Origin of the sequence: Anaerotalea alkaliphila (genome assembly GCF_010179735.1) — a bacterium.
Classification (GTDB): Bacteria; Bacillota; Clostridia; order Lachnospirales; family Vallitaleaceae; genus Anaerotalea; species Anaerotalea alkaliphila.
The window spans coordinates 1-50,809 of sequence record NZ_JAAEEH010000022.1 but is presented as its reverse complement, the minus strand read 5'-3'; the positions used below and the strand labels follow the sequence as shown (position 1 = coordinate 50,809).

Genomic DNA, 50,809 nt, shown 5'->3' with positions numbered 1-50,809 from the left:
GCTGCACGGCGCCTCCGCCGGTGTCCGTCCCTCCCGTGTCCTTGGAGCCGCAGCCTGCGAACAGGCTTGCCGCCAGGATGAGTGCCATGAGCATTGCAAGTTTTGCCTTCATAATGTATCCCCTTTCCTATGTCTGTGTGTTTCCTTCCAACCGGCCCTGGCCATTTCAGCACATTGCCTTTTGAAAAGCTTTTCATAAACATCATATTGCTTTATGCTCCAAATGTCAAGGGATATTTCCGGTAATTCCACTAAATATTTTCGGATTTCTCCAGCAAAACGGGCATATCGCTGGTAAAGTAGGGTAAAGTCCGGAAAAGGGCAAAAAAAGGGATGCTCCCCGCTTTTCACGGAGGCATCCCTCACTCTTTCGTCGCCCCTTTCCCCAGCCCCTGCAGCCCGAAATGCAGCCAGACCGCCGTCAGGGCGAAGGAGAAGAAGTCTGCGAAGGGGGCCGCGTGCAGCAGCCCCTCCAGCCCCCACAGCCGGGGGAACACCAGCAGGGCGGGTACCAGCAGGAGCAGCTGCCGGGTCAGGGTCAGGAACAGGGCGGACCGGTACCTGCCGGTGGCCTGGAAGAAGCTGGCCCCCACGATCTGGACCCCCACCACAGGCATCAGCAGCAGCCAGGCACGGATGGCCCTGGCCCCGAAATGGAGCAGCTCCGGCTCCCGGTTGAAGAGCCCCACCAGCTGCTCCGGGAAGATCCTGGTGACGATGTAGCCCGCCGCCACCATCCCCGTGGCGGCCGCCAGCCCCAGCCTTACGGCCTGCTTCACCCTAAGGTGCTTCCCTGCGCCGAAGTTGAAGCTCACGATGGGCTGCAGCCCCTGCCGCAGGCCGATCACGGGAAGCAACAGGAGCATCTGCAGGCTGTTCACGATCCCCATGGCCGACACGGCGACGGCCCCGCCGTAGACGAAGAGGCTCTTGTTCAGGATGGCGTTGAGCAGGCTGTTCGCCACCTGAAGGGAGGATTCCGGAAGCCCCAGGACGGCGATCCTGCCCACAAGCCCCGGTTCGGGCCGCAGGTGCCGGAGCCGCAGCTTGCTCCGGCTCCTTTTCCCCAGGAAGTAGGACACCACCCAGGCATAGGAGAGCCCCTGGGCCAGGACCGTGGCCAGGGCCGCCCCCGCCATGCCCATCCGGAGTCCGAAGATGAAAACCGGATCCAGGAGGATGTTGGTCCCCGCCCCCAGGAACATGGTCTGCATGGCGATCTTGGGGTTGCCGTCGGCCCGGATGAAGTTGTTCAGGCCGATGCTGCCCATCTGGAAGACGGCCCCGAAGAGGACGACCCGCATGTAGGCCACCGCATGGGGCAGGACCGTCCCCCCGGCGCCGAAGGCCGCAAGCAACGGGCGGACGAACGCCTGCCCCAGGAGCAGGAACAGGACTCCGGATGCCGCCAGCAGGGTGAAGGCGTTCCCCAGGGCGTGCTCCGCCGCCTCCTGCCTCCCCTCCCCCAGCCGGATGGAGAAGATGGTGGCGCCCCCCAGTCCGAAAAGGATGCCCACGGAGAGCAGCAGGATCATCAGGGGGAAGGCCACGGTGATCCCCGCCAGGCCGTCAGCCCCCAGGTCGGGGCTGTTCCCGATGAAAATCCTGTCCACCACGTTGTAGAGGGAGTTCACTGTCATCCCCACGATGGCAGGCAGGGAGAACCGGACCAGCAGCTTGTGGATCTTTTCCACCCCCAAAGGGTTCACATAATCCAAGGGAAGCCCTCCCTCCTATTTCCGGTTCATCAGGGTCAGCCCCTTCAGGAAGCTCCTGGCGTACTTGTCCAGGCAGACCCGGTAGTTCTTGTGCCCCTCGTTCCGCAGGAGGGCGCCCAGTTCCCCTTTCGTAACCTTCACCCCCGCCTTGGCGTAGACGGCCAGCATCTCCTCGCTGGTGAGGGCGAGGGCGATCTTCAGCTTCTTCAGCATCAGGTTGTTGGGGTTCTTCCCCTCCTTCAGGCTGAGGGGGGGCGTTTCCGGCTCCCCTTCCCGCCGCTCCTGGGGTCCCCGCCTGAAGACGATCAGGCCGTTCAGGAAGGACTCCAGCATGGGGTTGGTGCACTTCAGGTAGTCCTTGGACTCCTGGGAGCCGTCGTCCACGAAGTCGTAGCTCTCCTCCGTCCTTGTGAGCAGCTTCTTCAGCTCCTCCGGGGTGGTCTCCACGCCTCCCAGCTTGAAGATCTTCAGCATGTCGCTGTTCTTGATGTCCAGCGCGTAGCGCAGCCGGATCAGGATGTCGTTGTTGTCCATAGGTCACCTTTCCTTTTTCGTTTTTTTGTCTTTTTTGTCTTTGGAAGTCCCCTGCGCGTTTACGCCTCAGGGGGCGGTATGGTAGAATAAGGGTGTCGGAAGCATCATCACGGAGCATGAATGGAGGTATCTTATGGCTAAGATCATCATGGGAATCAAGGTCGACCACCGGCAGGTGGAGGCCGCCAAACTCCAGCAATTGTTGACGGAATACGGCTGCATCATCAAGACCCGCCTGGGCCTGCACAACGCTTCGGAAAAAGGGACCGAGTGCAGCGAGGACGGTCTGATCCTCCTGGAGTTCATCGCGGATGCGGATGCGGACGTGGGGGAACTGGAAGGCAAGCTGGGAGGACACGCCGGCGTGCATGTGGAGAAAATGGTGTTCTGACCTGGTAAGGAAAGGGGGCGCTCCCGGGGGACCGGAGGCGTCCCTTTTCCATCCACTCGGCCTTTCCTACAGTCCCAGGGCCCTCCCATAGATCCTCCGGACGATGTCCGGCTCCTTCCCGGCGGGGTCCTGGGCAATGTTCCCGGTGACGCCGGCGCACAAGGTCTCCAGCTGCCCCTCCCGGATCCCCAGCGCCTCCAGGGTCGTGGCCATGCCGACGGCCTCCAGGAAGTTGCATACGCTCCCCTCCACCTCCTCCCGGCCGGCACGGGGCCTGCGGTCGAGCAGGGACGCCAGGGTGTCCCAGGCCTCGGGAGAGGAGGCGTAGCCGTGGTGGACCCAGGCCGGGTAGAGGGCCGCCAGCCCCCGGGGATGGCTCGTGTCCGTCAGTGCCCCCACGGGATACTGGAGCCGGTGGGGCAGGCAGGTGCCGGCGCCGGCCAGGTTCACCCCCATGAGCATGCTGGCGTAGCTCATCCGGTCCCGGGCCTGGCTGTCCCGGGGTTTTCGGACAAGGGCAGGCAGGTGGAGGGAGACAATGCCCAGGGCCTCCCGGGAGAGCATCCGGGTGAAGGCGTTGGCCCGGGTGGAGAGATAGGTCTCCACCCCATGGGTGAAGATGTCGAAGCCCGTCTCCCGGGTGGTCCCCACCGGCAGGTCGTCCGTGAAGGCGGGGTCCACGATGGCCGCCACCGGCAGCAGCTGGGGCCCCCGGATGCCCCCCTTGAACCCCTGGGACGGGGCGCTCAGGATGGCCCCCATGCTCAGTTCGCTCCCGGTCCCGGCGGTGGTGGGGATGGCCACCAGGGGCAGGACGGCTTCCGGCAGGGGCTTCCCCTCCAACAGGTAGGGGCCGATCCCCTCCCCGGCCCGGATGCCCGCGGCAACCGCCTTGGCGGCGTCCAGGGCGCTGCCGCCCCCCAGTCCGATGACGGCGTCGGCGCCCGTCTCCAGCCCCAGCCGGATGGCTTCGTCCACCTCCTCCACCTTGGGGTTGGGGCTGACCCCCTGGAAGAACCGGACGCTTTGGACGCCCCCGTTTTTCCTAAGGAGGCCCTCCAGCCTGTCCAGATGCCCCCCCTCCCGCATGGCCCTCCTGCCGGTCACCACCAGCAGGTTCCCCCGGAGGATGGCTGCTTCCGCCTGGAGGGCCTCCTCCAGGATTCCCCGCCCGAAATGGATGCGGGTGGGGATGGATAGGTTGAATTTTTCCATGGATTCCTCCTCTAGTTGTAGATGACGGCGCTGCTTTCCTCGAAGGCCTCCAGGATCTCCTGGGTCTTCAGGCCGTAGGCGCCGCTGGTGTCGTAGTCGTCCAACCCCCGGAGGGTGTCCACCACCCGCTTGATGTAGGGCATCTGGACATGCTCCAGGGGGTCGAAGGCAAACTCCCGGACCCCCTCCTCCCCCTCCAGCCGCACCGGATCGTTGGACAGGATGGACAGGGAGAGGGACCCCGTGCTGCCGACGATCCTCAGCTCGTCTTGGTGGCCGCCGCCGTTGAAGGACAGCTGGAGGGTCCCCTGGACCCCGTTCCTGAACCGGATCATCCCCGAGGTCACGTCGTTGACCTCGAAGACCTGCCCCTGGTTGGTGGAGAGGCCGTGGGCGCGGTCCACCTCTCCGAACAGGAACAGGAGGATGTCGATCATATGGGACCCGACGTCGAAGAGCAGCCCCCCTCCGGCGACCTCCTTGTCCAGGAGCCACGCCCGGTTCGGGTCCAGTTTGGGTTCCGGGGACACGTAGAGATGGCTGAAGGAGCGGACCTTCCCGATGGCCCCGGATTCCAGCAGCTCCTTCACCTTCCGGAACTTCTCCTGCCCCCGCCGATAGTAGGCCACGAAGAGGGGGACCTGGCGCTTTCGGCAGGCCTCGACCATTTCCTTGCACTGCTCCACGGTGGTGGCCATGGGCTTCTCCACATAGACGGCCTTCCCGTACTTGGCGGCCTCCAGGGTGTAGAAATGGTGGCACTGGGGCGGGGTGGCGATGTAGACCGCGTCGATGGAGGGGTCCCGCAGGATCTCCAGGTAGTCCGTGGTGTATTTGGGGACCTGGTGCCTCCGGGCGTAGTCCTTCAGCTTCTCCTCGTCCCGCCGCATCACCGCCGCCAGATGGGAGCCCTCCAGCTTCTGGAAAGCGGGTCCGCTCTTCTTCTCCGTCACATCACCGCAGCCGATGATGGCAAAATTGATTGTTTTCATGGTTGCCTCCTTTCCCGCAGGATTTCCGGCCGGAAGTTCCGGACCGGACCGGCGTAAGGCTTTCCTCTTTCCATATTGTGGCGCCGCCCCCTGTAGGTGACGGCCGATACCGGGCAGAAGTTGTAGCACCGCAGGCAGAGGATGCATTCCCCCCGGGCCCGTACGGCCCCATCTTCCCAACGGAGGTTCCCCACGGGACAAAGGCGGATGCAGCGCCCGCAGCGGATGCAACGGTCCATGTCCACGCCCACGTCGTCTTGCCAACTTTCGAAGCTCCACCGGAAGGGCACCCGCTGGATTCCTCCCGACAGCCGGGAGAGGGGGTTGCAACCCTTCCGCCGGGGACGGTCCTTTTGGATCCGGTCCGAAAGCCGCAGCACCCGCCGGCGGGCCCTGGCCAGGACCGGATTGATCCGCCCCTTCTCGTTGGTGTAGGGCAGGAACCAGGTCGGGGTCGTGCTGATGTTGTTGGGCATGAGGAATTGCTCCGTCCACCGGATGTCGAACCCCTTATTCCGCAGCATGGCCGCCCCCACCCGGGCCCCGTCCCCGCTCCACATCCACTGGGTGCAGAAGACGAAGACCCTCTTGCCGGGGATTTGGGGAAGCCCTTCCAGGAACGCCTCCATGGGCCGGGGCAGGTCGGAGCCGTAGACCGGATAGCCCGCCCCCACCAGGTCGGCCCCCGCCAGCAGCCTTTCCGTCTCCCCGGCCTCCAGCCCCTCGATGGAGCGAAGCTCCGTTGGAATCCCCCGGACCTCCAGGGCCCGGGCCAGTTCCCGGGCCACCCACCAGGTGTTCCCGGTTCCGGAAAAAAAGAACAGCACCGCTTTTTTCACCCTGGCATCCTCCCTTCCCTACAGGCCCGCGATTTCCTTGCCGTAGGCCAACGCCGCCTGCTGCCGGTCCCCGTCCGGGTTCCACAGGCACTTGAACCCTTCCCCGTGGACCTGGAAGCCCCCGTGGGCCAACATCTCGTTCAGGAGCTTGGTGGACTCCCCGCTCCAGCCGTAACAGCCGAAGGTGGCCGCCTTCTTGTTCTTCAGCTTGAGCTCCTGGAGCATGTGCAGGAAGCCCGCCACCGAGTGCAGCACCCCCCCGTTGCAGGTGGGGGAACCCACCACCACCGTCTTCGACCGGAACACCTCCGCAATCAGGTCGTTCTTGTCGCTTTTCGCCAGGTTGAACACCATGACCTCGCATTCCGGGTCGGCCAGCCCGATCCCCTCGGCGATCCCCTCGGCGAGGGTCCGGGTGCCGTTCCACATGGTGTCGTAGAGGATGGTGATCTTGTTCTCCTGGTAGTCCGCCGCCCATTCCCCGTACTTCTCCACGATCTGCAGGGGGTTCTCCCGCCAGAGGATGCCGTGGCTGGTGGCGATGATGTCGATGTCCAGGTTCATGGACTTGATCTCCCCCAGCTTCCGCTGGAGCATCTTGCTGAAGGGGGCCAGGATGTTTGCGTAGTATTTCAGCGCCTCCTTGTGGAGGTCGCACTGGTCCACCAGGTCGTTGTAGAGCCTGTCGGAGGCGTAGTGCTGTCCGAAGGCGTCGTTGCTGAAGAGGATGTTGTCTCCCGTCAGGTAGGTGGCCATGCTGTCCGGCCAGTGGAGCATGGGCATCTCCACGAAAACCAGCTCCTTCCCGTTCCCCACGTCCAGCCTGTCCCCCGTCTTCACCACCTGGAAGTTCCAGTCCTGGTGGTACTGCCCCTTCAGGGACTTCACCCCATTGGCCGTGCAGTAGACGGGGGTGCCGGGGATCCGCTTCAGCAGCTCCGGCAGGGCCCCGCTGTGGTCCACCTCCCCGTGGTTGGCGATGATGCAGTCGATCTGGTCCAGGTCGATCTCCCTTGCCAGGTTCTCCACGAACTCCCCGGCGTAGGGAAGCCAGACCGTGTCCACCAGCACGTTCTTCTCCTCCTGGATCAGATAGGAGTTGTAGGTGGAGCCGTGGTTGGTGGTGTACTCGTCCCCATGGAACCTCCGAAGCTCCCAGTCGACCTTCCCCACCCAGCTGACGTTGTTCTTGATCGTCTTCTTCATCCTTCCGTTCTCCTTTCGGGTCCTTCCATGTGTCCGGCCCCATCGGCCGGTCCCTGCTTCCATTGTATCACAAACGGAAGGAAGGGGCATTCCCCAAGCATGGAAAAAACCGCCCCGGGGGATTCTAGTCCCGGGGCGGTTCCTGTTTCCTTTTTCCGTTTTGCCTACTGCACTTCCATGCTGCCGGTCACGCTGCCGGTCTCATGCACGCTTGCGGAGTCCATGTATTCCTGTGTGGCGAAGTACACGTTCCCGTCCACGGTGGCGCTGGGGCCCACTTCGAAGCCGTTGGCTTCCACATGGACGTCCCCGACGAAGGTTCCTCCCTGGATCCGGAAGTTCTCGCTCCTAACGGTCATCTTGGGCGCCGTCAGGCTGAAGGAAGCGGTGATGTTCCTGTCCTCGTCCTGGGTGTAGAGTCCAAGCTTCCGGTAGATGTCGCCTGTGGTGTCGTCGTTGTTGTAGAAGAGGCCTTCCACGACGATCTCCTCGTCCACGGTGATGTCGTTCAGGGTGGCCACGATCCAGCTGCCTTCCGCGCCCAGCCCGTCCACGACCGCCTGGGCACTGTCCACGATGGAGGCGGTGGTCACCGCGTCCGGGGTTTCCCCCCCATTGGTTTCCGCAGGGGTCTCCTCTTTCTTGCCGCATCCTGCAAAGATCGCCAGGACCAGCAGGGAAGCCGCTATGATTGTCAAGCTCTTTCTCATTCTGTCTACCTCACTTCTTGATTATGTTCATTGGTTTGGGACAGGTCATATTATAGCATGCTTCTATGTTTATTACAAATCATTTGACAAAATTTCCACAAAGGCCTGCAGCAGGATTTCCTGGAGCTTTTGGATCCGCAGGGCCGCCTCCCGGTCGGGTTCCGCCGTCCGGGGATCGCCGGCCAGGTACAGGGCCCGGTTGACCTCCAGTTGGATCCACGGCAGGCGGCCGGTGCCGTGCTCCCGGATGGTCCAGCCTCCCCGGAAGGGCTGGTTGATGGCGACCAGGGGCACCGAAGGGTCCAGGGACAGGCCGGGGGTGTTCCTCAGGACGGCTTCCAGGGTCCTTGCCAACACCCGGACCAGGACCGGGGGGGCCGTCACCGGTCCGTCCAGCACCTCCCCCCTGGCGTCCCCCCGGTTCCCCAGGCAGATGTACGGCCTCTGCTCTCCGGGATGGGAGGCGGCGGCGGGGGCCTTGTCCAGCATGGTGTGGCAGTCCAGCGCCAGGCGGACCCCTTTTTTCAGGGACGCCCCCTCCAGGAGCCGATGGTAGGGCCGGTAATGGGCCTCCAGCAAGGATTCGACCTGGACCTTGGTGAGGCCCCTTGGATTCAGCCAGACGGGCCGGCCTTCCACGGTGACGGTCTTCACCACCCCGTCGGGGTTGGCGGGAGGCCGGTCGTCCTCGGCCCTGTTCACGTCCAGCACCGCCCGTGCCACCGGAAAACGGTGGTGGGCCAGGACCCGTTCCGGGAAGCCGTAGAGTCTGTCCGACCAGGTGTCCCCGTCCCGCAGGATCTCCGGCAGGTCCAGGCGGCAAAAGGGTTTCAGTTCAGGCGGGACCTCCAGCCCCCCGTGGGGGACGGAGACCAGCAGGGGCAATCGTTCTTTCACATCTCATTCCTCCTCCAGCAGGAAAAGCGCCAGCAGCAGGGCACGCTGCAGCAGTTCCCCGCGATGGATGCATTCGTTGGGGGTGAACATGTCCTTGCTTGCGGGGGAGACCCCGCAGACCACAGGGATGCCCGGGGGGACTTCCCCCGCCGCCGTGGGCAGGAGGCCGGAATCCACGCCGAAGGGCAGGCCCCATTCCTCGCTGATCTTCTGGAGCCGCCGGGTCATGGCTTCCGTGGAGGCGGAGCGGTTCAGGGGGGGCCTCTCTTCCAGCTTCTGTATGAAGACCTTCACCTCCTCCGGCCCTTCCGCGGTGAACAGGGCCTGCAGCCGCGCCTCCGCCTGGTCGGCCAGCTCACCGTCCAGGAAGGCGATGTGGACCGTGGCCCGCACCCTGTGGGGAAGCAGCATGCTGTAGCGCTCCGACTGCACCTCCTGGACGGCGATGGTGAGCCTTTCCTCCTCGCGGCTCAGGGCGCTGACCTTCTCGGCCCGGCCCAGGAACCAGCGCATCACGTCGGGGGTGGAGGTGTGGGCCCCCGTGCGCTGGAAGCTTCCCTCCACCACGATGCTGAGCTTCCTGGAGCCCCGGTGCTGGTCTACCACCCTTCCCCCCAGGAAGCCCGGCTGGAGGACCACCACCCGGCTCGCCTTGGAGGCCGCCTGATGGAACAGGCCGCTGCTGTAGCGCATGCCCCTGCCCTAGTCCGTATAGAGGAAGACCCCCAGCTTCTTCTCCTGCAGGCAACCCGTCTGGTCCAGGGCGCCCAGGGCCTGGAGGACGCAGGTGATCCCCGCCCGGCTGGAGGCGATCCCTTCCCCGTAGAGCCATTCGGGGTCCCGCCGGTAGGGGATGGGATAGCCTCCCTTTCCGTCGTGGGGGACGTCCACGGGAGCCACCAGCAGGGTCCCCCCTTCCAGCCCCGCCTCCGTCTCCCAGGTCCATGCCGAGCGCTTGTTGGTGAATTCCCCGGAGAGCCTGAGTCCCAGCCCTTCCAAGCGTTGCTCCAGCATCTTCATCATGGTGCCCAGCCCCACCGGGTCTCCGGTCCAGCTGGCGATGTTGGTCCAGTCCTTCAGCTCCTCCTCGATGCCGTCCCGGTGCTGGGTGAGATGGGTGAAGGCGGCGGTCTTGGCGTCCCCGAGGAGCGGGGTGGTGTCGTCCCCGGTGGCGATGGGGCCGAAATACCGGAGGCTGGCGACCTCGATCAGCTTGTTGACCAGTTTGGGATAGTCCAGGCCCACCTGCTGGGCGGCGAAGACGTAGGAACCGTCGGGTCCCAGGCTGGCCATGGAATTCACCTCCAGGATGTAGGGGTTGTTTTGGGCGTCCAGCCTGAAATCCACCCGGGCGCTGTCGAAGCAGCCCAGGGCCCGGAAGGTCTCGATGGCCAGGGACTGGACCTTGGCGGCCGTTTTCCCGTCCAGGGGGGCGGGGCAGATTTTCTCCAGGGTCCTGCCGCTGATGCCCTTCTTGTCCTCGTAGGTGTAGATGCGCTCCCCTTCCTTGAAGACGATCTCCACCGGCGGCAACGGCTCCACCGGGCTGTTCCCCAGCAGGCCCACGTTGATCTCCCTTCCTTCGATGTACTCCTCCACCAGGGTGGGGGACCTGTACATGTCGTAGATCGTCCGAACCCCCTCCCGCAGCTCCCGGTCGTCGTTCACGATCTTGAGGCCGAAGGAGACCGCCTCGTCCTTGGGCTTGACGATCAGCGGATAGTGGAGGCCCTCCTGGAGGGGCAGGGGGAAGTCCGGGTTCTCCAGGACCGCGAACTTCGGGGTGGGCAGCCCCTTCTGGAGAAGCACCATTTTCGTGAGCACCTTGTCCAGGGCCACGGCGTGGGTCTCCGGCCCGGAGCCCACATAGGGGATGCCCAGCATTTCCAGGATTCCGGGGATGTGGGTGTAGCGGGCCCTCCCCTGGATTCCGTAGCTCAGGTTGAAGACCAGTCCCGGCCGCTCCCCGGAAATCACCGTGGGCATGAACTCCTCCAGGGCGAAGATGATGTTCTTGTCCCCCTCGAAGGTCTCCACCTGGTGCCCCCCCTCCTCCAGGGCCTTCTTGATCCTGTCGATGGTCCCCATTCCGTACTTCTCCCTGTTGGGCTTTCCGAAGAGGTTGATGACCGCCTTGCTGTCCCGGTTGTAGATGATCGCTATCTTCATTTCTTTCCCCTTTCCTGGACCGCTCCTGTTTTCATTCCGCTTTCCCGTTTGCCGGCCCCAGAGTCCGTTTCCCCGCCGCCGGCCCCCGGGCCGTGCCGTCCCTCCGGGGGTCGGAAACCCCGGCGAAGGACCCTCCCCCGGCCTCGGGCAGCTCCACCGCCTGGACGCACCCCATGTAGAAGCTGGAGGGGCCCCGGTCGCTGACCTGGAAACCCGCATCTTCCAGGGCTTCCACCACTTCCGGCCGGTGGATCCCCCTCTCCACCATGACTTTTCGGACGCTCCCCGCATGCAACCGGGGGGCCCTGATGGCGCCCTCCAGGTCCTGGCCTGCGTCCAGGACCCGGGTGAGCACCTGGCTGAGGGCCGTGGAGATCCGCTCGCTTCCCGGGCTGCCCAGCAGCAGATGCGGACGGCCGTCTCCCCGACGGACCAGGGTGGGGGCCACGCTGCTGTAGGGACGGCCTCCCGGCACCAGATAGTAGGGATGCATCATGTCCTTGTAGTTGAAGGCGCTCATGTAGTTGTTGTAGAAGAAGCCCAATCCCGACGCCATGGTTTTGGAGCCGAAAACCAGCTCGATGGACTGGGTGATCCCCACCATGTTCCCGGCGGCGTCCGCGACGGACAAGTGGGTGGTCTCTCCGGCGGTGGGGGGCGGGCTGAAGCCTTCCCCTTCCGGGAGCTGCAGGACCTTCCGGATCCGGCGGACGATGGGCGCCGCGTTGTCCTTGCCCGTCATCCGCCTGTCCGGCATCTGGGGGTAGAGCACCGGATCCACCGGGAAGCGCTCCCGGTTCATCAGCGCGGCGTGGAAGGCCAGGGCCAGGATGAGGTAGAACCGGGGGGTGTCGGGAGCCAGCTCCCGGGGGGTGAAGCCTTCCAGGATGTTGAGGATTTGGAAGAGGGCCCGGCCTGCCCCCGGGGGTGGGAAGGTCTCCAGCCCGTATCCCCGGTAGCTTCCCTTCAGGGGTTCCCGCTGGACGGGCAAGGGGACCTTGCTGAGGTCCACCTGGGAGATCCAGCCCCCCCGGTCCTCCATGTCCTGCAGGATCCGTTCCCCGATCCCTCCCAGGTAGAAGTCCCTCCATCCCTTTCCGGCCATTTGCCCCAGGCAGGCTGCCAGCTGGGGCTGGCGGACCGTCTCCCCGGCCTTGCGGGGGGCGCCCTCCCGGAAGAACACGGAAAGGACACCCTCGTCCTGGCGCAGATGCTGGCTCTCCCGACAGAGCAGGGTGTGCTGCAGGGCGGAGAGCCTAAACCCCTCCTCCGCCGCCCGGATGGAGGGCCTCAAGACCTCCTCCAGGGGAAGGGTCCCGTAGGTTTCCAGCAGGTAGCCCAGGGCCGCCGGAGTGGAGGGCACCGTCGCGGACCTGAGCCCCTGCTTCAGTGGCTGCCCCGGAAGGCGGGTGGGGTCCACGCCGAAGGGGGCCCGGGAGGACCCGTCCAGGGCGATGGTCAGGGGGTCCCCCCCGGCGGCCCTATGCAGGAGGATCATGCTCTGCCCCCCCAGCCCGGAGGCCTGGGGCTCCGTAACCCCCAGGCAGAAGGCCGCAGCCACCGCGGCGTCCACCGCGTTCCCCCCCTTCTCCAGCATCTCCACCCCCGCTTCCGTTGCCCAGGGGGATGCGGTGGACACCATCCCATGGGGGCTTGTGGCCGCTTTTCCCTTTGATTTGCTCATCGCTTGCACCCGCTTTCCACAGGGAGGGGACCTCCCCTTTTCTTCAAGTATAGCATGCCCCGAAACAAATTAATATCTTTCTCCTGCGGTATTTACTTGCGCCCCCATCCGGAATATAATGGAAGAATCTTAAGGAAATCCCACGGATTGGAGGTGTTGTCATGGAGAACGGACCCCTTTCCAGAAACCGTTCAAAGCTTGGGTGGCCCGCCATCCGGAACTACCTTTGCACCTACGCTCCGGACCGGTCCCTGGACCTCTCCTGGATGTCCGCCTACGACGCCATGATCCTCGAACCCGAAGCCGTTTCCCTGGAGACGCTGGAGGCCATCCGGAAGCGGAATCCGGACGCCTTCCTGATCGGATACCTCTCCGTCGGGGAGACCCACACCCTCCGCAGGGATCCCGGTGGACATCCCCTGGACATCTACTTCACCGGGGAGGACGGGAAGCCGGTCCAAAATCCCAGCTGGGGGTCCTGCTACGTGGATGCGGGCAAGCCCCTCTGGCACCAGCTTGTCCTGGAGATCGACGCCGTGTTCCCGGACAAGCTCCTCCTGATGAACCGGGGCTTCCATCTGCTCCAGGGGGGCCAAAGCGACGTCTCCGCCTCCATCGACGGCATCCTGTTCGAGAGCTACACCGCCACCTGGTATCCGGACTACCACCTCTATCCCCCCGGGGAGAACGACTACAACTGGACCGAGGCGGTTTCCGACCGGCTGAACGCGATCCGCTGGCGGCACAACCCGGACGGGACCGTGATGACCGGGGACGACGGCCAGCCCCTCCCCAGCAGCACCCCTTTCAACGTCCTGGCCCATGACTACGCCGCCCCCAGCCAACTGGAGACCATGCAGCAGTGCGTGGACCGGGCGTACGCCAGGGCTTTCGTGCCCTCCCTGGGGACCAAGGACCTGACCGAGGCGCCCTACGACTGGAGGTCCCTGGTTGCCCCCAAGGTTGCCTGGGGCAGCGCGTTGGATTTGAAGAACGTCTACTGGTAGGCAAAGGAAGAGCCGCAACCCATACCGACCGGGTTGCGGCTCTTCGCTTTTGTTCTACACCAGGAAAGTTCGTCCAAGCTTGTTTGGGACAAACTTTCCTGGTGTGGTCTGAATGCATACGAAGTATGCTTTCTTACGGGACCGGCCCGGCCTTCCTCATACCATCCGCCGTTCCTGCAACCTCCGGAGCTCCCTGGGGGTAAGCCCGTTATTTTCCCCCAGCCGGGTGTTGTCGGCCAGTTTCCCCACCAGCCCCACCGCCTCCTCCAGCTGCGCCTGGTCCTTGAAGCGGACCTTCTCCTGGTTGAACAGCTCCAGCACGTCCAGGACCTGGAAGTCGAACTGGCAGACTGTCTGGATTTCCTCGCAGAGCAGCTCCGCCGGTTGCATGTCCCCGCCGAAAAGGTTCTCCCCCAGCCAACCCGCCAGGGCCTCGTATTCCGGGGTCTCCTCGAAGTAGAAGTCGTCCCGGTAGCGGAGCAGCTCCTCCCGGGGGGGCACATGGAAGGGCTTCCCCTTCCGCTTCCGCAGCTCCTCCCCGAAGGCCCCCTCCTCCAGGATGGGCTGGCTGACGAAATGCTCCCCGAAGACCCCCACGAACTCCTCCTCCAATTCCTGGGTCGGGTCTTGCAGGAGGGCGTCCACGGCCGCCGGGTCCACCTTTTTCCCGTGCTGCCGGTTGTAGATTTCCACGACCTTGTCCTTGTGCACCAGCCCGTAGAGGTTGGTGAGGGCGATGATGTAGTCCAACAGTTCTTCCATGGTTTGCCTCCTGTTTTGCCTGTCTACAGGTTCTTCATGACGATCCGCTCCACAGTGTTCGTCACGTTCTTGCACTTGATGCAGCACCGCTCCAGCTTCTTGAAGATTTCGGTGTAGACCAGCATCCGCACCGGGTCCTCCGACATCTGGTACAGGTTCCGCAGGTGGTTCACATACAGGGCCTTCCCCTTGGACTTCAGCCGGTTCACCTCCCCGAGCCGGGCATGCAGCTCCTTCGATTTCCGGTACTCCTTGAACTCCACCAGGGCCAGGCGCATCTGCATGCAGCACTCCAGGATCAGCTCCGTGAATTCCGTGACCTCCCGGGGGATCGTCGGCACGTTCAGGACGTCGGTGAAGATCAGGACGTCCTCCACCGCATCCGTCACCGAATCGATCTTGTGGGACAGGAGGATGATGTCGTCCTTGTCGATGGGGGGAAGGAATTCCTTGAGCAGCTTCTTCAGCATGTCGTGCTTCGCCACGTCCGCCCCGTGCTCGATCTCGTGCATCCGGGCCAACTTCTCCGGCATGTCCTCCCGCCGGTAGCCCTTCAGGGTCGTGTCCAGGAATTCCGCCGCCTGGATGGAAAATCCGGACAGCTCCGCGAACATGCCGATGTAGTCGTATCCCTTCCCTTTCTTCTTGGAATTGAACATGTTGCCGACCTCCTTCTCCCCGGATGCCGGCGGTCTTTTAAAGGCCGGCTGGGGGCTGCGGTTGCGGTCATCCGGTTGCGCTCATTGGAAGAGCTTCAGGAACAGGTGCGCCGTCAGGTACCCCACCAGGCCGCACCCAGGGAATGTGAGGGCCCAGGCCAATCCCATGTCCTTCACCACGCTCCACTTCACCAGGGAAACCCGCCTTTCGATCCCCACTCCCATGATCGCCGTCGTTTTCGCATGGGTGGTGCTCACCGGGAATCCCAGCAGGGAGGAGGCCAGCAGGCTGACGGCCGCCGCCGTGTCTGCGGCGAAGCCCTGGAAGGGCTCCAGTTTCACCATGTCCATCCCCACGGTCTTGATGATCCTGTATCCCCCCGCCGAGGTGCCGATGGCCATGACCACCGATACGAGGACCATGAGCCAGGTGGGGACCAGGAACCGGGTGGCCTGCCCCTCCCCCTGGGCCAGGAAGACCCCCAGGAGGAACACCCCCATGAACTTCTGTCCGTCCTGGGCCCCGTGCATGAACGCCATGGCCGCAGAGCCGGCCACCTGTGCCCTCCGGAAAAAAGGGGTTGCCGTGCGTCTGTCCCTGTCCCTGAACAGGAACCCAAGCAGACGGGCGAACCCGAAGCCGGCGCCGAAGCCCAGGCCCACCGAGAGGAAGAGTCCGTAGACCACCTTGATCCACTCCTCCCCGTTGATGCCGGAAAGCCCTCCCTGGAGGGCGATGGCGGCACCGGAGACCCCCGCGATGAGGGCGTGCCCCTCGCTGGTGGGGATCCCGAACCACCACGCCGCCGTGGCCCAGACCACGATGGCCACCATGGCGGCGCACAGGGCCACCAGTGCCGCCCGGGCGTCCCCCCGGAAGTCGGCCATCCTGTAGATGGTCTGTGCCACCGAGGCGTTGATGGCCGTCATCATCCAGACCCCCAGGAAGTTGAAGAACGCCGCCATCAGGACGGACTTCCGGGGGGAAAGGGAGCGGGTGGACACGCAGGTGGCGATGGCGTTGGGGGCGTCCGTCCAGCCGTTCACCAGGATGACCCCCAGAGTCAGGAGGACGGTGAGGAACAGCGTCAGGTTTGAGGCCAGGTCGGCCAGGAAATCGGCCAGGGTTATGGTCATGGGGGTCACCTCCTATCTACCCCTATTGTACCAAATCACCGGCGCGATGGCTACAGTAAAGGTGCCAGGCACTGTGAACGCTTGTTCACAGTGCCTGGCACCTGCGTTTCCTTCATTGCCGCTCGTAGCAGCCGCAGTCCACGGCTTTCCCTGCGATCCGGGGGTTTCCGTCCAGGTCCGTCTCCCCCACGTCCACGTCGCTTGTTCCGGCATCCACCGCAACAGAATCCGCTCCCAGCCGGAAGTCCGACCCCTCCGAGATGAAACCCGGATCCCCGGTGATGTTGTGGCTCAGTAGGATGTCCGTCCGGTCCCCGTAGAGGTTGTCGTCCCCATAGCGGTACAGTATGTTGTTCCGGACGACGTTCGTGCTTGTCTGGCAGTTGTGCTGGAACACCAGGTTCGTCCGGTTGTTGTAGAGGGTGTTGTTGTGGATCCGGATGTGTTCCGCCGAACCGTTCTCCCTTTCGGAGCCGCCGATGCTGATCCCCGCATAGCCCCTGCAGTCGCGCACCAGGTTGTTCCGGACGGTGATGTGGCTGGTGGCCCTGCCCTGGTGCTCGCTGGCGCATTCGATGCCGATGTCGGCGTTCCAGACCCGGTTCCTCTCGATGAGGATGTTGGTCCCCCCGTCCACGTAAATCCCAACGGCGGACAGGTCCCCCCCGTAGGTGCCGTTGTCCCTGCTGCTGATGTTCCAGACCTCATTGCCCGCGCAGATCCCCTGCCGGGCCTGGTCGTTCTCCTTCGCCGTGCCCTCCCAACCGATGAAGTCGATGCCGATGTTGTCGTTGTCGTGGATCCGGTTGTTGGTGACCTGGAAGTTCGTCACGTTCCCGTTCAGGACCACGCTCTCGCTTTGGCCCAGGACGCAACCGTAGACCTGGCAATTGTCGATGACCAGCCCGTCCAGGGGGGCATCCCCATCGGTCCCGTAGGCGGCGATGCCGTGGGCGTTCCTGTTCCGGGATCCGTCGTAGGTGGTACGGATTCCCGTGACGGTGGTGTCCCTGATCTGGATGTCCCTACAGGCCCCCAGGATCCGTATTCCCGCCGGCACGCTGGCGTCCGTGGACACCAGGTTGGAGACCACAAAACCCACTATCCGGATGTGGCTTTTGTCCTCGATGTGGAGGAGGGAGCCGGACCGGCCGCTGCCGTCCACCTCCAGGCCGCTGCCGTCGATGACCGGGACCTCTCCGGGGTGGTTCCGGAAGGTGATGGGGGCCTCCGGGGTGCCGGATACCTTCATGCTGACCATCTCCCTGTAGAGGCCTTCCCGGACCAGGACCGTGTCCCCGGGGGCTGCCATGTCCGCCGCCTTCTGGATGGTCCTCCAGGGCCTTTCCGGGGTGCCGTCGTTCTGGTCGGACCCATCCGTGGAGACGTGGAACTCCCTGCCGGAGGGGGCGGAGGCGCCGGGGGGGTCTGCATGGCCTGGCTCCGGCCCCGGGCCGTGCTCCACAGGGGAGGTGCCGTCGGGCACCGGGAAGTCCCCGATGGAGTCGATGCCGGTCGCTTCGGGATTCCGCTCCAGAATCCCAGTCCCCACCACCGCGGCGGTTCCAAGCACCAGGACCAAGGCAACCCCGGCCAAGGCAAGCGCAATTCCATTCCTACCCATGTCGATTCCTCCCCTCCGTCCCGCTCACCCCTCCAGGATCTCCTTCTGGGCCTTCTTGCTCAGGGACGCCAGCAGGAGCCCGTAGGATTCGTCCAGCATCTCCTCCAGGACCCCGTCCGGCACCTCCCCTTCCAGGTACAGGGAGTTCCAGTGCACCTTGTTCATGTAGTAGCCGGGGATGATGTCCTTGTACCGGTCCCGGAGCACCTCCCCGTGGAGGGGCTCCAGCTTCACCGTGACGATGGGCCGCCCCTCCTTGTCCCCGCCCAGCATGGCGAACATCTTCCCCCGCAGCATGTACCGGGTGGCGTTCCATTCCTCCTTGAAATCCTTCTCCGCGCCCTTCTTCGACAGGCAGTATGCGTCCAGCCATTCGTATGCCATGGGGTCTCCTCCTTTGTATGGTTTGGTTTGGGGTCACGCCCCTTTGGGGCCTGGCCCTACGAAACAGGTCACCACCCGGTGGGCCTTCTTGGCCACCGGGAACCGGCCGGCCAGCTTGAACACCCACTTCATCCCGGGCCCCAATCCCTCCAGCGCCCTGCCTTCCGTGAAAAAGTGTTCCCTAACCTCTTCAAGCCCCAGCCCCCAGGCTTCCAGCGCCTCCACCCGGTCGATGCCCCAGCGGATCCTCGCCCCGGTCCTTTTGATGGACGGGTGCCCCTGCATCCTCCTGGCGGCATAGGTGCTGAACACGTCGCAGACCAGACGGTAGCTCCCCAGTTTGTCCCTCAGGTTCCCCAGCAGGCTCCGGACCTCGTCCTCCGAAAGGTACATGAGCAGCCCCTCCGCCACCACCACCGCCGGCCTTCCATCCGCATCCGGAATCCGGTCCAGGAAGCCCTTCTCCAGGACGGAGGAACCCACCATGTGGTACCTGTCCGTCTCCTGGTAATGGAGCTTCCGGACCCCGACCACCTCCGGGAAGTCCACGTCGTACCAGTCAGCGCGGCTTTCCCCGATCCGGTCATGCCTGGAATCCAGCCCGCATCCCAGATGCAGCACCAGGCTCTCTGGGTTTTGCTCCAGCAGGTCCCGCACATGCTCGTCAATCATCCTCGCCCGCAGGCAGACCATGAGGCTAGTCTTCCCGGGGATCTTCAGCCTGGCGAAGTCGTAGCCGCTCCCGTTGGCGATCTCCACCGCCTTTTTGTCCACCAGCAGGGGCTTCTTCCTCTTCATCTGCTCGGCCTTGGCGAACAGCGGGATGTAGAGCGTTTCCATTTCCCTGGTCAGCACCGGCTTGTCCATGGGGTCACCTCCTTATTCCCATCCATCGGGGTCCAGCAGGGGGAAGACGTTGATTACCGGCACCTCGTAGAAGGCCATGCAGTTGTCGTAGGTACCCCCGATGGTGAGCGCCCCCACCAGGTTCAGCTCCCTCCGCAGCTCCTCCAGATGCTCCGGGGGGAGGAAGGTCCTCCTTTGGGGTCAGGCCCCAAGCCTGCTTTCTCTCTCCGTCAACCGGTCCAATCGGTCAGCTGACCCGGAAGACCCTGTCATCCCATCCAATTGGACCTTTGGCAAGACAACAAATTCGCATATGCGCTGACCGTTTTCAACAAAGTGGCCGCATAGGACTGCTGGTACTCGATGTATTTGGTTTCACCCAACAACCAATTTTCAAACACGACGCCACCTCCTGTTTCCGGACGATAATTTTTCGTCCGATTCAATCTTACCGGTCGAAGAATTTTCGTCCGGTTCCCATTGGGGCCAGGCCCCAGGCAGATATCCTTCATCCCAAGATCTCGACCACGCCCGTCTCCCCGTTCACCCGCACGTGTTGGCCGTTCTTCAGCAGGCCGGAGGCGCTTGGGATCCCCACCACCGCAGGGATCCCATATTCCCTGGCGACGATCCCGCCATGGCTGACCGGGCCTCCATACTCCATGATCAGACCCCCTGCCGTTGCGAAAAGAGGGGTCCAGGATGGATTGGTGCTTTCGGTCACCAGGATTTCCCCTTTCTCCAGAACCTCCGACTTGGGGTCCATGACGATCCTGACCTTGCCTTCACAAATTCCCGGCGACAGCGGCATGCCCTGCAGCACTTTGCTGTCCGGGTCGATCCGGTGCGCCGAATAGTACGCTTCCCCGTTGTTCACCAGCAATCTGGGAATGCGGACACGCGCCATTTCCCTTTGATGGAGCCTTCGGTTCTCCGCCATTTTCTTCTTGACCGGTCCCATCCCTGTTGGTGCAAGGGCATCGACCCCCAGGAGGTCCTCCCGTCTCAGATAAAAGACATCTTCCGCCTGCTCCAGTTTCCCGGCCGCCACAAGCTCTTCCCCCAGGTCCAGCATCACCTTCCTCGCCAGACCCAACATCCTGACGATGTCGTATTTGGGGTATTCCCGCATGCCGGCCACGCTGCGGTAGTCCAACATCCGCCTTTTCAGTTTTTCCGCTTTCCTCAAGCCATGGTCCTTTTCGACCGCCTGATGGATCTCTTCGATCAGCTCCTCGGCCCGCTGCCGCTTCCCCTCGATATCCCTCAGGTTCCTGTCATAGGCCTGGTCGGTCCTGTAGCTGCGGATCTGGTCCAGCAGGAACTCCGGATCTTCCGCCCACCGCTTCGTTCCGAAGTCCATCTCCGTATTCCCCCGGTGTCCGAAGCGCCGGAGGATTTCTTGCACTTTAGGGCTTTGCGCATGGGGTTCCATGTGCTGGCTGTCGAAATGCCGGGCAGCCTCGTTCAGCCTGATCGTCAGCTCCTGGGTCACGCACCCCGGCAGGGATTGGCCAAGCAGTCCCAAGTCAAAACGGTCCTTGTACATTTTGTCCACCCTCTTCTTGATTCCCGCGAAGCCGGTCATTTCGGTGCAGTAGACCGCCTGCTTTTGGGACAGTAGGAAGGCGTCCACCAGGCATTGCCGGCTGAACCGCACCTTTTCCTCCAAGGATGCCAACGTTTTCCTCTGCCCGCTCAACCTATCGTAGACTTCATTGCCGTCCCGGACCATGCTCGCATACCGCTGCTCCATCGGGACCTTTTTGATCCGCCTGACCGCCGCCCCCATGGCCATGCCGTATTTGAACACGCCCAGAGGGATCCTGAACCTCACGCCCTGATGCCTGAAGACCTTTCCGTACTTGCGTATGACCCCGTTCATCACGTCCTTCAACGGCAGGTCATTGCCGCTGAAGGCGTTGGCGAACTGCCTGGAGACGAACCCGTTGGACAGGAGATACGTCATGTCCACATAGATCCTGCATCCCGCATACTTCACAAAGCGGTCATCCAGCGGTTTTTTCTTCATCGTCATCACGTTGAGGATGGTAGGGAACATCTGGCTCATCATGTCGTACCCCAGCGGGGTGAAGGGCTCCTTCATTCCCAACAGCACCGTCCCCGCCGACAGGTACGCCCTCAGCTTCCCGTCCTGCTCCAAAGCCTCCACCGGGTACAAGGTGGTGATGTCCCTGGACTGGACGATGTGCAGGCGGCCCTTCCGGTCTATGGCAAACTCCATGTCCTGGGGACTCTCGAACGCGTTTTCGATTCTCTTCCCCAACTCCAGCAACAGGCCCAACTGCCCGCCGCTTAGCGCAGGTTCCGTCTTCCTTCCCTCCTCTACGGGTACATACGCCGTGCCTTTTTCCCCGTAAACGCAGGCTGTCTTTTTGACGGATATCTCTTGTCCCATGACCTCTCCGGTGGCCTTGTCCAAAACATATTGGTCCGGGTCCACACGGCCGCCGACAATGGCCTCCCCTAGGCCGTAGGATGCGTTCACGACCATCTGGTTCCTGTTCCCGTTCATGGGGTTGGCCGTGAACACGACGCCCGAGACATCCGCATCGACCATTTCCTGGATGATGACGCATTGGGAAACCCCGTGCGTCAGTTTGAACCTTTCCCTGTATTCCACCGCGCGCTCGTTCCAAAAGGACTCCCAGCAGCGCACGACGGCCTCCTCCAGTTCCGGTTTCGAAACATTCAGATAGCTGCTGTACTGTCCTGCAAAGCTCGCTCCCGGCAAGTCCTCCAGCGTCGAACTGCTCCGGACCGCAAAGCTGCTCCCCCGAAGGCGCTCCACCTCCTCGGCAAGCATCCCTTCCAATCCCTCCGGAAAACAGCCCTTGCTGCTGTAGGCCGCATAGGCATCCGCTGTCACCACAAATCCATCGGGCACAGGGATGCCTTCCCTGATCATCTTCCCCAGATTGTAGGCCTTTCCGCCTACCAAGCCGAAATCATCCTCCGAAATCTCCGTCAACCGTCTGATCATTGCGACTCCTTCCTACAAGGTTGCTTGTCCATGGGGAGCACCTTTTCCTTTTGGGGTCAGGCCCCAATCCGATTGATTCAATTATCTCACATTTCGAGGAAAGATTCCAGGGATATGGGGACGGTGCAGGCATCCCCATCTGGTCAGGATGCCTGCCCTGTGCTATACTTTTGGACATGTGAAACGATAAGGAGACGAAATGATGAGAATTGGATTCGACAACGACAAGTATCTGAAGATGCAGTCCGACCACATCCGGAAACGGATTGCGGACTTCGGGGACAAGCTCTACCTGGAGTTCGGCGGCAAGCTTTTCGACGACTACCACGCCTCCAGGGTCCTTCCCGGTTTCGTGCCGGACAGCAAGCTCCAGATGCTCCAGCAGCTGAAGGAACAGGTGGAAATCGTTGTGGTCATCAGCGCGGACGCCATCGAGACCGGCAAGATGCGGGGAGACCTGGGGATCACCTATGACGAGGATGTCCTCCGCCTGATCGACGCCTTCCAGGGGGAAGGCTTCCATGTGGGGAGCGTCGTCATCACCCAGTACAACGGGGAATCCCAGGCGGACCAGTTCAGGAAACGCCTGCAGCAGCTGGACATCCGGACCTGCATCCACCACAACATCGAGGGCTATCCGGGCAACATCGAGCACATCGTCAGCGAGGACGGCTACGGAAAAAACGATTACATCGAGACCAGCCGGCCCCTGGTGGTTGTAACCGCCCCGGGCCCGGGAAGCGGGAAGATGGCGACCTGCCTCTCCCAGCTCTACCACGAGCACAAGCGGGGGGTCAAGGCTGGATACGCCAAGTTCGAGACCTTCCCGATCTGGAACCTGCCCCTGCGGCACCCGGTGAACATCGCCTATGAGGCCGCCACCGCCAACCTGAACGACGTCAACATGATCGACCCCTTCCACCTGGAGGCCTACGGCGTCCCGGCTGTGAACTACAACCGGGACATCGAGGTCTACCCGGTGCTCAACGCCATGCTGGAACACATCCTGGGGGAGAACCCCTACAACTCCCCCACGGACATGGGAGTCAACATGGCGGGCAACTGCATCATCGACGACGATGTCTGCAGGGAAGCCGCCAAACAGGAGATCGTACGGCGCTACTACAGCTGCCTTGCGGACCTGAAGCAGGGCATCGGTTCCAAGGAGGTCCTCTACAAGCTGGAGCTCCTCATGAAGCAGGCGGGGATCAGGACCGGGGACAGGAAGGTCATCCGGCCCGCGCTGGAGCGGGAGGAGTCCACCGGCCATCCCGCCGTCGCCATCGAACTGCAGGACGGCAGGATCGTCACCGGCAAGACCTCCGACCTCCTGGGGGCGTCGGCCGCGGCGGTGCTGAACGCCGTGAAGGAGCTGGCCGGCATCGACCACGGTCTGCACCTTGTCTCCCCCCAGGCCCTGGAACCGATCCAGACCCTGAAGACCTCCTATCTCGGGAGCAGGAACCCCAGGCTCCATTCGGATGAGATCCTCATCGCCCTCTCCGTCAGCGCCGCCCACAGCGAACCGGCCCAAAGGGCCCTGGAGGCCCTCTCCCAGCTGAAGGGCTGCGAGCTGCATTCCACCGTCCTCCTGCCCGCCGTGGACGAGAACGTCTTCCGGAAGCTGGGGCTCAACGTCACCGCGGAGCCGAAACACCAGTACAACCGGTACTACCACAAGAAGTGAAGGAAGAAAAGCCGGTCGAGGAAAAGGTGCCAGGCACTGTGAACGTTTGTTCACAGTGCCTGGCACCTTTTTTTCCCTGGTAGCTAGTTCTCCCCCAACCCGCTCTTGATTGCTTCAACAATCGTCTTCAAATCATCAACTTCTGTTTTCCCTTCGCACCGGACCGTGACCGACGTACCGCATGTGATGCTTGCAGACATCAGGTTCAAGATGCTTTTGGGATCCACCGTCTTCTCGTCCGCAATCAGCACGATGTCGGAATCGCACTTCATTGCTATCTGCGTCAGCGTGCCGGCCGGCCGGAGGTGCAGCCCTGATGGGTTGATCACCGTTACTTTTCCACTAACCATATGTAATTCCCTCCTCATCCGCTCATGTATGTGTCCTCAATCGAAAATGCTTTGCAGCTCTTCCAATGTTTTGATGTTCTGCAGGTTCTCGACCGTATCGCTTCTACCCAGCTTGCCCGCCAGTTCGGCAAGCAATTTCATGTGGTTCCTGGCGTAATCGAAATCGAAGGGAACTGCGAAAAGAAAGATGATGTTCACCGGCTCCTCATCGATGGACTCCCACTCGATGTGGTTGTCCAGCTTTCCGATGGCAATCCCCACATTGGTGACGGAATGGGACTTGCCATGGGGAATGGCGATATGCTGCCCGATCCCTGTGATTCCCTCCGATTCCCTGGCATAGATGTCCGATACGAACTCGTCCACATCCCCGATGTATCCGGCCTTCTCCAACAATCCGCTTAGATGTCTAAGCGCCTCATCCTTGCTGTTCGCCTTCACATTCAGGTCGATTATTCTTGCATCCAATATTTCTCTAACACCCATGGATACTCCCCCTATCTGATCAAATATTTGTAGATGTCGGCTTCAGAAGACAGGTTCCTCAGACGGTCCACTTTCTCGTCGCTGTCGGTCAGGTAGATGAAGTGCTTGTAGAATTGCTGGATTCTCTTGATTTCGTGAGGCGAATCCATCTTGACTGCCAACAGGAAAATGACATCTACCATGTCCCCATGCCATAGGATGGGATTCTTCAGCGTTGCGATGAGCACCTTGGACTCGTTCACCTCCAGCATGTTGCCATGTGGAATGGCTACGCCGTTTCCCACTGAGGTGGTGGTCGCCCCTTCCCGCTCCAGCACGCTGTCGTGGTATTTCGATGTGACGAAACCCTTGTTCTCCAACCGTTCCGTCATCATCCTGATCAGGCCGCCCTTGTCCGTAATGTCCACATCCTTTAGGATCAACTCGGGATCGAATAGGTCGTGGAAGTAAATGCCCGACGTTTCCTTGTTCTGCAGGCTGTCCTTGAGGATGCCATCGATCCTCTCCTTGATCGACTGCATGGACGCATCCAGGGAAATTGGGGCGATTTCCACAACTCTGCGGTCGTCAATCCCATGCTTTTCCGGGGCAAAAATGATGTCCATGTCCTTATGGGCGGACACCCTGAAGTCGTGTGCGCTCACCCAACGGATGCATTCGATTTGCGGGATGTGCTTCCTGATTTTTTCACTGATGAACTGCGTATGCCCCATTCCCATGTTGGTGACCAGCACCGCCTTCAACGGTCTCTTTTTCCTTTCCACCGCAGACTGGATGTAAAGGGTGATATAGATCAGTTCGTCTTCGGTGATTTGCACGTTATAATATTCTTCAAACATGATGCTGGTCACCCACGAGGCGCAATAGACCTTTTTGTAATCCTTTTTCACGTACTGGAGGGGCGTTTCCGATTGCGCGCTGTTCCTATAGCGCATCCGGAAGATGGCCGGCCTGATATGGAGCAATAGCCCTTCATACAGCTTTTCATCATCTGTCAGGTCTACGTTGATGACATTGCCGATGGTCTCGATGATTTTCCTCACGAACTGCCGCAACTTGTTGTCGTATTCCTTTACACCTTGCGCCTTGCTGTCCGACATGTTGCCGTCGAGAAGGTTGGAGCATAGGATTTGCGCCACCAGGAAATCGATTTCCTCCTTTGCTGCGGTGTAGTTGAAAATCCTTTCGACTTTTTCGTAGATGGATTTGGCGAATGCATATTCATTGTATTTCTGGAGCATTTCGGCTTCTTCAGGCATCGACTCCAACTCCATCTTGAGCCTGCTGTTTTTCCGGTAAATGGACAGGCACAGATACACCCAGATTTCTTTGAAGGAGCATTCGACAAATTCCAGCCGCCACTGGTTTTCCGTCTTTATCAATATGTCCCTGAGGCTTTCCACATCCAGACCAGGGAAGAAATCCTGCAGCGCTTTCGTCAGGTCATTCGTCTTTGCCCTGCCTAGAATGAAGTCCTTGACCGCTATCCGATAGTTGAATTCCGTGGTCTCGAGCTGCAATCCCTTGTTCCTGATTGAATTGACCCCGATGCCGTAGTGCTCCAGCCAGCTTGCCGCCTGCCTCAGGATGCCGGTGGCCGTAGGGACACACACGTATAGGTTTGAAGCAAGGTTCGCCATGGTGAGCCCATTGTTTGCAGACATGGTCAGAAGCATCTTGATAGTCTGGTCCACCTGTTCCGTCGGATCCTGGATGTAGCTCAGATTGGAACTCACGGCAACCAGGCCTTGGAGGCTCTGCTTTTGGCTTGTCGTCACATCCAGTTTGATGCCGACCCTTCTCTTCTTTTCGATCCTTCCGAAGCCGTTTTCCTCCAGAAAATTTTCCAGCACGCAAATCCTGTTTCTGACCGTCTTCTCCGTAAGTCCGATTTTCTCGGCGATATGGTTGTTGGTCGTGTATTTGCAATTCAGAAGGATCTCCAGTATTCTGCTGTTGTAGTAATTTGTCTTGTCGTTATTCAAGCGTATCCCCCGCAATCAACCCGAATGCCTTCTCAATCTCGCTGGTCGCAAGCACATCCGGATCCCTCGTATTGTGCATTTCCCCTATCCTGTCCAACAGCCGGTCGATCGGCACCGTTTCCACGATGGCCATGGGCACATGCCGCAACCCCTCCCAAGGAAATTTGTCGCCGACGCCGTTCTCCCCATTGATCGCATAGCATCCACTGGTCAGGAGCAATACCGTTCCGCCATCTTCCATATGGACAATCCGGTGGGGACCGAACAGCTTCTTCAGGCGATAGCTTTCCGATAGGGCCTCCCTGCTGCCCTTCCGCATCCTGTATTCTGTGAAATTCGAGTACAAGGCCTGATGGACGCTTCCCGCATATGTCCTGTACTGCTCCAGTATCTTCACACCCATGGCGACGGCAAGGACAGTCACGAACCCCAATGCCAGCATATCCATCACTTCTCCCCCAATCCCATACGGTTGTTGCCCGCTACTCGAAACCCAGCATTTCGGTTTTCTTGAAAATATACTGGTTGTTCGAGCCGATGACCCTAATATAATTCTTCACGAACTCCTTCACTTCCCGTTCGGCGACCATGCACATGTTCATGTAGTCGATGTTTTTGTCCTGCTCGGTGGCCTTCAGCATGGCATCCTTCGCCACCTGGAACGCATCCGTGCAGACATTGATCTTGTTGATCCCATAGGCCACCGCTTTCCGGATGTTCTCCTCACCTGCTCCCGAACCGCCATGCAGCACCAGCGGCATGTCCAATCTCTTCTTCAACTCCTTCAGGCGCTCGAAGTCCAGCTTGGGGATTTTCCCTTTCGGATACGCACCATGTGCTGTGCCGATGGCGACCGCCAGGGCATCCACACCTGTCCGCTCCACGAATTCCTTGGCCTGCTCCGCATTGGTGAGCAGGTCCTCGTTCTCGTCCTCGTTGTCCGCTGCCTGTCCCACATGCCCGAGCTCCGCTTCGACACTGATGCCCATGGGATGGGCCAGGTTGCTGATGATGCTTGTTCTTCTTACGTTCTCCTCATACGGAAGCGACGAACCGTCGAACATGACATTGGAAAAATTCATATGGATGCACTTCACGATAAAATCGAAATCCTGTCCATGGTCCAGGTTCAGGCACACGGGAACCGACGCCTTGTCCGCCAGTGCCTTGATCATGGGCACCATCTCAGTCGGATGCGCGTGCTTGCTCATCTGGTTCATCCCGAACTGCAGGATGATCGGTGATTTTTCCTCTTCCGCCGCCTCCACCACCGCCCTTGCCATTTCCATATTGATGCTGTTGACAGCCATGACAGCATAGCTGTTCTTATGTGCATGACGCAAGATGTCTTTCATCGAAACATACATGTTAACCCCCCTCACAACGCTGTTGGGACAGGTATGACCAGCATTCGCCGGCCATACGGCTGCAACATCATCATTCAATGCTTACGCTGATGTCCAGCTCAACAATCTCTTCCTCGACTTCGTCTTCTGCCGGCCGTTTCAGCAACGCATAGGTGACTCCCGTCGTGACGGACCCGATCACCAGCGCCGCCATGAAGCCCAATGGGTTGACCATCATCGGTACGACGAAGATGCCTCCATGTCCTGCTACGGATTCGCATCCCCACATGACAGCCAGACCGCCTGCGATTCCCGACCCGATCATGCAGGATGGGATGACCCTCAGCGGATCCGCCGCCGCAAAGGGAAGGACGCCTTCCGTGATGAAGCTGAATCCCATGGGAACCGCTGTTTTCGCCATTTCAACCTCCGCCTTGGAGAACTTCTTGTTCGCCACCAGCGCGGCAAGGCCGATTCCCAGAGGAGGCGTCATGCCTCCTACAATTTTTGCGGTCATGGGTCCGAAGATTCCGTCCGCACCGAGACCATTGGCAACCGCGGATGCCGTCTTGTTGACAGGTCCGCCCATGTCAAATCCCATGCAGGCGCCGATGACCGCTCCTATGACGAATTTCGATCCATCGTTCAATCCGCGGATCCACGCGGTCAGGAACTCCATGAAGCCCGTGATGGGTTTGCCGATGATCAGCAGGAATGCCATCCCCAGGACCAAGGTGGTGAGGAACGGGATGATCATTACAGGCATCAGGCCCTTCAGCCAAGAAGGAACCTTCCAGGTCTTCATCCAATTGACGAACAAGCCAATCAAAATCCCCATCAGGATGCCTCCTAGGAAACCGGCTTTGACCTGCACCGCCGCATATCCGATGGCCAATCCTGGAGCGATTCCCGGTCGCCCCGAAATCGAGTAGGCGATTCCGGCCGTCAAAGCCGGTACGACAAATGCCATGGCGTAAGCCCCCAATGTGTTGATGTAGGCCGCCATCGTTCCCACCTTTTCTTCCGAACCTACATCCCAGCCACCCAGCAGTTTGCCGAGTCCCATGCACAAGCCGCCGATGACGACGATGGGAATCATGTAGGAAATGCCAGTCATGATGTGTTTCTTGATGTTGAATTCTTTCATCGCGTTCATCCAATTGTCCCCCTTAATCTTTTTTCAATTTGGAAGCTACCGAAGAAACTACAGACTTTGGAGATTTCATGATCAAGCTGATCGGTACATCGACCACCGGCTTTCCGGCAAACCGTTCCTTGGAAACCGTAATGTCCGCTGCAATGATTACGACATCCGCATCCTTGATTTCCGACAGGGTCAATTCATTTTCCACGCCAATGGATCCTTGGGTTTCAATTTTGACCTCATGTCCAAGGGACCTTGCTGCGGACTCAAGCTTTTCTTTTGCGATGTAGGTATGGGCAATTCCCGCAGTACATGCTGTGATTCCTACTATTTTCATTTCATCTACCCCCGTATGTCCTTGGTTGTTGGTTGCCATTGCCATTTCCTACAGACAATATAGCATGCGTCTCTATCTTTTGGCCAAAATTAACGGTAATTATTAAGTGGTAATTCTTTTGTTATGGATGTTTTGTCTGTATATCCACTTCATTTCTATCATTTATTGTGCCATATGGGCAATCGCCGTCACATTCCCGCCCCCAGGAGGAACAGCAGCACGGAGAGGGCGGTCACGATCCCCACCCGCTTCAACGCATCCTTAAGGGGCTTTTCCGATTTCCTGATGTCCTGGATGAATCGCAGGTTCCCCCAGGCCAGGCCCGCCAGCCCCAGCACCATGAGCAGGTCCCTAAAGCCGATGTTGCCGCTCTGGAAGCCATAGGCCAGCTGTCCGGCCAGCAGCAGGTAGAGGATTCCGGACAGGGCCATCTTCCGCCTGTCCCCCGAACGGAATCCGGGGATCTTTCTGTAGAACGGTTGCGCTTCTTTTTTCATGTGGTCTCCTTCCTTCACTTCCGGTACTGGGGAGCCACGTCATAGATGCACTCCAGGGACCTGCGCATCTGGCTCTTCCAGTCGAAGTCCCCCTTCTTGATGCACCAGGTCACGTCCTGGCCCAGGAACGCGTAGGCCGAGGCCACGTACAGCTCCCTCGCCTCGCTCCGGTTCCGGATCTGTCCCGACGCCTGGCCTTTCCGGATGACCGTCACGGCGATTTCGGTCAGCTCCTCCCTAAGGTCGTAGCTGCCATGGTCCTTCTTCAGGTTGCTGGTCATCATCTGGCTGAAGAAGTCGGGGCCGTACTTGTAGGCCTCCTCCACCAGACCCTCGAAGCATACCATCAGCTGCTCCCAATGGTTCTCCTGGGACAGGATGGACAGAAGCCGGAGGCTGATGTTGTGGACGATGGAGTCGTAGAAATGCAGGACGATGTCCTCCTTCGACTTCAGATGGTAGTAGAAGGTGGTCTTGGAGATGCCGCAGGCCTTGCAGATGTCCACGATGGTGGCGTTCTTGTAGCCCTTCTCCAGAAAAAGCCGCAGCGCGGTGTCTATGATGAAATTCCGTGTGGGTTGGTTTTCCATGTCTACCTCCGTAAGTTTCGTATGCCCTATGATAGCACACTCTTTTTTGCAAATCTAGATTGACTTTTAATTAACAAAAGAGCATTCTATTACCATGGTCATACAAACGTATTACCGTGATACTACGCAAGGAGCGTTACAGCATACCAGAAGGAGGAACAGATCGATGAAGCTATTCGAAAGGACCAAAATCAACGGCATGAAGCTGAAGAACCGGATCGTGATGGGGCCCATGGGAACCACCGGCGAGGCGGACGGATCCTATTGCGGCGAGGGGATCCGGTATTTTGAGGAAAGGGCCAAGGGCGGCACCGGCCTGATCATCACAGGCGCCAACGTGGTGACGACCAAATACGAGCCCCGCCCCTGCACCGAACTGAGCAACTTCCACCATGTGGAGCGCCTGAACATGCTGGCGGAGCGATGCCACCACCACGGGGCCAAGGTCTGCGTGCAGGTATCCCCCGGACTGGGGCTCCAGCAGTTCACCGACCCCTTCACCCCGCCCTATTCGGCCAGCGAATGCGCCTCCTTCTGGTTCCCTGACCTGAAATGCAAGCCCTTCGCCAAGGAGGAGATCCAGGACCTGGTGCAGAAGGTGGGCTTCTCCGCCAGCCTGGCAAAAATGGCGGGCGCCGATGCGGTGGAGCTTCACGCCTACGGCGGCTACCTGCTGGACCAGTTCCATTCCAAGCAATGGAACATGCGCACGGACGAATACGGAGGCAGCCTTGATAACAGGATGCGCTTCACCCTGGAATGCATCGCATCCATCCGCAAGAGCGTGGGCCCGGACTTCCCCATCCTGGTGAAGTTCACCCCGGTCCACCGGGTGGAAGGCGGCCGGGAGCTTGCGGAAGGCCTGGAGATGGCCCGGATCCTGGACGCCTCCGGTGTCGACGCCCTCCATGTGGACGTGGGCTGCTACGAGGCCTGGTACAAGGCCATCTCCACCGTCTACCAGGAGGAAGGCCACCAACTGGACGTGGTGGAGGCCGTCAAGAAGACGGTGAAGCTTCCCGTGCTGGGCCAGGGCAAGATGTTCGACCCCGCGAAGGCGGAGGCGGCCGTGGCCCAAGGCAAATTGGACTATGTCGTCCTGGGCCACCAGATGCTGGCCGACCCCGCCTGGGCCAACAAGGTGAAGTCCGGGGACGTGGAGGACATCATCCCCTGCATCGGCTGCAACGAATGCCTGCTGGCCGGTTTTTCCGGAAAGCACTACTACTGCGGCGTCAATCCCCTGACCTATGCGGAAGGCGACTACCAGCTGCCCGATAAGGGCGGGGTCAGGAAGTCCGTCCTGGTGGTGGGCGGCGGCCCCGGAGGCATGTCGGCGGCCATGACCGCGGCAAAGCGGGGCTTCGACGTGGAGCTGTGGGAGAAGTCCGACCGTCTGGGGGGCAACCTTTGGGCCGCCGGACTCCCCACCTTCAAGCGGGACGTGCTGAAGCTGGTCACCTACATGGAACGCCAGGTCCACAAGCTGGGCGTCCAGGTGCGGCTGGAAATGGAAGCCACGGCCGAAGGAATCCAAGCGGGGAACTACGACAAGGTCATCCTGGCCGCCGGGTCCCGGCCGGCCATGCCCCCCATCGACGGCATCGTCCATGCCGCCCCGGCCAACGACTACCTGCTGGGAATCCGGAAGCCGGGCAGCAAGGTTGTGGTCATCGGCGGCGGACTGGTGGGCTGCGAAACCGCGGCCTACATGAAGGAGACCGCCGACGAGGTCACCATCGTGGAGATGCTGGACGACATCCTGGCCGTGGCCGACCATTGCCTGAACAACGACCAGGCCCTCCGGGACATGCTGAAGGAAAGGAACATCGGCGTCGTCCCGAACGCGGCGGTTACGGCCATCCGGCCGGACCACCTGCGCTACACCAAGGACGGCCGGGAGCACACCCTGGAATGCGACACGGTCATCGTCGCCGCCGGCTACCGTCCCAACAACCAGCTGGAGGACGCCCTGACCGACGCCGTCGGGGACCTGACGGTCATCGGGGATGCGGAAGCCCCACGGAAGATCCTGAACGCGGTGCACGAGGGATACCACACCATCCGGGTCATGTAGGTCGCAAGCGTCCGGATACGGTTGAACGGCAGAAAGGAAAAGGGGAAGGCTGGAGCGCTTCAAACGCTCCGGCCTTCCCCTTTTCCCAAATTCATTCCGCCATCTCATGCCCTTCCATGAACTGCAGCGTGTCCGCAATCGTCATGGGCCGTGCGAAGAAGTACCCCTGCACCCGGTCGCACCCCAACTCCTTCAGCAGCTCCATCTGCTCCTTCGTCTCCACGCCCTCCGCGATTACGGTCTTGCCCAGGTTGTGGGCGATTTCGATGATGCTCCTGGTCAGGTGCATCTGCTCCTTGTCCACCGTGATGTTCCGGATGAACCCCTGGTCGATCTTCACCACGTCGATGGGCAGGCTCCGCAGATAGTTCAGGGAGGAATACCCCGTGCCGAAATCGTCCAGATGCAGCTCGATCCCTTGACTCCGCAGATAGTCCAGCCTCTCCAGGTGGCTCTCCGACGTCTCCAGCAGCACCGTCTCCGTCAGCTCGATGGTGATGTTGGCGGGGCTGATCCCATATTCCCCAAGCGTCCCCATGAAGTCCTCCACGAAATTCACCCGGGTCAGCTCCACGGCAGAGACGTTCACGGCAATCTTGACCCCCTTGTAGTGCTTCTCCAGAAAAAGCAGGATGTCCCTGCAGGCCTCCTGGAACACCCACTGGCTGATCCTGTGGATGATCCCCAGCTGCTCCGCCACCGGGATGAACTCCATGGGGCTCACCATCCCCTTCCCCGGCAGTTCCCAACGGATCAGGCCCTCGAAGCCGATCACCTTCCCGCCCGCAAGCTCCGCCTGGGGCTGCAGGTACAGCTGGAACTCCTCGTTGTCCAGGGCATGCCGGATGTTGTTCTGGATCTCCAGGATGTTGGAGGCGTTGGACTCCATGAAATCGCTGTACCGCATGGCCCTGGACCGGCCCGTCTCCTTGGCCTGATACATGGCGATGTCCGCCTTGCGGATCAGCTCGTTGGCCGTGTTCCCGTGCTCCGGGAACTTCACGATGCCGATGCTGCAGCTCAGGTAGAACTCCTGCTCTTCCACAAGGATCATCTCTTCCACGGCCTTGGAGATGGACACCACCAGCTCGTTGTCGACCTCGTGCCCCATGCCCTCCTCATGCCGGATCAGCACGAACTCGTCGCCCCCCAGGCGGGTGGCGATGGTCCTGTCGTCCTCCAGGGCCTTGAAGCGCTCCCCGACCACCCGCAGCACCTCGTCCCCCTTCAGATGGCCGCAGGAGTCATTGATGTACTTGAAGTGGTCCAGGTCGATGAAATACAGGGAACCCGAACGGTTCCCGTCCTCGATCAGCCTCCCCAGGCTCAGGCTCATGGCGATCCGGTTCTTCAGGCCCGTCAGGCTGTCGTTGTAGGCCAGGACCCGGAACCGCTGCTCGCTCTCCTGGAGCTTCTGCCGGCTCTGGGTCAGCTCCACGTTCTTTTCCCGGAGCGCAAGCTCCACGATCCTCCGGCGCCGGTTGTCGTAGACCAGGATCCCCACGATGAGCAAGGACACGGCCAGGGCGATCATCAGCGGCATCAGGAGGTGCTGGTACCGGTCGTAGAAGCCTGTGGGCGCATTGACGATCTCCGTCTCCTGCGGCAGCACGTCGAAATCCAGCCCGTAGGCCTTCATCACGTTGTAGTCGAATACGTACATGTTGGGGCTCTCCGTGACCACCGGGATGGAATCCGCCGGAACCCCCCGAAGCACCTCCATGGCCATGGAGGCGGCGATCCTCCCCTGCTCGAAATAGGACAGCATGTAGCCCCCCAGCAGGCCGTCCCCCACACCCCCGATGGAGTGCCGGTAGACCGGCACGCTTGCGGATTCCACCAGGATGTCCACGGACTCGCCGATGGTGTACACGTTCCCGTCCACGTCCTCGAACATGGTCATGTACAGAACGATCTGTTCCCCGGTCAGCCCCCGGAGGAACGCCTTGAAGTCCTCCAGGGCATACTCCGTGAAGTTCACCACCGTGAACTCCATCTCCGGAAACAAAGCTTCGAACTGCAGGAAGCTCCTGGCGTCCCCCAGCCCCGTAATCGTGCCGTCGGTGATGGCGACGAACTCCGTCGCCTCCGGCTGCAGCCGCTTGGCCAGGGCCAGGTTCTCGTAGATGGAGGAGGATTCGTACACGCCGGTGAAGCCCTCCATCCCGTCCGCTTCCAGGACACGGGCCATGTCGTTGATGGCGAAGAACACCACCGGGATGTCCCCCAGCAGGTCCTCCCTGTTGTCCATCAGGAACTGGAGCCCGTTGTCGTCGCTGACGACCACCACGTCGTAGGGCTCGCTCCGGTCCAGCCGGTACTTCAGGAACCGGTAGTAGTTGTCGTAGTTCTCCCGGGTGTCGAAACGCTTCGTGTCCATGAACTCGATGTCGAAAACGACGTCCTCCCCGTCGAACACCGACCGCAGCCCGGCCAGCTGGTCCGGAAACGTGTCGAACGCCCCATGGTAGGAACTGATGTAGAGGACCCGGTGGCCGGTTCCCCCCATCCCCAGGCTCTCCACATCGGCGGCAAGCACGTACCCTGGGAAAAAAGCGGCCGTCACCAGGGCAAGGGCCATTGCAAATGCGGAAAATTTCTGCGGCAGTCCATGCCGGAATGAATCGGACATACTGCATCCCACCTTTCATTGTCTCTTGCCTTGATTATACCACTTTTCGGCGGTCTCCGACACAAGAAAGGGGGGGTGCCTTTCCCGAACGGCAACCCAACCGACATCGGAATCAGACAGCCAACAGGTCCCGCGCCCTTTTCACAACATTCTCCGCTGTGAACCCAAACAATTCAAAAAGCTCCTCTGCCTTGCCGCATTCCCCGAACCGGTCCATTGTGATGGTTGCCCCGTCCAATCCCAGATATTTGTGCCATCCGAAACCGGAAGCCGCCTCAACCGCCAATCTTTTAGTTACCTTCTTGGGCAATACGGATTCCTGATATTCCAAAGGCTGCAGGTCGAACAGCTCGAAGGATGGCATGCTGACGGCCCTTGCCCCGATGCCATCGGCCTGCAGTAGTTTTGCCGCCTCATATACGCATTCCACTTCCGACCCCGAAGCCAAAAGGATGATTTCAGGTTCCTTCTTCGAATCCAATAGGATGTACCCGCCTTTCAGCGCATTCCTTCCCGTTTCCGCATACTGGGGCAGACTCTGTCTTGTGAGGACGATTGCGGTCGGACCCGCATCCTTTGTCACGGCATGGCACCAGGCCGCAGCGGTTTCCTTTCCATCTGCGGGGCGGAACACGGTCATGTTCGGCATCGACCGTAAAGAAGCCAGTTGTTCCACAGGCTGGTGTGTGGGTCCATCTTCTCCGACGCCGATGCTGTCATGGGTCAGGACATAGGTTACAGGCAATTTCATGATTGCCGACATGCGCATGGCGCCTTTCATGTAATCGCTGAATACGGCGAACGTCGCTCCGTATGTCCGCAACCCTCCATGGACCTGCATTCCGTTCAGGATTGCCGCCATCGCGTGCTCCCGGACACCGAAATGGAGATTGGAACCCGACGGGTTTTCCGCAGAGAAATCGCCTCTTTCGTGCATGATGGTTTTCGTCGACGGGGCCAAATCCGCAGATCCGCCAACAAGGAAGGGGGCCTTTGGGGAAAGCCTGTTGATGACCACTTCCGAGTTCTGTCTTGTTGCCGCCTTTTTGCTTTCAAAGCGCCAATACTCTTCCCATTCCAACAAGTCCTCTTCCACCCTGCCGCTGTTCCAAAGCTTCCAAGCCTTCCAGTCTTCAGGATGCCTGTCTTCATACCGCTTCAGCAGCTCATTCCAGGAATCTTGCGATTGCGACAATTCTTCCCGCATCCCTTCCAAATATGCTTCAACTATGGAAGGCACACCGAACGGTCCTTCTTGCCAATCCAAAAACGCTTTTGTTTCCTGTATGTTCCTTTCACCAAGCGGTTCCCCATGGGCTGATGCTTTTCCCTGTTTTGGGGGACATCCATATCCTATTTGGGTTTTGACCTCAACTAGTGTCGGCCTTTTTGTCTCCGCCTTCCCTTCCAGGACAGCCGTTTCAACCGCATCGATATCGTTTCCGTCATCTACCGTCAGCACCTGCCATCCATAGGCCTCAAACCTCTTCCCCACATTTTCCCTAAATGCGATGTCCGTGCTTCCCTCTATGGTGATGTTGTTGCTGTCATACAGCACGATAAGCTTGCCCAATTCCAAAGTTCCAGCCAAAGACGCCGCTTCTCCGGAAATTCCTTCCATCATGCAGCCATCCCCTGCGATGACATAGGTGAAGTGGTCGACCAAACACAAGTCTTCTTTGTTGAACCTTGCTGCCAAATGTTTTTCCGCCATGGCCATCCCTACACCATTGGCGATCCCCTGGCCCAGGGGGCCGGTTGTTGTCTCAATTCCTGCGGTATGCCCGTATTCCGGGTGTCCGGGGGTTTTGCTCCCGTATTGCCTGAAGTTCTTCAAATCCTCCAGGGACAGTCCGTATCCGAACAAATGGAGCAGGGAATACAGAAGCATCGAACCATGCCCCGCCGACAGGACAAACCTGTCCCTGTTTTCCCAGCCGGGATTTTGGGGGTTGTGTTTCATGATCCTGGCCCACAAGGCATATGCCATCGGAGCCGCACCCAAAGGCAGCCCCGGATGCCCTGAGTTTGCCTTCTGGACAGCTTCTACCGATAGCATTCGGATCGTATTGATTGCCAACTGTTCAATGTTTTTCATAATCCTGTCCCTTTCGATTTCTGTGATCGGTAACCTTGCGGAATGGAGCCTGAACAGCCCCGTAAAAAACCCCCGGACCTTTCCAGGGAGCTGGAAGCAAAGCCCAAGGGGTTTTCTGTCAGATGTATTTGCGATCGATGTTTTCCAGCATTCCCTTGACCTGGCCGATGCCCGCAGAGACGTTTGCGCTGTCCGCTACCCTTCCAGGCCGTCCAGGAAGCCGGCGATTTCCCTGCATACCTTGCCGGCATCTTCCCCTTCGACCACGACTTTCAGTTCCGTCCCTTTGCTGATGCCTCCCGCAAGGATGCTGATGATGCTTTTCGGATTGATTTCCTTCTCTCCGTTGAGGAGGGTGATTTCATTCGGGTATCCCTTGCAGAATTCCGTGAATGCCGAGGCCGGCCTGGCATGCAGCCCGGTCTTGTTCTTGATTTTCGTATGCATTTCAGCCATTGGTTTTCCTCCTATCCTTTTTCTCATTCTTCCGCGGCCTGGACCCTGCCTCTGCTAAAGAGCGCATGGACAAAGGGCAGTGCAAACAGTCCGGAAATCAGCAGCCCGACCACCCATGTGTTCCTGAATGCCGCAATCCGTCCGATGAGGAAGCCCACACCGACGAAGTCCGCATCCGAGAATGTGGTGTTCGCATATCCCAGATCCCCCAGCACCGGCAGGAGCAGCAGGGGCAGGAAGGTGAGCAGCAGGCCGTTTACGAAGGCACCGATGACCGCACCGCGTCTTCCGCCCGTTGCGTTTCCGAAGACACCCGCCGTTGCACCCACGAAGAAATGGGGCACGACTCCAGGCAGGATCACCATCAGATTGAATGCGGTGTCCCGCAGGCCCACCAGGATGAGCATTCCGATCACGCCGCCTGTAAAGGATGCCAAAAATCCGATCAGCACCGCATTGGGGGCAAAGGGGAACACCACAGGACAGTCCAGGGCCGGTTTCGCATCTGGCACGACTTTTTCACTGAAGCCTTTGAAGGCCGGTACGATTTCCGCAATGACCATCCTTACCCCCTGCAGCACGATGTAAACCCCTGCTGCAAATGCGATGGCCTGCAACAGTGCGAAGATGATGAAGTTCTGTCCACCGGAAAGGGTTTCCGTAAACTCCGCCCCCGCAATTACGGCTACGATCAGGTACATGACCATCATGGTCAGTGCGATGGAGACGGAGCTGTCCCGCAGGAAGGAAAGCCCTTTTGGGAAGGAAGTTTCTTCCGTGGATTTGGAGCCTTTTCCCACCATCTTTCCAATCTGGGCGCTCAGGATGTAGGTCAGGGTGGAGAAGTGTCCGAAGGCGATGTCGTCGTTGCCTGTGATTTTACGCATGGTGGGATGTGCAAGGGCCGGAAACACCGCCATGGTGAGCCCTAGGGCCATTCCGCCCAGCAGATACAGCAGGATCCCTTCGAATCCGGCGACAACCAGCACGATGGCAATCAACGCCGCCATATAGAGGGTGTGGTGTCCTGTCAGGAAGATGAACTTCAGGCGGGTGAACCGAGCGATTAGGATGTTGGACACCATGCCCACAATCATGATGATGGCGGTGGCCGAACCGTAGGTTCCCAATGCTGCGGCTACGATGGCTTCGTTGTTCGGCACCACTCCCTGCATGTTGAAGGCTTCCCCGAACATGGCACCGAAGGGTTCTATGGCACTGACGATGACCCCGGCACCTGCCCCAAGAATCAGGAAACCCAGCACGTTTCCAAAACGGCTGCAGTTGTCTTCCAGGTCCTTTCCGCAGACGATCAGGTCCGCAATGCCAGGGTAGCCGCTCCCCAGGTCCACGTGTTCCACTTCGACATCCTGGACACCCAGGTCCTTCAAGGCCGTCTTGATGTTCATTTCCACCATGAAGCTGCTTCCCAATCCGCTTCCGCACATCGCTACAATCTTTTTCATTTCCATATCCTCCTAATTGGAATATTGTTTGACCAGTTTCAGTACGTCTTCTTTTGTCTTGCTTGCCAGAAGTTCTTCCATGTCGTTCATGAGCAGTTCGCTCAGCTGGCCCAGGGCTTTCAAATGAGTCTCGTCATCCGGCGCGGCCAGTGTGACCACCAGCTTCGCATACCGTTCCTTGTCGTTGGAGAAATTCACGGCCTCCTCCAGGACCAGGACACTCATGCCCAGCTCCAGCACACCATCCTCTGGCCTTGCATGGGAAATCGCCACGTCGGGGGCCACCACGATGTAGGGGCCCAATTCCTGGATGTTCTGGATGACCTTTTCCAGATACCGTTCTTCAACGGATCCGGCATCCAGCAGGGGCTTTGCGCTTGCATAAACCGCCTCCTTGTAGTCTTTTACCTGTTTCATCAGGATGATCTTGTCTTCGGTTACCAGTTCGTTCAGCATCGGCTGCACCTTCCTTTGGGTCAGATTCAAGTATTCCACTTGTTTGTCCAGTTCCTTATCCATGATCCGTATGATTTTTTTTGCCGTTTCCTTGTCGAATTCCTTTTCGATTCTCCTGTACACCGATTGCTTCAAGGTTTCCAGGTTGAACCCGCCCCGGCTCTTGTGGAAAATCTTCAGGAGCCGGCTTTTGTCCAGGGCCGTCAATACCGGTGTGACCAGGATGCTTTTCTGTTCATAGCCCTTTCCGTTGATGGGGACGGTGGTGATGATATAATCCACATCTCTCGCGTAAAGCTCCACCTCTTCCAGGCTGACCGCATCGATGATGTTGATGTTTTCCAGCAGATGCTCGAGTTCCTTGCGCAGCAGTTTGGATGTGGCCACCCCGTTCAGGCAGACCAGCAGCACTTTCGGGAAGGAGAGTTCATTCTTTTCCCTTTTGAGATGGCCGCCGAAGTGCATGGCGATGTAGGCGATGTCGTCTTCGTTGATCGGGTTGCCCACCATTTTTTCCAGTTCCTTGCAGATCCGCTCGCTGACCCGGTAGATGGAGATGCTTGCACATCCTGCTGCGCACCCGGCTGTCATGGCCCCAATGCAGGAGGCAAGGGTCCGCACAAAAAAACCGGGAACCTCCTGTTTCCAGAAGATTCCCGGCATTCGCGTATTGCGTGGTCCAGCCGCGTCCAGCAACGTGGCCTCCCCGCTCTCTGTTAGGGGGGAAATTTCATCACGGGCGGAAGCCCTGGAGCGCGTGCCGGATGTCCCGGGCGCGGATCTCCCGGGCATCCCCCATGTCCGCACAGGTCCTGGCCACCCGCAGGAGCTTCTTGTAGGTCCGGGCGCTGAACCGCTCCTGTTCCCAGGCCTCCTGGATAATCCTGCCGCAGTCCTTCTCCAGACGGCAGAAGCGCTCCACCAGCTGGGGCGGCATCTGGGCGTTGGTGTGGATGCCGGGATAGGCGGCGAAGCGCTCCTGCTGGAGCTTCCGGGCCGCCTCCACCCGGATTTGGAGCTCCTGGGAGCTCATGCCGGCCTCCAGGGACGTGAGCTCCAAAAACTCCACCGATTCCACCTGCAGGAGCATGTCGAACCGGTCCAGCAGGGGGCCCGACAGCTTGCTTGTGTAGTCCCGGACCTGCCGGGGGGTGCAGGTGCACCGGCCGGTGCCGTGGTGGCCGCAGGGACAGGGGTTCATGGCCGCCACCAGCATGAAGCTGGCGGGATAGGTGTGGGTCCCGCCCACCCGGGCCACGGTGACCTGCCGGTCCTCCAAAGGCTGGCGTAGGGACTCCAGGGCGGCCTTCCCGTACTCCGGGAATTCGTCCAGGAACAGCACCCCATTGTGGGCCTTGGTCACCTCCCCGGGCATGGCCTGGGTTCCTCCCCCAATCATGGCGTTGGTCGAGATGTTGTGGTGGGGGGCGCGGAAGGGCCGGTGGGGGGCCAGCCGGCTTTTCACCTGGAGCTCCCCGCAGACGCTCTGGATCCGGGTGACCTCCAGCCGCTCCTCTTCCGACATGGTGGGCAGGATGGTATGGATCCTTTGGGCGATCATGGACTTCCCGCAGCCGGGCGCCCCCACCAGCAGCAGGTTGTGTCCCCCGGCTGCGGCGATGGCGCTGTACCGTACCGCCCTGTCCTGTCCCCGCACATCGGAAAAGTCCAGCAGCCCTGCGGTCCGGCAGGCCTCGGCCTCCCGGTCCAGGTCCTTTTCCGCCGCCAGCATGCTCTCCGGGTCGTAGCCTTTCGCCTGTCCCTCCAGGAAGGAGGCCACTTCCCCCAGGCTTTCGAACCCCAGGGGAACCACCCCTTCCACCAGGGCTGCTTCGGCCATGTTTTCCCGGGGCAGGATCAGGTATTCGAACGCCTGGCGCCGGGCTTCCATGGCCATGGAGATCACGCCGTCCACCGGACGGAGCCGCCCCGTCAGGGACAGCTCCCCCAGATAGGCGTACCGGTGGACGTTCTCCGAGGCGACCTGTCCGCACTGGTGGAGGATGGCCACCGCGATGGCAAGGTCGAAGTGGGACCCTTTTTTCCGGACATTGCCCGGAGCCAGGTTGACCACCACCTTCATCTTGGGCACCTCCAGCTCCGCATGGTGGATGGCTCCGTAGATCCGCTCCCCCGCCTCCCTGATGGCCTTGTCCCCCATGCCGATGATGGTCAGGGAGGGCTTGCCGAAGACGGCCTTGGCCTGGACGTCCACCAGGCCTGCTTCCACCCCTTCCAGGTTGAAGCAATGGGTGATGGAATCCCTCACGGCTCCACCCCCCGGTCCATGGTCTTCTCGATCCACTTGTCCAGGTCCCTGCGCCGGGAAGGGCTTTCCACGAACTTCCGGTAGGCCTTCCTCCGGTCCCCGTCGAAATGCCCCAGGATCCCTTCCGGGTCCACCGGCAGGCCCGTCCCCTCCGACTGGAAGGCGCCGTAGCTGCTCCAGACATAAGCTTCCGGCGTTTCCACCATCCCCGCCTTCACCGGATTAAGATGGATGTAGCGGCTTGTCTGCAGCTTGTAGGCGTCGTTGTCGATGATTTCCGCCGTGTATCGCCCCTGGAACAGATGCCCCACCAGGTTGTACTTCTTGTTGAAGTGCAGGGTGATGCGCATGTTGATCTGCTGCATGATGGTCCAGATGGCCTGGTCCATGGTCTGGATCTGCAGGTGCACATGGTTGGTCATCAGGCAGTAGCCCAGCAACTTGAAGGGCACCCGCTCCTTGGTCATGCTAAGGATCCGCAGGTAGGTCTCATAATCGTCCTTGTCCCGGAAGATCTCCCCCCGCCGGTTCCCCCGACACATCACATGGTACAGTTCCCCTTGCCGCCAGACCCTTCTCTTTCTTGCCATGTCTGCTCCCCCATTCCGGACAGCCTCTTCCGGCCGGTCCTTTCCCCATTCTACCACGGAACGGGAAAACCGGGTGGGGACGGCTTGCAGCACTCCTGGTTGCGTCTCCTGCCACATCCCATGGATTATGAGCCTTGTTCCTTTTTTCAGACGGCACAATGTGGTTTCTTCAAGATTCATGGTCCTTGCCATAAACGATGCACCCCACCTGGTCTATGTGCCGCTTCAGCCCTTCAGACACAATGGAATCGTAATGGACGACATCCACAACAAATGGGATCGGGTACACTTCGTTGAGCATGTCCGACAACCGAATGACTTCCTGTCTAGTCACCCCTTCCCCCTTGACCGCCAAGTCGATGTCGGATCCCGGCTTGTAATTCCCCATAGCACGGCTGCCAAAAATAACGCCCTCCACGATGGATGGAATCGCCTTCAACGCTTTCCCTATGTAATCCAGGTCCCGCTCCTTCAATCCATACATGCGTCCCGCTCCTTAGCAAGCTTTTCATACAGTTTCTTCAATTCTGGATAGTATGTCTGCACGATATCTACGGCCATCTTGGCCGCGACCTTTTCATCATAGGCATGAACCGTCAAATTCCGGTCTCCCAATGCGTCAATCCAAACGTGACCGTCGTCAATCACTCCAATCTGAAGGGATTGCTTGATTGCTTCTCGGGGACTCCTGGCTACAATCTCCTGTGCTTCCAGGTAATCCTTCAACAGCTTCCAGGCAAGCTCAAATGAAATTTCAAAAAACTGGATGATTCCAGCCCGTTCAAGCTCATTTTCTATGGGTTGGTTCACATACTTGTCAAGCAATCTGTACGACCGCTCAAAATTCTCAAAACGTTGCTTCCAGCGCACCTCTTTCATCCTGTCCATATCCCACCCTCCATTCCTAGGATTTAGTTTCATTATTGATTCTATCAAATCCCACGCTTCTTGACCAGCAGAACGAAAAACAGCCGCACGTTTACTATGCGCTAATCTTATGTTTCGCGCATACTAAAACCAAAAAGACAGACCGTCACCGTCCTTTCCTATACTTTTCCTGCATGATCTTATACATCTCCTGATAAATCATGTCCCATTGCGTCTTCCTGTAGCTCAACCCCTTCAGCCTTCCATTGATCATGGCTGGATCATACTCCCTGAAACCCTGGGATTCTGCCCACGCCTTCAACTCCAGATGCTCCGGATCCTTCGGGTCGTTGTAGACCTCCATGAATCCATAAAACCCATGGATCCCGCCCACATCCTCCGGCGGCGCCGTCCCTGCCCCATCAAGGAGTGTCGGAAAGCCGAAGTGATAATCCTCCACGACCCGCTCCAGCTTCACAGTGAAATGCCAATCATCGCCGAAATCATACGCGTATCTGATCTCCTTGTGTTTCTCAAGATAATCGTCCACCTTAAGCCTCGTAGGCTTGCGCACCTCAATCTTCAACCGATCCTGATAGGCTTGCTCAAACTGCCGCATCTCGGGATTCATGTCCCTCAAGCGCTCCTCATACATCTTCCTGTTCTTCTTGTAATGCAGATGTTCAAGATGCATCTCCTCATTGTCGGTGACGATTCCGTTCTCCTCCGGCAACTCGAATTCATAGAGATGATATCCATCATTGGGGTAGCCGCCTTGAAAATTGGTCACATTCTGAATGATGTCGTGCAGCCTTTTGAACGTAGCCCCTGCCGGCACGACAACCCTACGCCAGATCACCGGGTTGGTTTCTTCCAATTCGATTCTTATGATATATGATTTCAATTTAGGCTTCCTCCCTCGGTCCTGGCGCAGCTCCCACGCTTGGCCGATTTCCACAATCCTCGTTCGTTCCCTTCTTTGATTCTACCAAAACCCATGCCCTTTGACCAGCAAAAACGAACAAATCCGTGACCATCATGCAACTATACTTGCGCAAATACCGCCATTTACGTTCTTTTCTGCTGCCACGTTTACGCAATCCCTTCACGCCAGTTCATCAAAACTTAATCAGAATCAACAGAAAAACAATTAGGTGTCTCGCTTCTGTAACGGGGCCAGACCCCTTTGGCGAGGAGGCCATCCCCCTGATGATTGAGAAAACCTTCATGCCGACGAGCCTTGCTCTTAGTCTTCTCAAGGAAGATGTCCCCGAACAAAAGTTATCTCTTGTAAGTGAATTGTCTAAAAATCAAAAGAAACTAATTATAAGATGCCTTTTAGAGGGAAATATTGAACTGCTAAGACACCCCAAGAATCAATCGGATAAGAACTATGAATTGATGCGTAAATTTGCTATTATGCTCTTAAGGGATATCACTAAGGGGAATAAGAGCCTCGTTTGGCAAGCATTCTCTCCACTACTGGTTGAAGATACAGAAGCTAAAATCATTGAGGCTTTTGCATCCAAAGAAGAAATACCTGATGATGACATTAGCGTATCTGTTGATCAGACGGCAAATTTGACAGCTGCCATTGCGAACGGACTGAAATATCCTGAACTTGATTCAAAAGGAAATGTTGATTATTCAGAGCTAATAATCTTCCTGGAAAAACTATGTAAGATTTTTAAGTGGGATGTTTATGAGTCTTCAACCCTTGGATATGAAAGTAGAGATGGCTCCCACGGAAAACTTAGATGGTACGCAGTTATTCTTTCCCAGTGGATCAAGGGAACAGGGCTACGCTTCATTATGGAACAATCTCTTGAGTATAAGCGGCAGAATCGCGGATCCAGAGTTATGATTAATTTCAAGTCTGTTACTTATAACGACTCATTAGAACATAGAAATATTGTTATTTCCGATACACTTCAGGCAATTGAAAATGTAATTCTATTCAGCATTTCTAATTATTTCTTGAGATTTTCGACGGAATATAAGCGGTATCGTCAAGTAGATTCCTTCCCTAATGATTGGTATGAATATGTTGAGTATGGTACAACAAACCCACTTTCCATTATGCTACAGCGTAATGGATTCTCCAGGGAAACATCAACTTTTATCAGGAAAAACAAGGATGATTATGTTGTATTAACTGATAATGGGGATGTAAAGCTTCGTCATTCCCTGCTTGAGTGTGATAATGTCAGTGTTCGAAAAGAAGTGAAAGATGTTTTATATAACGTTCCTGAATTATTTATCGGATAGTAGATGCGATCCGCTAAGACGAATATATGTTCTTTTTGCAACAAAAAAAATACCCGCTAGGCATTTTAGCTTAGTGGGTATCACAAAATATTGATTTATCTATTGTTCTGCTCAAACTTCCAGGCACTGGGTGTCATCATCTCTGCCCATCTCATTGTCACGTTCATCCCCACTGTTACTTCTAACGCCTCATATATAAGATTCCCAAAATTTACTTATGTGGTTGAATAGTTTCTTGGGGAGTTTTGTTGAGTAGGGATCAAGTCTTGTCCATTAATCTCTGCTGAATAAATCTCTTGTGTAAACCTTGTCCACAACATCTTTGATTTCATCAGATAATCTGTTTGCTACGATTACATCAGAAATCTTTTTAAACTCATCGAAGTCTTTGATAACTCTTGAGTTGTAGAATTCATCTTCATGAAGTGCTGGTTCAAACACTACTACTTCGATGCCTTTAGCCTTAATACGCTTCATAACACCTTGAATCGCAGATTGACGGAAGTTGTCAGAATCCATCTTCATGGTGAGTCTATAAATGCCTACAATCTTTGGCTGTCTCATAATGATCATATCAGCTATATGGTCTTTTCTAGTTCTGTTTGCATCAACAATAGCCCCGATAATGTTATTTGGCACGTCCTGGTAATTAGCCAATAACTGCTTTGTATCTTTAGGCAAACAGTATCCGCCATACCCAAAGGAAGGATTGTTGTAGTGGGTACCTATACGTGGATCAAGGCCTACACCTTCAATAATCTGCTTAGTATCCAATCCTCTTACTTCAGCATAGGAATCAAGCTCATTGAAGTACGCTACACGGAGAGCAAGGTAAGTATTAGCAAATAACTTGATGGCTTCCGCTTCAGTAGCATCAGTATATAGAATTGGAATGTCCTTCTTGATTGCTCCTTGAGCTAGAAGTTCAGCAAATACTTTAGCTCTTTCAGATTGCTCGCCTACTACAATTCTCGAAGGATAAAGGTTATCATAAAGTGCTTTTCCCTCTCTCAAGAATTCAGGAGAGAAGATTACATTCTCTGTATCAAATTTTTCTTTAATTGACTCTGTATATCCTACAGGAACTGTTGACTTAATAATCATTACAGCCTCTGGATTTATTGAAAGAACATTTGCAATGACGGCTTCTACCGTTCTTGTATTGAAGTAATTCTTCTCCGGATCGTAATTAGTAGGTGTAGAAATAATGACATATTCAGCATCTTTGAATGCTTCAAAGTTATCAGTTGTTGCGGTTAGATTAAGGTCCTTAGTTGCTAGATACTCGCCATGATACGAGAAGGATAACCCAGAGCCAATTAGTACATTTTTATTCCGATTTTGCTGCTCTGACTATGCTATATGCTCCCGAATAAAGGCCTATATCTTGAAATCCCTCAGAAAAAACACAAAAAAAATAAGCCCACCACAATGTGATGAGCTGTAATCTTGATTCATATATACTCTTTATTGAGCGTTTTTATTGGCTTTTTGCCCTTCTGAAATGCTTATACATCAGTATGTATAAACGAGTTCCTTCTATTATATAGTGATTTGAATTTCGAGTTCCTTCTATATATATATGTACTTAAGTTTCAAATTCCTTCTATTATATAAGCAAATAAATAACCCACTCAGATTCTCTCTAAGCTCGGCATTTTCCGAAGCTAGATTCTATCTAGGCGGGTTACATGATTTATCTAGTTTTCCATATGGCCATCGGATGATTCTTTATACGTTTCAGAATCTCTTTATCATCAAATAAAAGCTCAGGGATATATTCTCCATTTTCAAATCTATCTAAGAATTCCTTTTCTTCCTTTGTAAGAACCATTAAATCAGAAATGTACTCTTTGACAAGCTTCTTAGCTGATTCCAGCTCAAAATCATCTTTTCTTTTAATTACTGGAAGCAGGTCTGTTTTAATTTTTCTTTGGGTGATGGAATCTATAGCCTTGGTGTCAAAGGTCTTATTAATGTCTTTAGCAGATACGGCAGCATAGAATACAACGCACTTTCTCAGCAATTCTTCCTCTGATTCGTCAAACAGACCAAAATGGATCATGTTTCTAGCATCATATAAATCTCTAGCTGCAGCTCTACTTAATAGTGCATTTATCTTACTTCCGTATATCTCAATTGGAGCTAAGGACTTCACCTTATATTCACTGGAAAAATGCTCAGTGATGATTGGTCTCTCCTGGGCTTCAAGTACATGAGATCTTAGAGAGTAGTTGATTTCAATTTTAATGTTATCTCTATTCCCACTGGCTCCCAGGTAATCATAGACCCATGAATCCAAGCTATGAGGATTCTTTGTCTTAGGATTTTTTGAATAACCCTGGGAGACCATATAGCGATCAATAGTAGTGTTAATAACTTCTCGGCTCTCAAGCATTTCTTCTCTGCTGTTGGTAATTAAATAATCCAAATCTATATCTACCGAGAGACGTGGCAAGTTGAAAATTGTTAGATTAATAGCCGTCCCACCCTTTAATGCGAGACTATCCTTTAAGATTGGATTTGTATTAAGATACTCCAAAATATCTGCAAGTCTTGTCACCTTTTCTAATGTATCCCTGACAAAGCCAAGCTCCTCTGCTTTTTTCCCTAAATATATAATATCGTAATTAGACAAGTATATCGCCTCCTTGATTTATTTCAAATAACCCTTCCGGTACCATCAATTCCCACTCGTTATTATAATAGCTTTCTTCCTTTAAATCACTAACCAGGTACCTTCTACTCTTTCCTATCTTGCTTTTACAATAATCTATAAACTCTTTTGAAAGCTGCATCTCTTTTTTGTAATGGTCCAGAAGATATCCTACTCTTTGATAAAGCCCCTGGGTATCATATATAGAAAGATAATTTTTTAGCTTTTTTTCATCTAGGTAATGGATTCCTTCTAGGCAATTGAGCAGCTCTTCAAAGCCGCCTATTTTATTGAAATCTCTTATGCTGTCCACCACAGTTCTCTCTAAATCTGTCATTCTAACACCGGTGGTATTTTTAGCTTCCACTACTCCGTCTTGCATTCTGGAAGCGACATATTTGTAGGTTACATTGTCATATTCAAAATGATTAAACTTATTTTCTGATGAAACATAGACCTCATAATAAACTTGATTCGCTAGGCCATAATATTCAAAGGCACTGTGGTGAGAGATATAGGCAGTGTCAGTTATGGCACAGGCTATTTGATATCGAGTAGCTACTACCTGACCTGTTGTTGGATTGACTACAGAGTAGATATTTTTTCGTATCTTTTTGACAAGCCCCTTTTTAATTAATCGGTCCATCTGAGAATAAGCTGTTTTCTCATTTCCAGTAAGCTTCTTTACATCTTCTATGGAGAAAACAGGATATTTTGCTAGTTCAGTATAGACATTCACGTTCCTCACCTCTTTTTTTACTTTTGGAATGTTTTTCTCCATATTCAAAGAATAACGTTCCATTATTAAAACATTGTGCCCGTTTCAAACGCCAATATTCATCTTTTTTTAATTTTAGCACGTTATTCTCTATTTGTAAAGAAAATCGTTCCATTATTAAAAAGTGATTAACAACCCAACATTCGGAGCCATTTCCGTTTTCGCTCCGTTTGTTTGAAATAAAAAAGAAACCCACCAAGTGGCTTGATTACTTCTATCAGGCGACTCAGTGGGTTTTAGTTTTGACTATTTGCTGGCAGTTCTGGATATACCAAATATTAGATTAAAAATAATAATGTTATCTGATGAAATGATACCGTCTTTTATTACTCTTTTGAAGATGTCATTTCTATAATCCAGTTTCTTCTTATCAGGAAGGTTATCTAGCTCTTTCATGAACCATTCCTTTTCCTCTACAAGGAATTTATACTCATCTTCTTTATCTATAATCTCATTAATTTTATCTTGTACTGCCATTATTCCGTCTGTATGCTTTTTAATTTCTACAGTATCTTCCCCCGATTTTCCTCCAGCCTCCACTACTTTGTATAGTTCTTGATATCTCTTTTGAATCTCTTCCTCCAAATAAGACAATAGCTGTTTTTCATTTCTTGTTAAACTTTTTTCTTCAATTTTTTCTTCTATAAGAGATTTAAAACTACTGTCTTTTTTACATTCAATTAGCATTTTCATAAATTGTTTTATAATCTCCGGTTCTTCAATATATCCAGCATCGCAACAAGCTAATGGTTCTTTCTTTAAAGACGCTTTGCATCTCCACTTATGTTTTGTTACCCAAAGCACATGGGCATAAAAATTTCCACAATTCGAGCAAAGAAACCTTGAAAAGAACTCTTCCTTATCATGACTTCTTTTTCTATTCGTTTTAGGATTTCTTCTTTTCTCCATGATGCCTTGCGCTTTATTCCAAGTTTCTCTATCAATAATCGCAGGATGGTGATCTTCAATTAATAGCTGTGGGACCTCACCGAAGTTTTGTTTTGATCTGCTTGTAATAGTATCCTTTGTATAGTTTTTCTGATAGAGAAGGTCTCCTGTATAACTTATGTTATTGAGGATAGTACATATTCTCTTTCCATCCCACGAAGATCCCTCCTTCATAGTCGGTATTCCTTCTATCGTTAAATCCCGGCTAATCTGAGGTGTCGTTATTCCATTTATATACCGCTCAAAGATTGATCTAACTACTTTCGCCTCTTCTTCAACAATATACCAACTCCGGTCTTTATTGAAATCGTAACCATAAGTCCTGGCATTATGTCTTACTATTCCTCTTTTTGCTAATGCCTTTTTACCCCACGAAATACTCTCCCCAAGACTTCTGGATTCTTCTTGAGCTAAGGCACTGTACACAGTTAAAAGCACTTCTCCGTCTTCTTTTGCCGTATCGATTCCTTCCTTTTCGAAATAGATGGAAACTTTGTATTCTTTTAACTTTCTAACATACTCCAAGGCATCGACAGTATTTCTAGCAAACCTTGATATCGATTTAGTTACTATCCTATCGATTTTCCCATTTTCGCAGTCTTTAATCATTTTCTGAAATCCTGATCGTTTTTTTGCATTGGTGCCTGAAACACCTTCGTCTGCATAGATCCTCACTAACTTATTATTTGGGTCCTTTAGTAAAGCAAAAGTATAAAAAGCGACTTGGGCTTCTAAGGACCCCAATTGATCTGGTTCTCTGGTGCTTACTCTTGCATATACCCCCACCCTAATTTTCTTCTTGGTTTTTTTAGGTTCTATTTTTAAAATGTCTGTGGCGCTCTCCTTATATTTTTTCTTTATTTTATCTATAAGTTCTGTGGAAGGTTTATTTTGAATCTCGATGATTTCCACTTCTTCACCCCTCCTTGTAAGATATTGTTACGGGACAGATTAAGAAATCATCCCGAATGTTCCTTGAAAATGCAACTTTAATATTCGAATGAATCAACAGACACCACGTATTGAATTTCAACCATCTCATAGGTAT

46 protein-coding genes are annotated in these 50,809 nt (G+C 56.9%); 5 read left to right on the top strand and 41 right to left on the bottom strand.

Going from position 1 to position 50,809, the window contains the following annotated elements:
* Window positions 1-362 precede the first annotated feature (362 nt).
* On the bottom strand, window positions 363-1,709 hold the full coding sequence (locus tag GXN74_RS09000; RefSeq protein ID WP_343032812.1) for an MATE family efflux transporter: 1,347 nt from the start codon (window positions 1,707-1,709) through the stop codon (window positions 363-365).
* A gap of 24 nt (window positions 1,710-1,733) precedes the next feature.
* Window positions 1,734-2,252, bottom strand: coding sequence for a YehS family protein (locus tag GXN74_RS08995; protein WP_162370596.1), 519 nt, complete (start codon window positions 2,250-2,252; stop codon window positions 1,734-1,736).
* A 133-nt stretch (window positions 2,253-2,385) separates the two neighbouring features.
* On the opposite strand from GXN74_RS08995, the gene GXN74_RS08990 reads away from it, so the two are divergent.
* Window positions 2,386-2,643 carry a CPF_0552 family protein gene (locus GXN74_RS08990; RefSeq protein ID WP_162370595.1) on the top strand — a complete coding sequence of 86 codons (258 nt, stop codon included), beginning with the start codon at window positions 2,386-2,388 and terminating at the stop codon, window positions 2,641-2,643.
* Between the two features lie 66 nt (window positions 2,644-2,709).
* Here GXN74_RS08990 and GXN74_RS08985 read toward each other — a convergent pair whose 3' ends face one another.
* From GXN74_RS08985 to GXN74_RS08950, 9 genes are all read right to left on the bottom strand, one after another.
* A complete protein-coding gene (locus GXN74_RS08985) occupies window positions 2,710-3,858 on the bottom strand; it encodes an iron-containing alcohol dehydrogenase (RefSeq protein ID WP_162370594.1) in 1,149 nt (382 codons plus the stop codon).
* 11 nt (window positions 3,859-3,869) lie between these two features.
* Window positions 3,870-4,850 carry a Gfo/Idh/MocA family protein gene (locus GXN74_RS08980; RefSeq protein ID WP_162370593.1) on the bottom strand — a complete coding sequence of 327 codons (981 nt, stop codon included), beginning with the start codon at window positions 4,848-4,850 and terminating at the stop codon, window positions 3,870-3,872.
* Window positions 4,847-5,689, bottom strand: coding sequence for an EFR1 family ferrodoxin (locus tag GXN74_RS08975; RefSeq protein WP_162370592.1), 843 nt, complete (start codon window positions 5,687-5,689; stop codon window positions 4,847-4,849). Before GXN74_RS08975 ends, GXN74_RS08980 begins: the two co-directional genes overlap by 4 nt.
* 18 nt (window positions 5,690-5,707) lie before the next feature.
* A complete protein-coding gene (locus tag GXN74_RS08970) occupies window positions 5,708-6,895 on the bottom strand; it encodes an anaerobic nitric oxide reductase flavorubredoxin (RefSeq protein WP_162370591.1) in 1,188 nt (395 codons plus the stop codon).
* Between the two features lie 164 nt (window positions 6,896-7,059).
* Window positions 7,060-7,605, bottom strand: a complete 546-nt coding sequence (locus GXN74_RS08965; RefSeq protein WP_162370590.1) for a hypothetical protein — start codon at window positions 7,603-7,605, stop codon at window positions 7,060-7,062.
* A gap of 72 nt (window positions 7,606-7,677) precedes the next feature.
* Window positions 7,678-8,502, bottom strand: a complete 825-nt coding sequence (locus GXN74_RS08960) for an N-formylglutamate amidohydrolase (protein WP_162370589.1) — start codon at window positions 8,500-8,502, stop codon at window positions 7,678-7,680.
* A 3-nt stretch (window positions 8,503-8,505) separates the two neighbouring features.
* Window positions 8,506-9,195: a zinc-binding metallopeptidase family protein gene (locus GXN74_RS14290; protein ID WP_212505746.1), complete on the bottom strand. Its 690-nt coding sequence runs from the start codon at window positions 9,193-9,195 to the stop codon at window positions 8,506-8,508.
* 9 nt (window positions 9,196-9,204) lie between these two features.
* Window positions 9,205-10,671, bottom strand: a complete 1,467-nt coding sequence (locus tag GXN74_RS08955; RefSeq protein WP_212505745.1) for an ATP-grasp domain-containing protein — start codon at window positions 10,669-10,671, stop codon at window positions 9,205-9,207.
* Window positions 10,672-10,702: 31 nt separating this feature from the next.
* Window positions 10,703-12,355 carry a gamma-glutamyltransferase family protein gene (locus GXN74_RS08950; protein ID WP_162370588.1) on the bottom strand — a complete coding sequence of 551 codons (1,653 nt, stop codon included), beginning with the start codon at window positions 12,353-12,355 and terminating at the stop codon, window positions 10,703-10,705.
* 161 nt (window positions 12,356-12,516) lie between these two features.
* Here GXN74_RS08950 and GXN74_RS08945 point away from each other — a divergent pair, with 161 nt between their 5' ends.
* Window positions 12,517-13,362: a hypothetical protein gene (locus GXN74_RS08945; protein WP_162370587.1), complete on the top strand. Its 846-nt coding sequence runs from the start codon at window positions 12,517-12,519 to the stop codon at window positions 13,360-13,362.
* Window positions 13,363-13,518: 156 nt separating this feature from the next.
* Here GXN74_RS08945 and GXN74_RS08940 read toward each other — a convergent pair whose 3' ends face one another.
* The 7 genes from GXN74_RS08940 to GXN74_RS08910 all read right to left on the bottom strand — a co-directional run bounded on the left by GXN74_RS08940 (window position 13,519) and on the right by GXN74_RS08910 (window position 21,778).
* The gene (locus GXN74_RS08940; protein ID WP_162370586.1) at window positions 13,519-14,124 is read right to left on the bottom strand and encodes a hypothetical protein; all 606 of its coding nucleotides are present in this window, start codon (window positions 14,122-14,124) and stop codon (window positions 13,519-13,521) included.
* A 23-nt stretch (window positions 14,125-14,147) separates the two neighbouring features.
* Entirely contained in the window at window positions 14,148-14,783 is a 636-nt protein-coding gene (locus GXN74_RS08935; protein ID WP_162370585.1) for a DUF47 domain-containing protein, read from the bottom strand.
* 81 nt (window positions 14,784-14,864) lie between these two features.
* Window positions 14,865-15,920 carry an inorganic phosphate transporter gene (locus tag GXN74_RS08930; protein WP_162370584.1) on the bottom strand — a complete coding sequence of 352 codons (1,056 nt, stop codon included), beginning with the start codon at window positions 15,918-15,920 and terminating at the stop codon, window positions 14,865-14,867.
* A 112-nt stretch (window positions 15,921-16,032) separates the two neighbouring features.
* Window positions 16,033-17,544 (bottom strand): right-handed parallel beta-helix repeat-containing protein, encoded by a 1,512-nt coding sequence (locus GXN74_RS08925; protein WP_162370583.1) that lies wholly within the window; start codon window positions 17,542-17,544, stop codon window positions 16,033-16,035.
* A gap of 24 nt (window positions 17,545-17,568) precedes the next feature.
* Complete coding sequence (locus tag GXN74_RS08920) at window positions 17,569-17,928, bottom strand: MmcQ/YjbR family DNA-binding protein (protein WP_162370582.1); 360 nt, start codon at window positions 17,926-17,928, stop codon at window positions 17,569-17,571.
* Window positions 17,929-17,961: 33 nt separating this feature from the next.
* Window positions 17,962-18,795: a class I SAM-dependent methyltransferase gene (locus GXN74_RS08915; RefSeq protein ID WP_162370581.1), complete on the bottom strand. Its 834-nt coding sequence runs from the start codon at window positions 18,793-18,795 to the stop codon at window positions 17,962-17,964.
* A gap of 487 nt (window positions 18,796-19,282) precedes the next feature.
* Entirely contained in the window at window positions 19,283-21,778 is a 2,496-nt protein-coding gene (locus GXN74_RS08910; RefSeq protein ID WP_162370580.1) for a PEP/pyruvate-binding domain-containing protein, read from the bottom strand.
* A gap of 202 nt (window positions 21,779-21,980) precedes the next feature.
* Between GXN74_RS08910 and GXN74_RS08905 the strand changes: the two genes are divergently transcribed.
* Window positions 21,981-23,465 carry a DUF1846 domain-containing protein gene (locus GXN74_RS08905; protein WP_162370603.1) on the top strand — a complete coding sequence of 495 codons (1,485 nt, stop codon included), beginning with the start codon at window positions 21,981-21,983 and terminating at the stop codon, window positions 23,463-23,465.
* Window positions 23,466-23,548: 83 nt separating this feature from the next.
* Here the strand turns inward: GXN74_RS08905 and GXN74_RS08900 are convergent, their stop codons facing one another.
* From GXN74_RS08900 to GXN74_RS08860, 9 genes are all read right to left on the bottom strand, one after another.
* Window positions 23,549-23,815 (bottom strand): HPr family phosphocarrier protein, encoded by a 267-nt coding sequence (locus GXN74_RS08900; RefSeq protein WP_162370579.1) that lies wholly within the window; start codon window positions 23,813-23,815, stop codon window positions 23,549-23,551.
* Window positions 23,816-23,851: 36 nt separating this feature from the next.
* Complete coding sequence (locus tag GXN74_RS08895; protein ID WP_162370578.1) at window positions 23,852-24,301, bottom strand: PTS sugar transporter subunit IIA; 450 nt, start codon at window positions 24,299-24,301, stop codon at window positions 23,852-23,854.
* 11 nt (window positions 24,302-24,312) lie between these two features.
* Window positions 24,313-26,286, bottom strand: a complete 1,974-nt coding sequence (locus GXN74_RS08890) for a BglG family transcription antiterminator (RefSeq protein WP_162370577.1) — start codon at window positions 26,284-26,286, stop codon at window positions 24,313-24,315.
* On the bottom strand, window positions 26,279-26,734 hold the full coding sequence (locus GXN74_RS08885; RefSeq protein ID WP_162370576.1) for a hypothetical protein: 456 nt from the start codon (window positions 26,732-26,734) through the stop codon (window positions 26,279-26,281). Before GXN74_RS08885 ends, GXN74_RS08890 begins: the two co-directional genes overlap by 8 nt.
* A 34-nt stretch (window positions 26,735-26,768) precedes the next feature.
* Window positions 26,769-27,653, bottom strand: coding sequence for a class II fructose-bisphosphate aldolase (locus tag GXN74_RS08880; protein ID WP_162370575.1), 885 nt, complete (start codon window positions 27,651-27,653; stop codon window positions 26,769-26,771).
* A 70-nt stretch (window positions 27,654-27,723) separates the two neighbouring features.
* Complete coding sequence (locus GXN74_RS08875; RefSeq protein WP_162370574.1) at window positions 27,724-28,788, bottom strand: PTS fructose transporter subunit IIC; 1,065 nt, start codon at window positions 28,786-28,788, stop codon at window positions 27,724-27,726.
* Between the two features lie 13 nt (window positions 28,789-28,801).
* Window positions 28,802-29,113 (bottom strand): PTS fructose transporter subunit IIB, encoded by a 312-nt coding sequence (locus GXN74_RS08870; RefSeq protein WP_162370602.1) that lies wholly within the window; start codon window positions 29,111-29,113, stop codon window positions 28,802-28,804.
* Between the two features lie 188 nt (window positions 29,114-29,301).
* Complete coding sequence (locus GXN74_RS08865) at window positions 29,302-29,610, bottom strand: hypothetical protein (RefSeq protein ID WP_162370573.1); 309 nt, start codon at window positions 29,608-29,610, stop codon at window positions 29,302-29,304.
* Window positions 29,611-29,624: 14 nt separating this feature from the next.
* On the bottom strand, window positions 29,625-30,200 hold the full coding sequence (locus GXN74_RS08860; RefSeq protein WP_162370572.1) for a TetR/AcrR family transcriptional regulator: 576 nt from the start codon (window positions 30,198-30,200) through the stop codon (window positions 29,625-29,627).
* 166 nt (window positions 30,201-30,366) lie between these two features.
* On the opposite strand from GXN74_RS08860, the gene GXN74_RS08855 reads away from it, so the two are divergent.
* Window positions 30,367-32,277 carry an oxidoreductase gene (locus GXN74_RS08855; protein WP_162370571.1) on the top strand — a complete coding sequence of 637 codons (1,911 nt, stop codon included), beginning with the start codon at window positions 30,367-30,369 and terminating at the stop codon, window positions 32,275-32,277.
* Between the two features lie 91 nt (window positions 32,278-32,368).
* On the opposite strand, the gene GXN74_RS14745 is transcribed toward GXN74_RS08855, so the two are convergent.
* The 10 genes from GXN74_RS14745 to GXN74_RS08805 form a co-directional block, all read right to left on the bottom strand.
* The gene (locus GXN74_RS14745) at window positions 32,369-34,909 is read right to left on the bottom strand and encodes a putative bifunctional diguanylate cyclase/phosphodiesterase (protein ID WP_162370570.1); all 2,541 of its coding nucleotides are present in this window, start codon (window positions 34,907-34,909) and stop codon (window positions 32,369-32,371) included.
* Between the two features lie 112 nt (window positions 34,910-35,021).
* Window positions 35,022-37,010: a transketolase gene (gene tkt, locus GXN74_RS08845; RefSeq protein WP_162370601.1), complete on the bottom strand. Its 1,989-nt coding sequence runs from the start codon at window positions 37,008-37,010 to the stop codon at window positions 35,022-35,024.
* Window positions 37,011-37,202: 192 nt separating this feature from the next.
* Window positions 37,203-37,463, bottom strand: a complete 261-nt coding sequence (locus GXN74_RS08840; RefSeq protein ID WP_162370569.1) for an HPr family phosphocarrier protein — start codon at window positions 37,461-37,463, stop codon at window positions 37,203-37,205.
* Window positions 37,464-37,486: 23 nt separating this feature from the next.
* Window positions 37,487-38,929 (bottom strand): PTS ascorbate transporter subunit IIC, encoded by a 1,443-nt coding sequence (gene ulaA, locus GXN74_RS08835; RefSeq protein ID WP_246208648.1) that lies wholly within the window; start codon window positions 38,927-38,929, stop codon window positions 37,487-37,489.
* Between the two features lie 12 nt (window positions 38,930-38,941).
* Window positions 38,942-40,006 (bottom strand): PTS sugar transporter subunit IIA, encoded by a 1,065-nt coding sequence (locus GXN74_RS08830; RefSeq protein WP_162370568.1) that lies wholly within the window; start codon window positions 40,004-40,006, stop codon window positions 38,942-38,944.
* 112 nt (window positions 40,007-40,118) lie between these two features.
* A complete protein-coding gene (locus tag GXN74_RS08825; RefSeq protein ID WP_343032810.1) occupies window positions 40,119-41,654 on the bottom strand; it encodes a YifB family Mg chelatase-like AAA ATPase in 1,536 nt (511 codons plus the stop codon).
* Window positions 41,651-42,244, bottom strand: coding sequence for a transposase (locus GXN74_RS08820; protein ID WP_162370567.1), 594 nt, complete (start codon window positions 42,242-42,244; stop codon window positions 41,651-41,653). Before GXN74_RS08820 ends, GXN74_RS08825 begins: the two co-directional genes overlap by 4 nt.
* Window positions 42,245-42,413: 169 nt before the next feature.
* On the bottom strand, window positions 42,414-42,728 hold the full coding sequence (locus GXN74_RS08815) for a nucleotidyltransferase family protein (protein WP_162370566.1): 315 nt from the start codon (window positions 42,726-42,728) through the stop codon (window positions 42,414-42,416).
* Window positions 42,716-43,132 (bottom strand): nucleotidyltransferase substrate binding protein, encoded by a 417-nt coding sequence (locus GXN74_RS08810; RefSeq protein ID WP_162370565.1) that lies wholly within the window; start codon window positions 43,130-43,132, stop codon window positions 42,716-42,718. Before GXN74_RS08810 ends, GXN74_RS08815 begins: the two co-directional genes overlap by 13 nt.
* A 145-nt stretch (window positions 43,133-43,277) precedes the next feature.
* A complete protein-coding gene (locus GXN74_RS08805; protein ID WP_162370564.1) occupies window positions 43,278-44,015 on the bottom strand; it encodes a plasmid pRiA4b ORF-3 family protein in 738 nt (245 codons plus the stop codon).
* A 305-nt stretch (window positions 44,016-44,320) separates the two neighbouring features.
* Here GXN74_RS08805 and GXN74_RS08800 point away from each other — a divergent pair, with 305 nt between their 5' ends.
* Window positions 44,321-45,379, top strand: coding sequence for a hypothetical protein (locus tag GXN74_RS08800; protein ID WP_162370563.1), 1,059 nt, complete (start codon window positions 44,321-44,323; stop codon window positions 45,377-45,379).
* A gap of 273 nt (window positions 45,380-45,652) precedes the next feature.
* Here the strand turns inward: GXN74_RS08800 and GXN74_RS08795 are convergent, their stop codons facing one another.
* From GXN74_RS08795 to GXN74_RS08780, 4 genes are all read right to left on the bottom strand, one after another.
* A complete protein-coding gene (locus GXN74_RS08795; RefSeq protein WP_162370598.1) occupies window positions 45,653-46,699 on the bottom strand; it encodes a nucleotide sugar dehydrogenase in 1,047 nt (348 codons plus the stop codon).
* A 376-nt stretch (window positions 46,700-47,075) separates the two neighbouring features.
* Window positions 47,076-48,017 (bottom strand): nucleotidyl transferase AbiEii/AbiGii toxin family protein, encoded by a 942-nt coding sequence (locus tag GXN74_RS08790; RefSeq protein ID WP_162370562.1) that lies wholly within the window; start codon window positions 48,015-48,017, stop codon window positions 47,076-47,078.
* Window positions 48,010-48,816 (bottom strand): type IV toxin-antitoxin system AbiEi family antitoxin domain-containing protein, encoded by an 807-nt coding sequence (locus GXN74_RS08785; RefSeq protein WP_162370561.1) that lies wholly within the window; start codon window positions 48,814-48,816, stop codon window positions 48,010-48,012. Before GXN74_RS08785 ends, GXN74_RS08790 begins: the two co-directional genes overlap by 8 nt.
* Window positions 48,817-49,059: 243 nt before the next feature.
* Window positions 49,060-50,673: a recombinase family protein gene (locus GXN74_RS08780; protein WP_162370560.1), complete on the bottom strand. Its 1,614-nt coding sequence runs from the start codon at window positions 50,671-50,673 to the stop codon at window positions 49,060-49,062.
* Window positions 50,674-50,809 lie beyond the last annotated feature (136 nt).

Excerpts from the sequence above, each read along its gene's own strand:
- GXN74_RS08820 (WP_162370567.1), bottom strand. The coding sequence starts at position 42,244 with ATGGCAAGAAAGAGAAGGGTCTGGCGGCAAGGGGAACTGTACCATGTG.
- GXN74_RS08815 (WP_162370566.1), bottom strand. The coding sequence starts at position 42,728 with ATGTATGGATTGAAGGAGCGGGACCTGGATTACATAGGGAAAGCGTTG.
- GXN74_RS08910 (WP_162370580.1), bottom strand. The coding sequence starts at position 21,778 with ATGATCAGACGGTTGACGGAGATTTCGGAGGATGATTTCGGCTTGGTA.
- GXN74_RS08940 (WP_162370586.1), bottom strand. The coding sequence starts at position 14,124 with ATGGAAGAACTGTTGGACTACATCATCGCCCTCACCAACCTCTACGGG.
- GXN74_RS08945 (WP_162370587.1), top strand. The coding sequence starts at position 12,517 with ATGGAGAACGGACCCCTTTCCAGAAACCGTTCAAAGCTTGGGTGGCCC.
- GXN74_RS08920 (WP_162370582.1), bottom strand. The coding sequence starts at position 17,928 with ATGGCATACGAATGGCTGGACGCATACTGCCTGTCGAAGAAGGGCGCG.
- GXN74_RS08865 (WP_162370573.1), bottom strand. The coding sequence starts at position 29,610 with ATGAAAAAAGAAGCGCAACCGTTCTACAGAAAGATCCCCGGATTCCGT.
- GXN74_RS08905 (WP_162370603.1), top strand. The coding sequence starts at position 21,981 with ATGAGAATTGGATTCGACAACGACAAGTATCTGAAGATGCAGTCCGAC.
- GXN74_RS08900 (WP_162370579.1), bottom strand. The coding sequence starts at position 23,815 with ATGGTTAGTGGAAAAGTAACGGTGATCAACCCATCAGGGCTGCACCTC.
- GXN74_RS14745 (WP_162370570.1), bottom strand. The coding sequence starts at position 34,909 with ATGTCCGATTCATTCCGGCATGGACTGCCGCAGAAATTTTCCGCATTT.
- GXN74_RS08950 (WP_162370588.1), bottom strand. The coding sequence starts at position 12,355 with ATGAGCAAATCAAAGGGAAAAGCGGCCACAAGCCCCCATGGGATGGTG.
- GXN74_RS08785 (WP_162370561.1), bottom strand. The coding sequence starts at position 48,816 with ATGGAGAAAAACATTCCAAAAGTAAAAAAAGAGGTGAGGAACGTGAAT.
- GXN74_RS08915 (WP_162370581.1), bottom strand. The coding sequence starts at position 18,795 with ATGGACAAGCCGGTGCTGACCAGGGAAATGGAAACGCTCTACATCCCG.
- GXN74_RS08860 (WP_162370572.1), bottom strand. The coding sequence starts at position 30,200 with ATGGAAAACCAACCCACACGGAATTTCATCATAGACACCGCGCTGCGG.
- GXN74_RS08925 (WP_162370583.1), bottom strand. The coding sequence starts at position 17,544 with ATGGGTAGGAATGGAATTGCGCTTGCCTTGGCCGGGGTTGCCTTGGTC.
- GXN74_RS08895 (WP_162370578.1), bottom strand. The coding sequence starts at position 24,301 with ATGGGTGTTAGAGAAATATTGGATGCAAGAATAATCGACCTGAATGTG.
- ulaA (WP_246208648.1), bottom strand. The coding sequence starts at position 38,929 with ATGAAAAAGATTGTAGCGATGTGCGGAAGCGGATTGGGAAGCAGCTTC.
- GXN74_RS08840 (WP_162370569.1), bottom strand. The coding sequence starts at position 37,463 with ATGGCTGAAATGCATACGAAAATCAAGAACAAGACCGGGCTGCATGCC.
- GXN74_RS08990 (WP_162370595.1), top strand. The coding sequence starts at position 2,386 with ATGGCTAAGATCATCATGGGAATCAAGGTCGACCACCGGCAGGTGGAG.
- GXN74_RS08855 (WP_162370571.1), top strand. The coding sequence starts at position 30,367 with ATGAAGCTATTCGAAAGGACCAAAATCAACGGCATGAAGCTGAAGAAC.
- GXN74_RS08985 (WP_162370594.1), bottom strand. The coding sequence starts at position 3,858 with ATGGAAAAATTCAACCTATCCATCCCCACCCGCATCCATTTCGGGCGG.
- GXN74_RS08885 (WP_162370576.1), bottom strand. The coding sequence starts at position 26,734 with ATGGATATGCTGGCATTGGGGTTCGTGACTGTCCTTGCCGTCGCCATG.
- GXN74_RS08930 (WP_162370584.1), bottom strand. The coding sequence starts at position 15,920 with ATGACCATAACCCTGGCCGATTTCCTGGCCGACCTGGCCTCAAACCTG.
- GXN74_RS14290 (WP_212505746.1), bottom strand. The coding sequence starts at position 9,195 with ATGCGCTACAGCAGCGGCCTGTTCCATCAGGCGGCCTCCAAGGCGAGC.
- GXN74_RS08970 (WP_162370591.1), bottom strand. The coding sequence starts at position 6,895 with ATGAAGAAGACGATCAAGAACAACGTCAGCTGGGTGGGGAAGGTCGAC.
- GXN74_RS08875 (WP_162370574.1), bottom strand. The coding sequence starts at position 28,788 with ATGAACGCGATGAAAGAATTCAACATCAAGAAACACATCATGACTGGC.
- GXN74_RS08810 (WP_162370565.1), bottom strand. The coding sequence starts at position 43,132 with ATGGACAGGATGAAAGAGGTGCGCTGGAAGCAACGTTTTGAGAATTTT.
- GXN74_RS08800 (WP_162370563.1), top strand. The coding sequence starts at position 44,321 with ATGATTGAGAAAACCTTCATGCCGACGAGCCTTGCTCTTAGTCTTCTC.
- GXN74_RS08955 (WP_212505745.1), bottom strand. The coding sequence starts at position 10,671 with ATGAAGATAGCGATCATCTACAACCGGGACAGCAAGGCGGTCATCAAC.
- GXN74_RS08980 (WP_162370593.1), bottom strand. The coding sequence starts at position 4,850 with ATGAAAACAATCAATTTTGCCATCATCGGCTGCGGTGATGTGACGGAG.
- GXN74_RS08880 (WP_162370575.1), bottom strand. The coding sequence starts at position 27,653 with ATGTATGTTTCGATGAAAGACATCTTGCGTCATGCACATAAGAACAGC.
- GXN74_RS08965 (WP_162370590.1), bottom strand. The coding sequence starts at position 7,605 with ATGAGAAAGAGCTTGACAATCATAGCGGCTTCCCTGCTGGTCCTGGCG.
- GXN74_RS08870 (WP_162370602.1), bottom strand. The coding sequence starts at position 29,113 with ATGAAAATAGTAGGAATCACAGCATGTACTGCGGGAATTGCCCATACC.
- GXN74_RS08935 (WP_162370585.1), bottom strand. The coding sequence starts at position 14,783 with ATGTTCAATTCCAAGAAGAAAGGGAAGGGATACGACTACATCGGCATG.
- GXN74_RS08995 (WP_162370596.1), bottom strand. The coding sequence starts at position 2,252 with ATGGACAACAACGACATCCTGATCCGGCTGCGCTACGCGCTGGACATC.